The sequence below is a fragment of the Oceanobacillus oncorhynchi genome, assembly GCF_000821065.1.
Lineage (GTDB): Bacteria > Bacillota > Bacilli > Bacillales > Amphibacillaceae > Oceanobacillus > Oceanobacillus oncorhynchi.
Genome location: NZ_CDGG01000001.1, coordinates 1,957,184 through 2,014,854, shown reverse-complemented (window position 1 = coordinate 2,014,854; position 57,671 = coordinate 1,957,184). Strand labels below are relative to the sequence as shown.

General features: G+C 38.2%; 47 protein-coding genes, 1 pseudogene and 2 riboswitches (2 of these 50 running past the window's edge). Of the genes and pseudogenes, 1 reads left to right on the top strand and 47 read right to left on the bottom strand.

The annotated features are described in order from the left end of the window. From BN997_RS09550 to BN997_RS09365, 38 genes and pseudogenes are all read right to left on the bottom strand, one after another. On the bottom strand, window positions 1–942 hold the 5' portion of the coding sequence (locus BN997_RS09550) for a transketolase family protein (protein WP_042531725.1). Its footprint begins 15 nt before the window's first position; 942 of the gene's 957 nt are visible here — the first part of the coding sequence; its start codon is at window positions 940–942; its stop codon lies off the left edge, out of view. A 4-nt stretch (window positions 943–946) separates the two neighbouring features. Next, window positions 947–1,798: a transketolase gene (locus BN997_RS09545; protein WP_042531723.1), complete on the bottom strand. Its 852-nt coding sequence runs from the start codon at window positions 1,796–1,798 to the stop codon at window positions 947–949. A 120-nt stretch (window positions 1,799–1,918) separates the two neighbouring features. Then, complete coding sequence (locus BN997_RS09540; RefSeq protein ID WP_042531721.1) at window positions 1,919–2,953, bottom strand: Gfo/Idh/MocA family oxidoreductase; 1,035 nt, start codon at window positions 2,951–2,953, stop codon at window positions 1,919–1,921. 28 nt (window positions 2,954–2,981) lie between these two features. Continuing rightward, window positions 2,982–3,920, bottom strand: coding sequence for a myo-inosose-2 dehydratase (gene iolE / locus BN997_RS09535; protein WP_042531719.1), 939 nt, complete (start codon window positions 3,918–3,920; stop codon window positions 2,982–2,984). Window positions 3,921–3,992: 72 nt separating this feature from the next. Further along, window positions 3,993–4,805, bottom strand: a complete 813-nt coding sequence (iolB, locus tag BN997_RS09530) for a 5-deoxy-glucuronate isomerase (RefSeq protein ID WP_042531717.1) — start codon at window positions 4,803–4,805, stop codon at window positions 3,993–3,995. Window positions 4,806–4,833: 28 nt separating this feature from the next. Next, window positions 4,834–6,738, bottom strand: a complete 1,905-nt coding sequence (gene iolD / locus BN997_RS09525) for a 3D-(3,5/4)-trihydroxycyclohexane-1,2-dione acylhydrolase (decyclizing) (protein ID WP_042531715.1) — start codon at window positions 6,736–6,738, stop codon at window positions 4,834–4,836. Between the two features lie 13 nt (window positions 6,739–6,751). Next, a complete protein-coding gene (locus BN997_RS09520; RefSeq protein ID WP_042531713.1) occupies window positions 6,752–7,750 on the bottom strand; it encodes a Gfo/Idh/MocA family oxidoreductase in 999 nt (332 codons plus the stop codon). A 60-nt stretch (window positions 7,751–7,810) separates the two neighbouring features. Continuing rightward, window positions 7,811–9,013: a diphosphate--fructose-6-phosphate 1-phosphotransferase gene (locus BN997_RS09515; RefSeq protein ID WP_052484968.1), complete on the bottom strand. Its 1,203-nt coding sequence runs from the start codon at window positions 9,011–9,013 to the stop codon at window positions 7,811–7,813. Between the two features lie 128 nt (window positions 9,014–9,141). Then, window positions 9,142–9,933 carry a sugar phosphate isomerase/epimerase family protein gene (locus tag BN997_RS09510; protein ID WP_042531711.1) on the bottom strand — a complete coding sequence of 264 codons (792 nt, stop codon included), beginning with the start codon at window positions 9,931–9,933 and terminating at the stop codon, window positions 9,142–9,144. 249 nt (window positions 9,934–10,182) lie between these two features. Further along, window positions 10,183–11,187, bottom strand: coding sequence for a LacI family DNA-binding transcriptional regulator (locus BN997_RS09505; protein WP_042531710.1), 1,005 nt, complete (start codon window positions 11,185–11,187; stop codon window positions 10,183–10,185). A 260-nt stretch (window positions 11,188–11,447) separates the two neighbouring features. Then, window positions 11,448–12,461 carry an ABC transporter substrate-binding protein gene (locus BN997_RS09500; protein ID WP_042531707.1) on the bottom strand — a complete coding sequence of 338 codons (1,014 nt, stop codon included), beginning with the start codon at window positions 12,459–12,461 and terminating at the stop codon, window positions 11,448–11,450. A gap of 1 nt (window position 12,462) precedes the next feature. Then, window positions 12,463–13,203 (bottom strand): ABC transporter permease, encoded by a 741-nt coding sequence (locus BN997_RS09495; RefSeq protein ID WP_042531705.1) that lies wholly within the window; start codon window positions 13,201–13,203, stop codon window positions 12,463–12,465. Between the two features lie 3 nt (window positions 13,204–13,206). Then, window positions 13,207–13,980, bottom strand: coding sequence for an ABC transporter ATP-binding protein (locus BN997_RS09490; protein ID WP_042531703.1), 774 nt, complete (start codon window positions 13,978–13,980; stop codon window positions 13,207–13,209). A gap of 142 nt (window positions 13,981–14,122) precedes the next feature. Next, window positions 14,123–14,232: riboswitch (TPP riboswitch) on the bottom strand. Between the two features lie 104 nt (window positions 14,233–14,336). Beyond that, window positions 14,337–14,437, bottom strand: a riboswitch (TPP riboswitch). A gap of 650 nt (window positions 14,438–15,087) precedes the next feature. Then, window positions 15,088–16,455 (bottom strand): alanine/glycine:cation symporter family protein, encoded by a 1,368-nt coding sequence (locus tag BN997_RS09485; protein ID WP_217492006.1) that lies wholly within the window; start codon window positions 16,453–16,455, stop codon window positions 15,088–15,090. A 227-nt stretch (window positions 16,456–16,682) separates the two neighbouring features. Then, entirely contained in the window at window positions 16,683–17,615 is a 933-nt protein-coding gene (locus BN997_RS09480; protein WP_042531699.1) for a TIM barrel protein, read from the bottom strand. A gap of 37 nt (window positions 17,616–17,652) precedes the next feature. Then, on the bottom strand, window positions 17,653–18,864 hold the full coding sequence (locus BN997_RS09475) for an MFS transporter (protein ID WP_042531697.1): 1,212 nt from the start codon (window positions 18,862–18,864) through the stop codon (window positions 17,653–17,655). Window positions 18,865–19,223: 359 nt separating this feature from the next. After that, window positions 19,224–20,165 (bottom strand): annotated as a pseudogene (locus BN997_RS09470) (sugar phosphate isomerase/epimerase family protein). Between the two features lie 229 nt (window positions 20,166–20,394). After that, window positions 20,395–21,591 carry a Gfo/Idh/MocA family protein gene (locus tag BN997_RS09465; RefSeq protein WP_042531695.1) on the bottom strand — a complete coding sequence of 399 codons (1,197 nt, stop codon included), beginning with the start codon at window positions 21,589–21,591 and terminating at the stop codon, window positions 20,395–20,397. Window positions 21,592–21,629: 38 nt separating this feature from the next. Beyond that, window positions 21,630–23,150 (bottom strand): sugar porter family MFS transporter, encoded by a 1,521-nt coding sequence (locus BN997_RS09460; protein ID WP_338112884.1) that lies wholly within the window; start codon window positions 23,148–23,150, stop codon window positions 21,630–21,632. A gap of 107 nt (window positions 23,151–23,257) precedes the next feature. Further along, window positions 23,258–24,121, bottom strand: a complete 864-nt coding sequence (locus BN997_RS09455) for a sugar phosphate isomerase/epimerase family protein (protein WP_042535967.1) — start codon at window positions 24,119–24,121, stop codon at window positions 23,258–23,260. 327 nt (window positions 24,122–24,448) lie between these two features. Then, window positions 24,449–25,381 carry an AraC family transcriptional regulator gene (locus tag BN997_RS09450; protein WP_052484967.1) on the bottom strand — a complete coding sequence of 311 codons (933 nt, stop codon included), beginning with the start codon at window positions 25,379–25,381 and terminating at the stop codon, window positions 24,449–24,451. 247 nt (window positions 25,382–25,628) lie between these two features. After that, window positions 25,629–26,495 (bottom strand): sugar phosphate isomerase/epimerase family protein, encoded by an 867-nt coding sequence (locus BN997_RS09445; protein ID WP_042531689.1) that lies wholly within the window; start codon window positions 26,493–26,495, stop codon window positions 25,629–25,631. 53 nt (window positions 26,496–26,548) lie between these two features. Continuing rightward, complete coding sequence (locus tag BN997_RS09440; protein ID WP_042531687.1) at window positions 26,549–27,580, bottom strand: bifunctional inositol 2-dehydrogenase/D-chiro-inositol 1-dehydrogenase; 1,032 nt, start codon at window positions 27,578–27,580, stop codon at window positions 26,549–26,551. Window positions 27,581–28,195: 615 nt separating this feature from the next. Further along, on the bottom strand, window positions 28,196–29,752 hold the full coding sequence (gene tnpC / locus BN997_RS09430; RefSeq protein WP_052484885.1) for an IS66 family transposase: 1,557 nt from the start codon (window positions 29,750–29,752) through the stop codon (window positions 28,196–28,198). 97 nt (window positions 29,753–29,849) lie between these two features. Continuing rightward, the gene (gene tnpB, locus BN997_RS09425; protein WP_042528993.1) at window positions 29,850–30,206 is read right to left on the bottom strand and encodes an IS66 family insertion sequence element accessory protein TnpB; all 357 of its coding nucleotides are present in this window, start codon (window positions 30,204–30,206) and stop codon (window positions 29,850–29,852) included. After that, the gene (locus BN997_RS23175; RefSeq protein ID WP_175296996.1) at window positions 30,196–30,366 is read right to left on the bottom strand and encodes a hypothetical protein; all 171 of its coding nucleotides are present in this window, start codon (window positions 30,364–30,366) and stop codon (window positions 30,196–30,198) included. Before BN997_RS23175 ends, tnpB (BN997_RS09425) begins: the two co-directional genes overlap by 11 nt. A gap of 175 nt (window positions 30,367–30,541) precedes the next feature. Further along, window positions 30,542–31,456: a helix-turn-helix domain-containing protein gene (locus BN997_RS09420; RefSeq protein ID WP_042531683.1), complete on the bottom strand. Its 915-nt coding sequence runs from the start codon at window positions 31,454–31,456 to the stop codon at window positions 30,542–30,544. Window positions 31,457–31,671: 215 nt separating this feature from the next. Further along, entirely contained in the window at window positions 31,672–32,613 is a 942-nt protein-coding gene (locus BN997_RS09415; protein ID WP_042531681.1) for an aldo/keto reductase, read from the bottom strand. A gap of 18 nt (window positions 32,614–32,631) precedes the next feature. After that, entirely contained in the window at window positions 32,632–33,465 is an 834-nt protein-coding gene (locus BN997_RS09410; protein ID WP_042531678.1) for a sugar phosphate isomerase/epimerase family protein, read from the bottom strand. Between the two features lie 400 nt (window positions 33,466–33,865). Next, window positions 33,866–34,747 carry an aldose 1-epimerase family protein gene (locus tag BN997_RS09405; protein WP_042531677.1) on the bottom strand — a complete coding sequence of 294 codons (882 nt, stop codon included), beginning with the start codon at window positions 34,745–34,747 and terminating at the stop codon, window positions 33,866–33,868. A gap of 928 nt (window positions 34,748–35,675) precedes the next feature. Then, window positions 35,676–36,479, bottom strand: a complete 804-nt coding sequence (locus BN997_RS09400; protein WP_042531675.1) for an inositol monophosphatase family protein — start codon at window positions 36,477–36,479, stop codon at window positions 35,676–35,678. Window positions 36,480–36,528: 49 nt separating this feature from the next. Beyond that, on the bottom strand, window positions 36,529–37,338 hold the full coding sequence (locus BN997_RS22195; RefSeq protein ID WP_052484966.1) for a Cof-type HAD-IIB family hydrolase: 810 nt from the start codon (window positions 37,336–37,338) through the stop codon (window positions 36,529–36,531). A 262-nt stretch (window positions 37,339–37,600) separates the two neighbouring features. Then, window positions 37,601–38,929 (bottom strand): group II intron reverse transcriptase/maturase, encoded by a 1,329-nt coding sequence (gene ltrA, locus BN997_RS09390; RefSeq protein ID WP_042531674.1) that lies wholly within the window; start codon window positions 38,927–38,929, stop codon window positions 37,601–37,603. A gap of 751 nt (window positions 38,930–39,680) precedes the next feature. After that, the gene (locus BN997_RS09385) at window positions 39,681–40,487 is read right to left on the bottom strand and encodes a histidinol-phosphatase (protein WP_042535964.1); all 807 of its coding nucleotides are present in this window, start codon (window positions 40,485–40,487) and stop codon (window positions 39,681–39,683) included. Window positions 40,488–40,511: 24 nt separating this feature from the next. Then, window positions 40,512–41,513 (bottom strand): extracellular solute-binding protein, encoded by a 1,002-nt coding sequence (locus BN997_RS09380; protein WP_042531672.1) that lies wholly within the window; start codon window positions 41,511–41,513, stop codon window positions 40,512–40,514. Between the two features lie 28 nt (window positions 41,514–41,541). Next, window positions 41,542–42,621, bottom strand: coding sequence for an ABC transporter ATP-binding protein (locus BN997_RS09375; RefSeq protein ID WP_042531670.1), 1,080 nt, complete (start codon window positions 42,619–42,621; stop codon window positions 41,542–41,544). A 19-nt stretch (window positions 42,622–42,640) separates the two neighbouring features. Next, the gene (locus BN997_RS09370) at window positions 42,641–44,362 is read right to left on the bottom strand and encodes an ABC transporter permease (RefSeq protein ID WP_084612905.1); all 1,722 of its coding nucleotides are present in this window, start codon (window positions 44,360–44,362) and stop codon (window positions 42,641–42,643) included. A gap of 70 nt (window positions 44,363–44,432) precedes the next feature. Continuing rightward, complete coding sequence (locus BN997_RS09365) at window positions 44,433–45,470, bottom strand: ABC transporter substrate-binding protein (RefSeq protein ID WP_042531669.1); 1,038 nt, start codon at window positions 45,468–45,470, stop codon at window positions 44,433–44,435. A 312-nt stretch (window positions 45,471–45,782) separates the two neighbouring features. Between BN997_RS09365 and BN997_RS09360 the strand changes: the two genes are divergently transcribed. Next, window positions 45,783–47,144 (top strand): IS4 family transposase, encoded by a 1,362-nt coding sequence (locus BN997_RS09360; RefSeq protein WP_042531668.1) that lies wholly within the window; start codon window positions 45,783–45,785, stop codon window positions 47,142–47,144. Between the two features lie 176 nt (window positions 47,145–47,320). Here the strand turns inward: BN997_RS09360 and BN997_RS09355 are convergent, their stop codons facing one another. The 9 genes from BN997_RS09355 to tnpB (BN997_RS09315) form a co-directional block, all read right to left on the bottom strand. After that, a complete protein-coding gene (locus BN997_RS09355; RefSeq protein WP_042531666.1) occupies window positions 47,321–48,367 on the bottom strand; it encodes an ABC transporter substrate-binding protein in 1,047 nt (348 codons plus the stop codon). Between the two features lie 303 nt (window positions 48,368–48,670). Continuing rightward, window positions 48,671–49,708 carry an ABC transporter substrate-binding protein gene (locus tag BN997_RS09350; protein WP_042531664.1) on the bottom strand — a complete coding sequence of 346 codons (1,038 nt, stop codon included), beginning with the start codon at window positions 49,706–49,708 and terminating at the stop codon, window positions 48,671–48,673. 32 nt (window positions 49,709–49,740) lie between these two features. Further along, window positions 49,741–50,523, bottom strand: a complete 783-nt coding sequence (locus BN997_RS09345; protein WP_042531662.1) for an HAD family hydrolase — start codon at window positions 50,521–50,523, stop codon at window positions 49,741–49,743. A gap of 235 nt (window positions 50,524–50,758) precedes the next feature. Next, complete coding sequence (locus BN997_RS09340; RefSeq protein WP_042531660.1) at window positions 50,759–51,793, bottom strand: ABC transporter substrate-binding protein; 1,035 nt, start codon at window positions 51,791–51,793, stop codon at window positions 50,759–50,761. Window positions 51,794–52,217: 424 nt separating this feature from the next. Further along, entirely contained in the window at window positions 52,218–53,477 is a 1,260-nt protein-coding gene (locus BN997_RS09335) for a PTS ascorbate transporter subunit IIC (protein ID WP_052484965.1), read from the bottom strand. Beyond that, entirely contained in the window at window positions 53,474–53,770 is a 297-nt protein-coding gene (locus BN997_RS09330; protein WP_042531658.1) for a PTS sugar transporter subunit IIB, read from the bottom strand. The genes BN997_RS09335 and BN997_RS09330 overlap by 4 nt, the downstream gene beginning before the upstream one ends. Further along, on the bottom strand, window positions 53,767–55,860 hold the full coding sequence (locus BN997_RS09325) for a BglG family transcription antiterminator (RefSeq protein WP_042531656.1): 2,094 nt from the start codon (window positions 55,858–55,860) through the stop codon (window positions 53,767–53,769). The genes BN997_RS09330 and BN997_RS09325 overlap by 4 nt, the downstream gene beginning before the upstream one ends. A 414-nt stretch (window positions 55,861–56,274) precedes the next feature. Next, window positions 56,275–57,210 (bottom strand): purine/pyrimidine permease, encoded by a 936-nt coding sequence (locus BN997_RS09320; protein WP_276325299.1) that lies wholly within the window; start codon window positions 57,208–57,210, stop codon window positions 56,275–56,277. Window positions 57,211–57,232: 22 nt separating this feature from the next. Further along, window positions 57,233–57,671, bottom strand: the final stretch of a protein-coding gene (gene tnpB / locus BN997_RS09315) for an IS200/IS605 family element RNA-guided endonuclease TnpB (RefSeq protein ID WP_042531654.1). 734 nt of this gene lie beyond the right edge of the window; 439 of the gene's 1,173 nt are visible here — the last part of the coding sequence; its start codon lies off the right edge, out of view; its stop codon occupies window positions 57,233–57,235.

Genomic DNA, 57,671 nt, shown 5'->3' with positions numbered 1-57,671 from the left:
TACTTGTTTCACTGCATCTACAACATGGTTTGGAGAAATCTCGTATTTATCTAACATCGCTTCATTTGGTCCAGATTCTGAATTCCGATCCTTCACCCCTACACGAACCACCGGTACAGGCTTTTCTTCAACCAATGTCTCTGCTACAGCACTTCCTAATCCGCCAATAATACTGTGTTCCTCTGCTGTTACAATGGCTCCCGTTTTTTCAGCAGCCTTTACAATTGCTTCCGTATCTAATGGCTTAATTGACGGCATATGAAGAACTTCTACAGAAATACCTTCTTCTTCTTCTAATTTTTCTGCAGCTTCAACAGAACGGCTAGTCTGTGTGCCAGTAGAAATAATCGTTGCATCTGTTCCTTCTTTAAGGGTTATAGCTTTACCGAGCTCAAACGTATAATCATCATCGAAAAGAATAGGATACGCATCTCTTGCTACACGAATATAAACTGGTCCATCATATTGATGTGCAAACTCCATTACTTTCTCTACTTCTTTACTATCTCCTGGAGCAAGTACAACCATATTTGCTAATGTGCGGAAAATAGCAATATCTTCTAAAGATTGATGTGTTTTTCCGGTCAATCCTGTCAACAACCCACTGTAACCGCCAATCATTTTTACATCCAATTTTGGCTGTGCGATTTGAACTTGAATTTGATCAATAGATCTTTTAGACAAAAATGCGGCAAAACTAAATGTCCATGGCTGTATTCCTGTTGTCGCTAAACCGGCTGCAGCGCTCATCATATTTTGTTCAGCAATCCCCATTTGCAGGAATTTCTCCGGATTATTGTCTGCAACAACATCAGCCTTTGTTGATGTCCCTAAATCTCCGTCCAAAACATATACATTCTCATCTTCTTGAGATAACCGCAGCATTGTTTTACTTAGTCCATCTCTCATTGTTTGTTTTTCAGCAGATAAAATTGTCTTCATGTTGTTATACCCCCGCTTCCAATTCTTTAAGACCTAGCTCTAGTTCTTCATCTGTCGGTACTCTGGAATGCCATTTAATGGTATCCTCCATAAAGGAGACACCTTTTCCTTTCACTGTATTTGCAATAATGATAGTTGGCTTTCCTGAAACCTGTTTTGCCTCATGAAGTGCATTTGTGATTTCTTCATGATTATGGCCGTCTATATCAATGACATGCCAGCCAAATGCTTCCCAGCGTCCATGGGCATTGACAGCAGGTATTTCCCGCTTCCCGTTGCCAGCATTCCAGCCGAATTGTTGGATTTTATTATTATCTAAAATGGCAACAAGATTATCCAACTTATATTTTGAAGCGACATCTGCTGCTTCCCATACCTGACCTTCTTGAGATTCTCCATCACCAACGATGCAGTAAGTACGGAACTCTTTATTCTGCAGTTTTGCTCCAAGAGCCATTCCTACAGCTGCAGATATCCCTTGGCCAAGTGATCCAGTAGACATATCTAATCCAGGCAGGATGGTCATATCCGGATGTGCTTGCAGTCGAGAATCAAGTGAATCAAATGTTTTCAATTCTTCGATTGGAAAAAATCCTCGAACTGCTAACGCGGCGTATAATCCGATTGCTGAATGCCCTTTGGATAATACAAATCGATCTCTATTATCATTGTCTGGATCCTCTGTAGATACATTCAATTCATTGAAATAAAGGTTTATGAATAGATCCATTGCCGACATTGGCCCGCCAATATGACCAGCTCCAGCGTGGTTTACCGCTTTAATAAGCTGCTTACGAGCCTCTTTTGATTTGTTAATCAGTAAATTTTTTTGTTCTTCTTGAAGCAATGTACTCATTTACTATTCCTCCTATAAACTTTTTGGTTAAGCGCTTAATCTTATGATTATAAGTATAACATCAGCTAACAAATTAGCCAATGTTTTTATACTTATTTCTCAGATTGTATTTTAGTTATATTAAATCACTGTTTTCTCTATAACTTTCTTTAACTCTACCTTTTTACCAGAAAGAAATGATTCTGTTGCTGCTGAAGCAATTTCTAAAGCTGCCTTTCCATCAGCAGCGGTACAGTTTGGTGTTTTTCCTTGCTGAACAGAACTGATAAAATGAATCATTTCTAACAAATAAGCATTCTGAAAACGGGATGGAAAATCCTGAATTAAATCATGGGTACTTCCTTTATTGGTTAATAGTTTTACATCGGTGGAACGCATCGAACCAATCTGGATAGCTCCTTCTGTCCCGACAACTTCTCCCCGGATGTCATAAGCATATGGAGCGATGCGCATGGTTTCAACATCACCTGTCGCACCACCATCAAAGGTTAAATAGGTTAAGCCTTGATCGACATCATTATATTTCTCCATAAATTGATTGGACTCTAGTAAAATACTTCCCGTAGATTGAACAGAAGATACATCTTGCCCCATTAAAAAACGGGCAATATCATAGTCGTGGATAGCTACATCCAGGAAAATCCCGCCGCTATGTTTAATAAATTCTTCATGCGGGACATTTCCATCTCTGCTTGCTGCTTTAAAGTATAACGGCTTTCCAATATCCCCCGCAGCAATGCTTTTCTTCGCTTCCGCATAAGCTGGATCAAACCTTCTCATAAATCCAACTTGACAGAATACATTCTCTTGTTGAAGCGTGTTAATGACTTTGTCAGCATCACTTAATTCTTGAGTTAATGGCTTTTCTACAAAAACATGCTTCCCATTTTTAGCTGCCCGAGTAATTAAATCTGCATGCGTTGATGTTGGAGTAACAATCACAACTGCATCAATCGTGTCATCATGAAATGCAACATCTGGATCTTGTGACCAATTGCTTACACCAAGCTCTTTCGCAACCTCTTCTGCTCTTCCAGCTAATGGGTCGATAACGGTAACAAGCTCTGCCCCTTTTACCTGATATGCTAAATTTTCTGCGTGCCAGTATCCTAATCTTCCCAGCCCTAGTACTGCGCAACGAATTACCTCTTTCATTTGATTCATCCTCCCTGCTGTCATTTCATCACAAATGTTTTGTTTTATCTGGTGTGGTTATTTTTTCGATTGTATCCTGAATGAATTGCTTCGATTTTTTAGCATATTCATATGGATTATGGTCAATTGGGTCTTGCTCTCCCTCAATCAAAGCCCATCCAGAATAATTATTTTTGATTAAAAGTTCAAAGATCGGCTCAAAATCAAGCACACCGTCTCCCGGCACTGTAAACATTCCGCTTCGAATACACTTCCTAATAGGAAATTTCTCTGCTCTAGCTTGGTTTAAAACTTCTTGACGTACGTCTTTTAAATGAACATATTTAACCCGATGGAAATATGTTTCTAAAAGCGTCAACGGGTCATTTCCGCCATAATAGCCATGTCCCGTATCGTAAAGAAGCGACACAAGATTTTCATCTGTCATGTCCATCAGTTTAGCAATTTCCTCCGGCTGTTCCACTACTGTTCCTGCATGATGATGGTAAACGAGATCCATATCATTATCCTTGGCAATTTGACCTGCTTGATGCAGTCCTTCCACAAAGTATTTCCAGCCGTCTTCGTCCAAACGTTTTACATCTGTTTCATCCTGACCGCGCCGTGGATCCTGATTCAGTATGGAACCGCCAATCTCAGCTGTACTAATCACTTTACAGCCAAACTCCTTTAAAAACGCTGCATGCTCCCGATAAGCATTCAACTCTTCTTTATGCCGCTTTGGATCTGAGAACAACACAGATTTCCATTGCGTTGTCAGTTGTAAGCCGTGCTGTTGAAGCGCTTGTTTCAGATCTTGCTTAGCTGCGGGGAATTTTCTGCTTACTTCTGTACCTTTAAATCCTAAGGCGGATATCTCGGACATGACTTGCTCATACGTATAAAAATCTCCATGCTCTAAGACATCCTCACCAACCCAATTTATTGGATGAATTCCCAATTGAAATGGCAGTTTTTCTAAGCTCATAATTTACCTTCCTTTCTTAACCAAAATTAGATGAAGGCTGCCTGTTCATTTAGAGGCAGCCCCCTATCATATCTAATTTTTCTCCAACAACCATTCGTGGTCTTTATCATTGGTAAACTTCCATTCGCGAACTGGACCAGCCATCACATTCAAATAATATAATTTGTATCCTGGTGGATTCGAAACAGGGTGGTACCCTTTTGGCACAAGAACCAAATCACCATCTTTTACAACAATTGTTTCATTGAGTGATTTATCATCCGTATAAACACGTTGAATTGCAAAAGCATTTTCTGGAGAATTGGTACGGTGATAATATGTTTCCTCCAGATAGCTTTCCTCAGGCAGTTTTTCCTGATCATGCTTATGCGGCGGATAGCTGGACCAATTCCCTTCCGGTGTGAATACTTCAAATATAAATAGGCTGTCTGCCGGCTTATCTGCAGGTAAAATATTATGAATTTCTCTTTCTAAACTTCCGTAACCGCGTCTTGCTACCGCCACATCTTCCGGTGTAATCAACCGTGCTTCATAAGTTCCTTTCCCTGGAGCGGAGCACACAGCAATTTCTAAATCTGTAAGTGCCTTTAAATTAATCTGATCATTAGATGACACATAAACGGTATATGCAGGAGAATCATCAAATACACTCGTTCTTTGACCGATATTGTCCCAGGAATTTGAATTAGTTGATGCATCTGCTTTACCAGAGAGCAGTACAACTGCTATTTCCCTATCTCCTGTTTCTTTCGTAAAAGATTGTCCTTCCTGCAGCTGATACACTTCAAATCCAACGTATCCCCATCTAGCATCTTCCGGAGATACCTTAATAACACTTCCATCCGCCTCTGGTGTTTGTTTTGGTCTTACTAATAATTCTGACATAATTATCCTCCTTCATTCTATCTAAAACTTAGTATTTTCTTGCTTGATTCAATTTTTCTTCCATATTTTCATAGGCGTTTTTTACAGATTCACTATTTGAAACCTCTGCAACACCTAGTCGCCACCATGAATCATAGGCCTCCACTTTACTAGGAAGTGTTTTAATATGAATCAAAGTAGATATAGTATCCTGTTTTGCTTTTTTCAATGCATCGCGGAGTTCTTCTACGGTATTGACTGTATATCCTTTTGCCCCTAAACTTCTCGCATGTGCGGCAAAATCTATTTCCATATAATCACCGCTTAATTGATTCGTGGAAGTTTCCCGGTAGCGGAATTCATTTCCGAACCCTTCACTTCCTTGCCCTACCTGCAATCCATGAATACATTGGAAACCATGGTTATCAAATAAAATAATATTGATTTTTTGTTTTTCTTGAAGACTGGTTACAAGCTCTGAATGCATCATCAAATAACTTCCATCACCAACCAAGGTGTAGGCTTCCCGTTCCGGTTCAGCCATTTTAATACCCAGTGCTGCCTGGACCTCATATCCCATTGTTGAGAAGCCATACTCCATATGGTAGGTTTTCGGATGTTTACTTCTCCACAGCTTCAGTAAATCTCCTGGAAGACTGCCAGCTGCACATGTGATAATATCCTTCTCATCAATAAATTGATTAAGCTCCCCTATTACCTGAGACTGCTCTAATCCTTCTTCACTTTTCAGATTAAATAAGCGATCTACTTCATTATCCCAAGCTTCTTTTAAGCTGGTCAGCTCATTTTCATCATAAGCCGTTTTGTAATTTGCTTTCTGTAATTGTTCCCCTAATTGATTTAATGCTGTTTTAGCATCTGACACCAGCAGCTGAGATTCCATTTTCATTGCATCAAAGGAACTGACATTAATATTTAGAAACGCAACATCTGGATTTTGAAAAGCTACTTTTGATGATGTTGAAAAATCCGTAAGCCTTGTTCCAACTGCAATAATTAAATCTGCATCTTTGCTGAGTACATTAGATGCTTTGGAACCATTTGCTCCAACTCCTCCCATATTTAATGGATGGTTCCATGCAATAGCACTTTTGCCTGCCTGTGTTTCCCCAACAGGGATTTCAAATCTTTCTGCAAACTGCTTTAACGCTTCCGCAGCGAATGAATAGTGCGTACCGCCGCCAGCGATAATAAAAGGTTTTTTCTTCGATTTAATTAATTCAACTGCCCGTTCAAGCGTTACTTCACTCGGTGTTCTTCTTTCTATTACATGAACACGTTTTTTGAAGAATTCAGCTGGGTAATCAAAAGCTTCTGCCTGAACATCCTGTGGCAGTGCTAACGTAACTGCTCCTGCTTCAACTGGATCTGTTAAAACGCGCATCGCATTAATTGCCGCTGTCATCAGCTGTTCCGGACGAACGATCCGGTCCCAATATCTGCTTACCGACTTAAAGGCATCCGTAGCAGAAACGGTATAATCCGATGGGTTTTCAATTTGCTGTAAAACCGGGTCAGGCTGCCTGGTAGCAAAATTATCACTAGGTAAAAGAAGTACTGGGATACGATTAACCGTAGCTGTTCCTGCTGCCGTTACCATATTTAAAGCCCCTGGACCAATAGATGTGGTACACGCAAAAATCTCCAGTCGATTTTTTTGCTTTGCATATGCCGTTGCAGCATGTACCATCCCCTGTTCATTTTTCCCTTGAAGAAGAGGCAGATTACTTTCCTGTCTTTCTAATGCCTCTGCTAGGCCTGTCGCATTTCCATGTCCGAAAATACCAAACATCCCTTTGATAAATTTTCGTTCTTCTCCATCGAATTCAATATATTGATTGTCAAGGAATTTTAACAAAGCTTGTCCCATGGTAAGTCGAATTGTTTGCGGTTTTACTTCAACGCTTTCATTTGCATATTGAATAGATTCCATTTTTCATTCCTCCCTATAAGTAAACAATTTCTTGCTTTTTAAATGACTCTGTCGCCGCAATAGATACCTCTAAAGATTTTTTTCCATCTACTTCATCCACGATAGGTTTCACTTGATTTTGAATACACTCAATAAAATGCTTTACTTCTTCTAAGAAAGCGTCTTCAAATTTTGTGATAAAATCAGGAATATTATCATGATAGCTTTTGTTGTCTTGTAATATAATATTGTTATGGTGCTGCAGAGAACCAATTTGAATAGACCCTTCTGTACCAACCACTTCGCCGCGAACATCGTAGCCAAAGCTGGAATTTCTGCTTCCTTCTATTTGTGCAACGGCTTTATTCTGAAAATTTAATACCGAAATAGACTGGTCTACATCCTCATACTTCTTCATAAAAGGATGGACGAGCACTTCTCCAAATGATTGCACGGATTTCACTTCATCTCCAATTAAAAATCTCGCAATATCGTATTCATGAATATTTAAATCTATAAATATACCTCCGCTAGTTTTGATAAAAGATTCCGGCGGAGAGCCTGGATCTCTGCTTATTCCTTTGAAATATAGCGGCTGACCAATATCTCCATTTACAATACGAGATTTCGCAGCCACGTAGGCCGGGTCAAACCTTCTCATAAAGCCAACCTGACAGTATACACCGTTTTCTTTCACTTCTTTGATTACCTCAGATGCCTGCTCCAGCGTTTCTGTCACCGGTTTATCTACAAAAATATGTTTCTTGCTTCTTGCTGCCTGAATAATTAAATCTGCATGTGTATTTGTTGGAGTAACAATAATGACTGCATCAATATTTTCATCTTCAAATATTTCCTTTAAATCATTCGTCCATCGAGAAATCCCTAGCTCTTCAGCAGCTCTCTTAGCACTTTCTATTCTCGAAGCTGCAACAGCAACCACTTCAGCTCCTTTAACACCAGTTTGAATATTTTTTGCATGAACAATACCCAGCCTGCCCACACCGATAACAGCACAGCGTACCTTTTTCATTTCATCACTACCTTTCCTCGAGCCATTTATGTTTAAGCGCTTTATCATACGACAAAAATATTAAATAACTCGTTGATAAATTGGAAGGCCTTCCTTCATAGGAACAACCATCTCTCCTTGAATAATTGGAGAAGCATAGGATTTAAATTCCTTTTTCATTGTATTTTCTTTCTGATTATACCAATTTTCCGGAATAAACTTTTCTTTGCCAACTACTTGCGATAAAGGTATCTTTTGATAGGAAACATCGTAATCCTCGTCACTTTCCTCTCTCTTCAACCCTACCATAACACCGCTGTATGCAGCATGAGCCAATAAAACAGCATGAATTCCCAGTTTGTAAGCTTCATCTACATCTGTTTTAGAAGCAAGTGTCATACTGCTTCTTTGCCACACACTGGCTGTCATATAGCGTGCTTTAATATCAGCCTGTTCTTCAATGGTATCTTTTAAATAAGAAGATACCCCTCCTAATTTCGGCCTCCCTAATGCATCATAAGCCAAATCGTCACATACCAGCTGTCCATTTTCTTTTCGAATTCCTTCTGCTGCAACGAGTATTGTATTTCTTTTTTCCTTGTGAGCATTGGTGAGTTTTTCTAAACATGTTTCCATGTGAAAAGGAACTTCTGGAATATAAATCAACAATTGACTGTTTCCCTGTAAATAATCTTCAGCCAAAGAGCAAGCACCAGCAAGCCAACCCGTATGCCTTCCCATCGTTTCAATAATAGTAACTCCATTACTTTCTGGATAACTAATCATATCCATATTGACATCAAGCACGGATGTAGCCAAAAATTTCGCTGTACTACCATATCCCGGAGTGTGATCCGTCCCAATCAAATCGTTATCAATGGACTTTGGAACTCCAATAACGATTAGTTCATAGCCTGCATGTTTTGCTGCATCATCTACCATTTTTGCAACATTCATAGAACCATTTCCGCCAATGTAGAAAAAATATCTGATTTGATTCTTTTTTAAAACCTGGATAATCTTTTCTAAATCTGCTTCTATCAATTTATGACGCCAGGTTCCAAGAGCTGCCCCGGGAGTCCAACGTAATTGGTAACGTTCACTGGCTGATAAAGAAGATAAAGAAATAAAATCTTCATGTAAAAGACCATAAATTCCCCCGACAGCCCCATAAATTTCTCCATCGAATGAATGATTTGTTAAACCATCTACTATACCGATTAATGAATTATTAATAACAGCTGTCGGACCGCCAGATTGAACAATCATCGTATTAAAAGACACTTATTTCTCCCCTTCTCACATTTTGATTAAGCGCTTTATCTTATAGTATTTATTTTATTCACTTAAACCAAATAAGTCAATGATATTTCTTCATTTTTTATTATTAATATAGAATCAGCGGTTAAAAATTAATGATTTTTTATAGCTTCTTTAAGTATACCTACATCTTTTTTTAGGATTTCTACTGGATCATCATGAAGGGTTGACAATGGCTTTTGATTGTAATAATTCTCTATCATATACCAGCCAGCATAATGATGTTTCTTTAACTCCTTTATAGATGCATAAAAATCGGTGTCTCCTTCTCCTAGTAGAGCACCACTCAGATCTTTGTCTTTTCCATCTTTTACATGAAGCTGATTGCAAAACAAAGGAATTAAATCTTTAATCATTTTGGGAGTTTCATAGCCTTTATTTAAATAGTAGTTCTGTGTGTCAAAATAAAGCTGTAAATTAGGTCTACCCACTCTTTCAAATAATTGTTGTGTTTCAGCTACAGAAAGTGCGTTTTCAGCAGCTATTGTAATTCCTTTTGCTAACCCATAATCGCATATAGTTTTAAATACTTCTACGACCTTTTGGAAATCAGAATCTGTTTTTATCTCACTTTTTTCAAAGGTAGGTATCATCACTACCGGAATATTCATTGCTTTTGCAGTATCAATTCCTTTTTCGACCGCTTCCATTATGATTTTCCTGCTCTTTGATTCTTTTGAATCAGTAATACTATAATCATCTGTAATCCTTACCGCTATCGATGGATAGGAAATATTATACTTCTCCGCAGCTTCAAGATATGCTTCTTGAACACTCTTTTTTGATAAAGGAAAATTCTTTTCGTATGAACCCAATTCCAGCTGGATACCTTCTAATCCCAGCTCAGCAGCTAGTTTACAGCCATAAGGGCCTTCAATTGGCAAGGACCATAGACAAATTCCAATTTTATTTCTATTAATAATTAGCCCTCCTTAAATAAAGCGTTTCCAATTTCAATGTAGATTCTAGTTGCAGCCAAGAAATTCATACAATTGTGATACAAGACATTTGTACAACCTCTCACTATTGATTAAGCGCTTTATCCAAATTTTATATTTCTATTGTATTCATTAGAACACAATAAGTCAATCAAAAAATGAATATAGCTTCTTGCTGCATTCATTTTTTGATGTTCATAATTCACTTGTTGATTCTCTTTCAACTAATGTAGGTGTCAATGTCACACGTACATTATCCTCTCTTTCTCCTTTAAACACAGAGATAATTAAATCCATCACTTCTCGTCCCATTAATTGTATAGGCTGTGAAACAGTGGTTAATGGCGGGTCAACAATTGATGCTATATTCGTATTATCGAACCCAACAACCGACAAATCCTTCGGCACTTTTAAACCTGCTTGTTTCGCCGCTTGAATGGCTCCAATTGCCAATAAATCATTACAAGCAAACATAGCAGTAGCTCTATCTTCACATTGGAGATATCTCTCCGCCACTTTTCTGCCGACATCCATATGATTTTTTTCTATTTCTCCGATAAAATCAATTTCTTGGGCGATTTGCAAATGATGCTTGGACAGAGCATCATTAAAACCGCGTATTCTTTCCCGGTTACTATATATATCCACTGCAACCACACTGATTTTCTTATGGCCTTTCTCAATTAAATGTTCCGCAGCTATATAACCGCCCATATAATCGTCAATTACTACAGCATTAACCGAAAAATTGGGATAATCTCTGGCTACAATAGCTATGGGGATATCTTCTTTCATTAATTCTTCCACTCTTGACAGCTTTTCAAAACCAGATGCAAATATAAAGCCATCTACTCTTTTTTGTTTTAATAAGCCGATATATTTATCCTCTTTATCTTCTTGATAATCTGTACTGCAAATTACAATATTATAGCCAAGCTCATGACTGCGATCTTCAATACTTCTTGCCAGTTCTGAAAAAAAAGGATTAGCTAAATCAGGAATAAGTAGACCAATTGTTTTCGTTTGCTTGCCCATTAATGCAGATGCAATTACATTGGGTTCATAATTCAATTCCTCCATTGCCTCAAAAACCCGTTTTCTTGTTTTTTCACCAATCCTCCCTTTTTTATTGATTACATTTGAAACAGTTGCTATAGATACATTTGCTTCCTTTGCTACATCATATATCGTCACTTTCATCCTACCAGTCCCTCTTCCCATTTCACTAATTCCTTTTCATTTATTTAAGCGCTATTTATAGTCTATTTAATATATTATATCCATTGACTTTATGTTTATAGCCCTATTATACATGGTATAACTGGATTTTAAAACTTTCATAAAAGGGAACTGCACTCAATTTATATAAGTTTTTCGTGACATTCTCGTTTAATAACTCTTTTTTCTTCAATTGAATCATTTACTGTCAATAATGGCTTTCCTCAAAAAATCAATAATTATTATTCAATATTGACAAATATATCATCGATGTTTGGAATTTCTTTAATTACTCCATATTCTTTTAACCATTTTGCTGTTTCTTCCCATGAAGCTTTTTCTTGTGATCCAAAACCTTGTTCTGATTCCATTTTTGGTAATAGAATAGACAAGCTTTCTGCTTCTATTTCTTTTTCCAAGGGAAAGTTTCCTTCATCCTGATGATCAAGCAGGATTTGCAGTGCCTCTTCTTCATTTTCAATCATGAAATCATATCCTTTTCGTGCAGCCCGCCAAAATGCTTCAATATTTTCCTGCTCCTCTTCCCATGTCTCGTCACTGGTAACAGCGACAATTTCATAAAAGCGAGGGACCCCGTAATCTACTGGATTAATAAAATCAATATTATAGCCTTCACTGCGCAGAACTGGCACTTCATGGTTTACATACATACCACTTACAGCATCAACCTGCTCAGAAATAAGGGAAGAACCCAATTCAAATTCCACATTCATCATATCTACTTTTTCATAATCTCCGCCGTCATGTTCAACAACGGTTTTAACAATTGCTTCATTAACAGGAATTCCAGGATAACCTACCTGCTTCCCTTCTAATTCTTTTGGAGAATTTATCGGATCATCAGAACGGTAAACAATATGATTTAATGGCTCTCGAACAATAGCAGCCACGGATTTAACAGGGATATTTTCATTTGCTCTTGCTGCAATCACATCGGGCTGGTAATATAATCCCATCGTCACATTGCCTGAAGCCGCAAGTGACAGCGGGTCAGTCGGATTTGCCGGAAATTGAATATCAACATTGATGCCCTCTTCTTCAAAATACCCTTTCTCTTCTGCTACGTATAGATAACTATGTACAGCATTCGGATACCAATCCAGCATAATAGAAACGGTATTTGTTTCTTTTGTGTTTTTATTATTCTCTGCTATTGATTCTTCCTTTTCATTTCCACAAGCACTTAAACTAATAAAGCTTATTAGAATACCAACTATTATTGATAATTTTTTCATATTAAGATCTTCTCCATTTCAATATATATTTTTCTAATAAAACAACAGTAATAAACAATAAAATTCCAATCAAAGAAAGAAGGACAATTGGAGCAAAAACACCCGCTCCATTAAACTGTGTCATCATCCGACGACTAAAATACCCTAAACCTGCTTGTGCACCCAGCCATTCTCCTATTGCTGCTCCAATCACACTCATCGGCACCGCTACTTTTAGCCCTGAAAAAAAAGATGGCAGTGCAGATGGGACTTCTAATTTGAAAAAAATCTGTCTTTTAGATGCACCTAATGTTTGAAATAATTCTTTCAGCTCTTTGCTTGTTGACCGAAAACCATCGAATGTACTGACGGTAATAGGAAAAAAGGTAATGATAATTGTAACGATAACTTTACTCCAGATGGAATATCCGAACCAAAGTACAAAAATGGGCGCCAATGCAATAATAGGAATAGTTTGTGATGCAATTAAAATCGGATAAATCGCTTGTTGTAATGTTTTAGATAGATTCATGCTTATTGCTAAAGCAACTCCCAGTACCAATGAAATCCCAAGACCAATGATAATAACAGCAAGCGTCATAGGAAGATGATGCAACAAGAGCTCTGTTTTTAATTCCCATAGCTTTATCACGATTTCGGTTGGCGCTGGCAAAATAAATGATGTAGCGACAAACCCCGCTCCCGCTTCCCATATAAGCAAAAAGATTGTGATTAAAATAATAGAATAAAGATAATTTTTCATGCATTACACCCTCATCCGAAACTGATCTAGTAAATCATTTTTTAGCTCCGTCACTTCCTCTTTATCTAAATCGTATTGTCGTCTTGGACGTTCTAAAGGTATTTTAATTTCTTTTAATGTTGTAAATGGGGTATCCGTAATGACGAAAATGCGGTCAGACAAAAATAATGCTTCTGAAATATCATGTGTTATAAACAAAATAGTAGATTGCTGTTGTTCCCACTGTTCTAATAACCATTCCTGCATATATAACCTGGTCATTGCATCTAAGGCTGAAAAAGGTTCGTCCAACAACAACACATTAGAACCGGATAACGTGGCTCTTAAAAAGGAAACCCGTTGCCGCATCCCCCCAGATAATTCATGAGGGTATTTATTCTCGTATCCTTTTAACCCAAAGGCCTCCAGCAAGTTTTGAACAGTTCTTCTATCGAGATGATTTTCCTTTTGCAGTTCCAATGGAAGAGCTGCATTTTGTTGAACAGTCCGCCATGGCATCAATAAATCCTGTTGAGGCATATAACCAACTTTTCCAGAACGATTAGTTACTGGATCCTCGTTTAAATAGATAGTTCCGCTATTCAGTTCCTCCAATCCGACAATTAGACGGAAAATTGTCGACTTGCCGGACCCACTCGCACCGATAATGCTTACAAATTCACCATCCGCAACAGAAAGATTCATATTTTTTAATATAGGAATTTTCCCTGCACCATTTTTGTAATAAAAATTGACGTTTTGAAACCGAAGAGCTATTTTTTTATTTTGTTCTCTCATCCTTCGTTCTCACCTTCTTTCTAACAAAGAGTGTATTATTATGTCTTAAAAGCAATCATCAGCTAATCGAAAATGCATCCCTCCTTCCAAATAAAAAATACCCCAGACATGAAGCCCAGGGTACATACATTTCCTTATGATAGAAATTACTTTGCATGTTCCCTACGCTGGTCTCAACCAGATCAGGTTCTAAGGGTCTATATCTTACGGATAGTATCTCAACCAGCAACACTGGTCCCCCTACATTCTTATTAAATTGGTATCTCTTTTATTGAATTTATGACATAAGCATTAAAAAACCCATTCAACGAATACAGATGAATGGGAAATGAATACATAACTAGATTATTATCTACTTAAGTAAGTCATCACTTCCCTACGTTAGTCTTAACTAAATCAGGTTATAAGAGTCAAGTTTCCTTTCTCAGCGATAAAAATCGCTCCCCTAGTGATTATAGAAATATGAAATTTTTGATTCTATAAATGAACTTGTATGATTGAAAAATACGTTAAGATTCACAATGTTATTTTCATCAGCCACATCTATAGAGAACTGTAGGAAAAATAACTTAAAGTAGAATCTATTAAAACATATAAAATTATAATATGCAAATTATTCTAATTTATCTTTTAAAATCATGAGATTTGTTTGTATATAAAAAAAGATATATCCGCCTATTTTAATATGTTTTCAGGTGAAATTTGGTGAAATAATATAGGATATACAACGGTATAATAAAATAAAAAGAATAACTTTTACTGAGATACTCCTGTTATATGAGGATAGGAGCATCTATTATTTCTAAAGGTATTTTATAATAAATAAAACAGATTAAAAAGAACAGCTCAGCTTGGCTTACATAGCTGTCCTCTTGTAAACGGGACTCTTGTTACTGGAGAAGTGATATTATTTGGAAATCCTGAAGACAACCTTTTAGAACGAATAAATCCTATAGCTGCAATTAAATTCAATTATTGAGAAACCTAAAAAGTGACTTCCATGGATGCAAAGAAGTCACTTTTTATACGAATTGATTTCCCCTCAATTATTTCCTTTATATGTCCGATAGAAAATTACTGTAACTTTATCATTTATTACAGCAATCATTAACCAGCCAGCTTCTGCTTCCTCTCCTCCTCTTTTTCCTTTCTCCGTACTTCTCTAAATTTATTTGTTTCAGATACAATCACGCCGGATAATAAACAGAGCGCAATCAAGTTGGGCACTGCCATTAATCCATTGAATATATCCGCAAGATCCCATACTAACTGCACAGATTGAACCGCACCAAACAGGATAACCAGACAGAAAATGATTTTATAATAGATTGTATTTCGATCTCCAAAAATATAACCGAAGCATTTCTCCCCATAATAGGACCAGCCCAGAATAGTGGAATAAGCAAAGAAAATAAGGCTGAATACAACAATATAATTACCTAATCCAGGCAAGAAAAAGTCAAAAGCTTCTCCTGTAATGACAGGTGCTGCATCTGCTCCAAATTGCAAATGCAGCCCGCTCATCACCACAACAAGTCCGGTAATCGTACAAACCACGATCGTATCCAGAAATGTTCCTGTCATCGATACTAACGCCTGCCGCCCTGGATAATCCGTCTTCGCTGCCGCTGCCGCAATTGGCGCTGAACCAAGACCCGCTTCATTGGAGAACACCCCGCGGGCAATCCCGTATCGAATCGCTAAACCGATAGCTCCCCCGCCGACAGCTTCCGGATTAAATGCAGCCTCAAAAATAACTGCAAACGCCGCAGGAACTTCCGTAATATTTAAAATAACAATAATCAGTCCGCCAGCTATATAAAACAAAGCCAGAAATGGGACAAAGATAGCAGTTACTCTTCCAATGCCTCTCACTCCGCCAAGCAAAACTAATGCAGTGAGCGCCATCAAGATGATTCCCGTAACCCATGGGTTAATATTAAAAGTAGCTTGTAAGGAACCGGCAACAGTATTCGATTGCGTCATATTTCCAATTCCAAAGGATGCTAAAAAGCCAAACAGCGCAAACAAAACAGCTAACCATTTCCAGCCCAATCCCTTTTCAATATAATACATTGGACCGCCTGATATTTCCCCTTTATGATTGACGGTACGGTATTTAACAGCTAAGATAGCTTCACCATATTTTGTGGCCATCCCAAAAAATGCCGCCAGCCACATCCAAAATAGCGCACCAACACCACCAAGGAGCACAGCTGAAGCAACTCCAGTCATATTACCAATTCCCAGTGTCGCCGCCATAGCAATCATCAATGATTGGAAATGAGAAATATCTCCTTTTTCGTTTTTGTCTTTATTTTTACTTTTAGAGAATGTTAATTTAAGCGCATAAGGTAAATCTCTTACTTGTAAAAATCCCAGACGCAATGTTAAAAATATTCCCGTTCCTACAATCAGTACGAGCGTAATCGGCCCCCAGACGATACCATTAACCGTATCCACTATTGCCTGTATGCTTTCCACTTCCACATCTCCCCCTTTTCAATTGTCTGTTTTTTCACAAAAATACAATTACAGTAATTGTATTTATTTTACATGAATATCATCTAAAAATCTATGAGAAAATGAAGAAGTGTAAAGTAATTTGACACGGTGTGATAAATTACTGTAAAAAGCGTATAAAGCTGGGCTGGGTGGCCTTATTCATACGCTTTATTACAATTACATTGGAAAGCTTGAACTTATTTATTAAAACCAAGCTCTTCTAAAAATGCGACACTTTTTTTCACATCGGCTAAACTGCTGCCTGCATTTCGAGGATCACGCTCCTGCTCGATCGTGATAAACCCTTCATATTTTAATTTTACAGCTAATAACTCATATATTTCTTTATAATCAATAACACCTTCACCTATAGGACACATTACATTTTCCGCACAGGCATCAAAAAAACGGATTTTTTTATTCATGACTTGTCGGTAGACATCTATATCAATGTCTTTAAAATGAATATAGTCTACACGATGATATAGCTTTTCCAGCCATTCTATCGGATCCATTTTTGAATAAAGTAAATGTCCTGTATCTAAACAAAGACCGGCTACTTCATACGGAATGTCCTCTGTCAGTTTCAATATTTCATCCGAAAATTCAATGTACCCACCGGCATGTGGATGCACCACTGCACGAACACCGTATTCTTGCGCAGCTTTCTTTGCAATTTGGGTAATATGAGAGATCATATTACCCCATGCCTTATTTGATAATCTCTGCGCCTGATCAGGGTGGCCTGCTGCATAATCTCTTTCATCATGGCCCCAATCAATCACAATCAGATAAGGTGTCTTAAACTTTTGATTGTCTCCCGCTTGTTCTTGCGGCATCTGCGTGATTAAAGAACAAATAGCCTCTACTTGTTGAAGCAGATTAGGCAGATTGGCCTCGGAGACAAGATCATCAAAGATAGTCCCTGCTACAATCGTAAGTTCATTTTTTTCCAGTTCTTCTTTTAAAACACTTGTATCAAGGGGTAAATAACCGTACGGACCTGTCTCAACCCCTGTAAATCCGGCCAGATGCGCTTCTTTTAAAACGTCTTTCCAATCTGGAAGGTAAGGGTTCTTAGGATCATCTACGCCCCAGCAGCATGGCGCACCTGAAATGTTTATTGTCATGATTCCTTCCGCCTCCAATCATATAGCACTAGTGATCTTAAATCGCATGATGTTTCTTTGTATTTTCATTTTTTAGTAAAAGACGAGTAAATATCTTTCCCCTATACCAAATAGCGACAAGCAGCGTCGCTATCATCCCTAATCCGCCAGCAAAATAGAATCCAGATGCGATACCAAACTGGGAATTAACCATTCCTGATAAAAATGGACCAACAAATATACCTATTGCGTAGATAGATTGATACGCCCCCATGGCTGTTGCTCTTTTGGCAGGTTTAATCGATTGGATAGACATCCCCAGCAGCAGTGGAAAAATCATTCCTAAGGAAAAGCCCTGCAATCCCTGGATAACCAGAAAGATACTCTTCAGCTGTGCGAACGGAATAAGCAAGGTAGCTATCGTCACCAGCAAAAAGGCAGCCACCAAGGACTTCCCCTCTCCTAAGCGAGGAATAATCACGTTCCCCATAAAAAGCGTTGCAATCGCATGCGGTACCATAAAAGCAGCTACAATCCAGGTAATCTCACTCGCTTCAAAACCTGTCTGTAACGCAAAAGTTGATGTAAAGCCAAACATAGTCGAGAAAATAATACTATGAGCCAATATGGATAACAGAGACACTTTTAATAGCGACGGTTCGCGGATAATATGTATTAATCCCTTTAGCTTAATGGGCTCGGAGACTTTCTTATTTTTTGGTTCATAAATAAAGAAAGCCAGCCCCCATCCAATCACACTGAACACACTGCCAATCCAAAATGGTGCCTTCCATCCCCATTCCTCAACAATATAGCCGCTAAAGCTCATTCCAAGAAATTGAGCCAGCACGACAATAAAAGAAATACTTCCCATTGCTACATGAACCTTATTCTCTGAAAAATAAATAGGATATAAAACGGTAAAAGCAACCCATGATGCAGCTGCAAGTCCGGCCAGCGCACGTGCAAACAATAACCATCCAGCCCCATCCATCGTTAGAAATATAAAACAGCTGAGCATGCTGATGAACATACCAAACAGGATAAATGGTTTTCGCAGTTTTATCATGTCGGATGTTATCCCAATTGGCAGTCTGAATAATAATTGGGCCAATCCGTAACTTCCCAGAATAATTCCGATAAAGGAATATGGAATTTCTGTATGCTCCATATACGGAGATAAGGTTGGAACATACATAAATTGCGGAAACCATAATAAAAACGATACCAGCATAAATAAATTTTTGTTCCTGTTCATTGCTTTTGTCATGGATAGCCTACTTTCCATATGGATTTTAATAGTTTGCAGACCACTAATAAATTTGGTGATTTTTTAAAAATATATCTTTTCCTTTTTTATAATTCATAAATACTTACTTTAGTTATTTTAAAGGCTCATTTTTTGCTAATCGGTGTGGTTACCTTATATCATATCAATGGCCTTTTTTTCCAACCCCCATTCCACTTCATCACAGGAATGCTTTTCTAACGTGTAAAAAGCTGTCTTATCCATCCAGTTTTTCAACTCGATTTCTAAGAATCAGCTCTTTTGATTGTAATCAGATACCTATACTATTTTGCAGGTCTTGAATGGCATGTTTATCCAACTTTAGTAAACGTACATAATTTTTATTTTATTAATGTTGCTTCCAAAGAATCAATTGACGTACGCAGACCAGCATCCACACTCATCGTTAAATCTTCCATTTCCAATGAAACATACCCTTCATAGCCTACCATACTTAGATTAGAGAAAAATTCCTTCCACCATTGCTGATCATGACCACAGCCCACGGCTACATAATTCCAGGTTCTGTCCTTTGTTGCTGTTACCGGAAGCGATTCTAATAGACCATTTACATCAGCTAATCTGCTCTCAATCCGGGCATCCTTTCCATGAACATGATAAATAGCTCCTTCTAGCGGACGAATAGCTGCAATTGGATCAGCACCCATGATAAATAAGTGGGAAGGATCCAAGTTAATCCCAATGATATCTCCAACCGCTTCCCTTAATTTTAACAAAGTGGAAGCACTATAAACTAATTGGCTGGGGAATGCTTCTAATGCAATCTTCTCTATTCCATGCTTTTGAGCATAGTCGGCAAATTCCTTCCACCAGGGAATAGCAACTTCATTCCATTGATATTCTAATACAGAAGGCATGTATTCAGGCCACGAAACAGTAGAAGTAATCCAATTGGGGAATTTATCTTCCGGACCGCCACCAGGCAACCCGCTCATCATTACAATTTTTTTCACACCAAGCTTTTCAGCTAACTCAACCGTCTGATATGCTGTTTTCGTATGCTTTTCTCCTAATTCTCCAGGGCAAAGAGGATTACCAGAGCAATTCAATGCTGCAATTTCAATATTGCGTTGCTTTAATTCCCGTTTAAATTCCTCTAATTTCTTTTCATCTTCCAATAATTCATTTGTAGGAACATGCGGACAAGGAGACTAGCCGCCTGCAGTCATTTCTACTGCTTCTATTCCATACTCCTTCACCTTGTCCAACATATCCGTAAAAGATAAATCGCCCAACACATCCGTACATAACGCTAATTTCATCATTATCTATTATCCCCTTTCAAATGGAAACGGGAAGCAGGTAACCAGCCACCTGCTTCCCGTTTCATCAGCATCCATTCCTGTATCACTATGCATTATCTAATATTTTTTTAAGTTAAAATAGCCTAAACAGCTTGTCGCATAAGGTAAATGCGATACTTCATCTTTCTAACTCAAATGAAAATCTATTACTCGTATGCGCTTCTTCATTTTTCATGACTATTATTAATTATGCATGTACACTTTCTTCTGTTTCATATTCAACCCAAACAGACCCATTATCAGCGGAACGCACACAATTTTCAATCCACTGAACACCAGCAATACCAGCATCAATATCAGGGTAAATAAGTTTATCTAATGTTGCTTCATCGCCACGGTTTTTTGCGTCAATAGCTACGGCAATTCTTAGATAAATATTTGCCCAGGCATCGGATAATCCTTCTTGATGCAGGGTGCCTAAACGTTCATATTCGCTCGTTAACTCATCTAGATATTCTGTTCCCCTCACCAATGTTTGGATTGGTTCCCCTTGTACCTCATAACGCAATTCATTGGGTTTACTATCCCACCACTCTAAACTCGCTTTCGAACCAACAATGCGGATGCGCTGGCCATCCATACATCCTGCATCCACAGCAGATGTCCACATTCTTCCAACTGCACCATTCTCATAATGCATTAATACATAAGCGTTATCTTCTAATGGGTAGCGGCTTCCTACAAAGCTTTGGCGGTCACATAATAGCTTTTTGATTTTCATTTCCGGCATAATCAACTGTGACATGTAGTACGTATGCGTGGAAAGATCCCCGAGAACAAAGCTTGGCCCGGCAATTTTTGGATCAACACGCCATTTTTGCGCTGCATTTTTCTTATCTCCATCAACGGTCGCAGCATAACCATGTGTATACTGTAAATCTACTAAATGAATGTCTCCAATTTTCCCCTGTTCAATCATGGCACGCATTTGCAGGAGCATGACATTTCCTGAAAAACCATAAGTTACTCCAACAATTAAACCTTTTTCTTCCGCCAATTGTTTGATTTCCACTGCTTCTTTTGTAGTAAAAACTAACGGCTTTTCACAAATTACATGAAGACCGGCATTCAAAGCTGCCATGGTAATTTCATAATGCGTGCCATTTGGTGTTGCAATAGAGACAACTTCTATCCCATCATCCAGATTAGATTCTTCAGCAAACATTGTCTGGTAGTCCGGATAGCAGCGATCACTATCCACTCCCAGATTCACTCCAAAATCTTTTCCTCGTTCTGCGTTAATATCAAAAGCTCCAGCAACTAAATCATATGTCTTATCTCTTAATGCGCCTGTACGATGTTTGTACCCTACTTGTCCTGTTCTTCCGCCGCCAACCATTCCCCAGCGTAATGGTCTAGTAATCCTATTTTCTCCATTGATCATTTTTACACTCTCCTATACTTTTTATAAATTTTTAATATTTAATTTATTTTATTTTTTAAGTCATCACTTTTCTTACCAGTCCATATTTCTTCGATTTCTTCTAACGATTTATTCTTCGTCTCAGGAACAAATTTCCACATGAAGAAGAAAGCAAACGTACTTATCAGCCCATAAATTAGAAATGCTCCAGGACCAAACATATCATTTAACGGCGGGAATGTAGTAGAAGCTATCCAGTTAGCAGTCCATAATAACATTACTGCAATCGCAACAGCCTGTCCTCTGATTTTATTAGGAAAAATCTCTGAAACCATTACCCAGGCAACAGGTCCCCAAGTCATCTGGAATATAGCAACAAACCCTAGAATAAATATTAATGTACTGACTCCTTCGATTCCTACAAAGAAAAGGATAGCTACTGCACTTAAGCAAATGGCACATCCCGCAGCACCAAACATCAACAAAAATTTTCTTCCTTGTCTTTCAATAAGCCAGATAGCAATAAATGAAACGACAATACCTATAGCTCCAACAAGTATTGTTTGCAGCATTGCTGTTGATTGACCCGCACCAAGGCTTTCAAAAATACGCGGCGCATAATACAGAATGATATTTATACCTATAAACTGACACAACATCGCAATTGTCATCCCAACAATTAAAACGCGTTTACCGTAATATAATAGTCCAACCTTTTCCGTTTTCGTTTCTAACGATGTTTTTATATCTTGAAGTGTTTCCCTTGCAGTTTGCTTAGAACCATTTAATTTCTCCAATATATTATAAGCTTTATCATAGTCATGATTTAAAGCCAGATACCTAGGTGTTTCTGGAATAAATAATAGTAGAATAAAGAAAAGCGCTGCTGGAATTAGTTCCGAAGCAAACATAAGCCGCCAGCCTGTATCATTTATCCATGCCGCGGTTTGACCATTAGCAATTCCCCAGTTGACAATATATACAACGGTTTGGCCAAATACAACAGCCATATTATAGATAATTACCATCTTCCCTCTAATATTCGCAGGGCTCATTTCACTAATATAAACTGGGGCTATCGCTGAAGCTAATCCAACCCCGACGCCGCCAATTATTCTATAAAAATTAAAAGTAGCCAATAATGCATGACTCGGCTCACCCATTGTGAAGAAGATTAATTCCGGATAAGCTGAACCCAATGCTGATAGAAAGAATAATATAGCTGCAATAACCAGTGTATTACGCCGTCCTATTTTATTGGATAATAACCCAGAAAGTAATGCACCTAAAATACATCCTATCAATGCACTGGATACTGTAAATCCATGAACTAACGACCCCAACCCCAGGCTATCAATCAGATACAATTGTATAGATTGCTCTGCCCCAGCAATAACAGCCGTATCATAACCGAAAAGAAGTCCCCCTAAAGAAGCTACCATTGCAACAAATACAATATATGAACGATTATTATTTAACATAACTATCCGATTCTCCCTCCTTTTGTATCGTGTCAGACTAATTCTAGCTGTTTTAATGTACCGTCTTTCATACTTAACAATTACTTCGAAACTAACCAAGTTCCTTCGTTTCTATTGTTTTGCGTAAGAAAATATTCGCGTTTCTGACAGATTCTGAAATTACATTTTTAACGATGCATAATTTTCTGCCCAGCAGTTTTAAATAGTTAAAGGTTTAGGCCTTCTTTAATAGATTTCAACGTTAATTCATTGGACCACTCCGGTCGATCTGGATAAGCAAATACTGCATTTGTCACGATACCAGCAAACTTCATTTCTCTTAATTTCTTATATAATGCATCAAAATTGATTTCACCCTCGCCAGGATTTAAGTGCTGATGAATCGTTACATTCGCACCGGGAGGATTGATAATATAACGCAGTCCAAACGCGGCTTTATGATTCAGCGTGTCTGCAATGAGTACATGGTCAAGCAAGTCGCCAGTTTCCTCCAGATGCTGTTCTACATCTCCAATCCCATCATCATAGAAGAAAGCATGCGGGACAGAATAGACCAGCTTGATCCAATCTTTATCTAATGCACGAATCATCCGGACTGCTTCCGTATTCAGTTCAATAAAATCATGTGGATGCGATTGGATATTTAACCTGATTCCTTCTTTTTCAAAAAGAGGTGTCAGCTCTTCCATTGATTTCACGAATGCAGCTTCGCTGTCTGTTGGACGTGTTTTATCTCCAGCAAATTCCGTATTCATCAAATCAACACCCAGATCAGAGGTAATTTCGATACAGCGCTTCCAATTTCTAACCGCTGCTTCCCCTACTTCTTCTACGGGAGAAGACCATTGTTGAACAGGAAGTACCGATGAAATTTTCACTCGAGCATCAGAGCAATATCTCTTTAAATCTTTAATCATCTGCTTATCCACTTTTGGATATTGGTTAAACCAGATAAAATCTTGTCTCGGAGAAAGTTCCACATACTCATAACCTAATCGGGCAACATTCTCAATTGTATCTCTCAGGTTGGTATTATCACGGTAATGTGACGGATCGTATGCTAAACGTATGATATTCATCTTCTTTTTATTTTTTCACCCCAATTAAAGCGCTATCATTTTAAATCTAATTCCAACTTAAACCTTTCTTTCCTCTTTTTTTAAATGGGTGATTGCTAACTCACCTGCTGATATGCATTATTTACTGATTTGAATCAATTTAATACCATAAAGTAATCAATATATAACCAGAAGGTAATTGATAGTTGTAATTATAAGATAATGATTGATGAATGTCTTTGTCTTATCCAGACGACTTTTTATTATTTTTGGATTTTAAAGACAGGAAACACCCTCTTACTTCTTTCTATACGAAATCCAAGATCAAGAGGTAATTTATTAATCATCTGTATATATAATTTTTTCGGAGTTCATATAAAGTGCCCGAAAACGTCTGGGAGGCTGTCGCATTATATCAGTAAAAACCCTTGTAAAATAATGTACATCGAGGTAACCTGTTTCTCTGGCAATATCTTTAATAGTTAAATCCGTTGTTTTCAGCAATGTTGCTGCTTGGTTAATTCGCTCTTTTTGAACAAATTTCGAAAAATTAATTCCTAGCTCAGATACAAATAACCGTGATAAATGCCGGCCAGATATGTGTAGATGATTCGCAACATGTGAAAGCTTTAAGTCATTCGCTAAGTTATCTTTAATAAATAATTTAGCTTGAGCTAACAAAGATGAAGTATTTTCAGATATATTTGCTTGAATATTGGCTTGCGGATTGGGAATAAACATTTCTAACAAAGAGTGTATAAGTGAGGCTGCTAAATTAGGTAATATATATTCAAAAAAATTATTTTTGGTTTTAATCGATTCGATAAGTAAAGCTTTCCAGAGTAAGTTAGCTGTTGTATCTTCTTTCACCTCAATAACAGGCTGCTGGCATTGCTTCACCTTCTCCATCATATTTATCCATTCATTACTAGATTCCGATTCGATTAATTCAAATGCAACATATACGAGCGCCAATCCCTTTTCGCTTCGTATTTGATGTAAGATTTCTGGTTTTGAAATAAATAGGATATCCTTTTGCAGTGTATATACACAATCTTTTTCCATATAAGTTCCTTTTCCATCAATTACATAACATATCTCAAAAAAGGAATGTTTATGCAGAGAATTATCATAATGTTTTGGTACAACACCCCAATAATGAACATGAAACGTTGCTCCGTCTTGCACCAAATGATGAGCGCTTTGATTTAACACCTTTCTCCCCAAAACAAATCTGTGTAAATTCAAATAAGACTCCCCCTCTTGATTCATTTCAAATACTCTTGTTGTTATAAAGTGAAACATCATTCATTGGGAGTTTGCACGATTCTCTCACAATTCAGATCCATAACATCATCTTTTTCCTCTAATCGGTACATAGTTCACGGATTAGACTATAGCGCTGCGATTACTCGTCTCATTTAACGAGGGTAATATCAAGCATACAAACTGTTATGTATACCTGATATTACGGAGTAAACATCTATATCTCTAACCTTCTATTTTTACATGCTATTTATTAATCCAAATGTAAACCCCCTTTAATAGATTTCAACGTTAATTCATTGGACCACTCCGGTCGATCCGGATAAGCAAATACTGCATTTGTCACGATACCATCAAACTTCATTTCTCTTAATTTCTTATATAATGCATCAAAATTGATTTCACCCTCGCCAGGATTTAAGTGCTGATGAATCGTTACATTTGCACCGGGAGGATTGATAATATAACGCAGTCCAAACGCGGCTTTATGATTCAGCGTGTCTGCAATGAGTACATGGTCAAGCAAGTCGCCTGCCTCCTCTAGATGCTGTTCTACATCTCCAATCCCATCATCATAGAAGAAAGCATGCGGGACAGAATAGACCAGCTTGACCCAATCTTTATCTAATGCACGAATCATCCGGACTGCTTCCGTATTCAGTTCAATAAAATCATGTGGATGCGATTGGATATTTAACCTGATTCCTTCTTTTTCAAAAAGAGGCATCAATTCATCCATTGATTTCACGAACGCTGCTTCACTGTCTGTCGGACGTGTTTTATCTCCAGCAAATTCTGTATTCATCAAATCGACACCTAATTCAGAGGTAATTTCGATACAACGCTTCCAATTTCTAACTGCTGCTTCTCTTACTTCTTCTACGGGAGAAGACCATTGTTGAACAGGAAGTACCGATGAAATTTTCACGCCGGCATCGGAGCAATATCTCTTTAAATCTTTGATTAACTGCTTATCGACTTTCGGATATTGATTGAACCAGATAAAATCCTCCCGCGGGGAAAGCTCCACATACTCATAACCTAACCGGGCAACATTCTCAATCGTATCCCTTAAGTTCGTATTATCACGATAATGTGATGGATCATAAGCTAAACGCATTCTATTCATCTCCTTTAAAAAGTTTGTCTGATACTATTTTTGTTTCATCACCTTTAAACAGTATATTCTGCTTTAGCGTCTTGATAAAAAGCTGGCTGTTCAGGCATTTCTATTGGAACGATTTTTCCTGTTTGTTTCGCTTCAATACTTGCATCTGTTGTCACCGCAACCACATAGCCATCCCATGCTGACGGACCATGCACCTCACCGTTGACCGTAGAATTGATCCACTCTTGTAATTCAACATCATATGCTTCGATAAAGCGTTCTTTCCAGTTTACTAGAATATCAGTGGAAAGCTTGGCTTGACTGCGCATTTGAAGGCTTGGCGGTTCCGGTAAATTAGCTATGCCTGTCTCCCCGACAACCTGACATTGAATATCATATCCATATTGACAGTTAACAAAAATCTCCGTATCGATACGAATCCCTTTTTTCGTTTCTAATAATATAATAATCGGGTCTTGCAGTCCTTCTTCAGCAAGGTTTGTTCTTCTTGGCTGGATAACCTGTGTAGAAACATAATCATCCTGAATCAGCCATCTCAGCACATCAATTTCATGCACAAACGAATCCGTAATTGCCATATCGCCGCTAAAATTTGTAACAGAAGGTGCTCTGTGTGCACAATGCAGCATCAACGGCTCACCAACCTTGTTATTATCGACAGCCTGTTTCAATGTACGATATCCTTTATCATACCGTCTCATAAAACCTACCTGCACCAGCTGTTTCCCATATTCCATTTCAGCTTCTACGATTCGCTTACACCCCTCCGCTGTTGTCGCAAGCGGCTTTTCACAAAATACAGGCTTTCCAGCTGCAATCGAAGCTAACACAAACTCTTCGTGAGTTGGCCCCCAAGATGTGACAATGGTTGCATCTACTTCATCCGCTTGAATCAAATCATGACCATTATCGTACACTTTCGCCTGCAGACTTTCGCGTTCCACAACCGCATGTGCCTGTTCACTATTTACATCGGTTACAGCGACAATCTCTCCTCCTGTCAGAGAGTGTGTAATTCTATGAATATGATCCTGCCCAATTGCTCCTGTTCCGATAACACCTATTCTTAAAACCATAAAAGTTACCTGCCCTTCCTTTATTGGATTAACATACCGATTACTTTTTAGAAGCATCACTTATTCAACATATTGAATGCGTTTTCTTTTTATAGAAGAATGAAGCTCGCTCTACTCACAAACAAATGGATACCCTTCTGTTTTTAAAGACTTATAGAAACAGAAATAATCATAGCTTTCCAATGATAAGTGATGCATTCCTTTTGTACAGCGTATATTACATTTTTTGAAATCGATTACTATTTCAAAAATAATTAATAAATAATCAAAATATACCCATGAAGTAATCATATCTATTGGTATATTATAGAGAAAGATATTTAAATTGTATTTGCATAATTCAGCCATTTTTTTGCATTTTCAGGACATGGCTGGGGAGGGCAGTTCAGACTTAGTAAAGAAATATTTGGCATTGGTAGGATGTATTTCGCCGGTAAAAAGAAAATCGTTAATTATTTCTTCCATATACAAAAGAAATATAGGACAGCTTTTTTTAAATCAAAATATATTTGAAGCATTCATTTCATTAAAAAACGTAAGCGGGAAATAATATGACGCCATGACAAATAGCCCTAAAAGGAGTAAACTTTTTGTAAAGAAGCTCCATTAGGGCTATTATGCTTGTTTTATATGTTTTGAAAGTGGCTTCACCTTGGCTTGGATATAAGGACTCCATGGAAAATAGTTTTCCCATTGTTCCGAGTCTTGAAAAATATTAAGCTGGGGAAGTTCCGTAAATAAAACGGTTAAGTATTCAAACGGATCAATTCCATTTTCTTTAGCTGTTTGGATAACACTGTATCCAATGGTATTCGCATGAGCTCCAGCTACGCTGGTTGAAAAATACCAGTTTTTACGTCCGACGGTGACAGGCCGAATGGAACGTTCTGCGAGATTATTACTAATGAAAAGGCGTCCGTCTGTTAAAAAGCGTTGAAGGGAATCCCTTAACTTTTGTGTATAATCCACAGCTTTTTGTAAAGGACCTTTCATTGTAACGAGAGCGTCCAGCCATCCCCAAAACTCCTTCAGTAACGGCTTGCTTTCCAGCTGGCGTTGCTGCAGGCGTTCCTCTGGAGATAAATCTTTCCATTGCCTTTCCAGCTTGAAAAGCTGGTCACAGTAATGGACGCCGACAGCGCCTTGTCCATTTGAATCATTGGTCTCTAAAAACTTTCTCCGAACATGCGCCCAGCACGTTTGAAGCTGCACATCTTCTAATTTTTGATAGACGGAATATCCATCACAATGAAGAAGTCCTTGAAATCCTTTGAGAAAGGTTTCTGCTACTTCAAACCGGCGCGTCTCGGAAGAATGGTAGAGAATAATGGGATGTTCGGCGGCTTCCGCTGTTCGAAATAACCATATCCTCGCATCGGCTGTAGCTGACTTTTCGTCTGCCCGGCGTAAAATTTGATAGGTCGTTTCATCAGCGGAGAGCACAGGTTCTAGAAGTAATTTTTCTCTCATTTGTTGGTACAATGGCTCCAGCCATTCTTCGGAACTTCGAATCGCCCAGTTTGCCAACGTTCGCCGGGAAACCTTCAATCCATATCTTGCCCATTCTTTTTCCTGACGATGATAAGGAATACTCATCTCCAGCTTTTGATAGAGATTACAGGCTAACACGCTCGGTCCAGCTAAACTTTTAGCTAAGGCTGGTTCCGGTGCTTTTTGTCGGAGAATGTGATTTTGACCGGTTTTCTTACAGGCTAAGCATTCATAAGCATGTTCATAATGTACATGTTTTACTAAATGAGCTGGGATAAACTCTAACTCCGTTCGAGCTTCTCGCTTCCCAAGATGTTTTAATGGGCTGGCACAGCACGAACAGACCTGGCTATCGGACGGAAGAGTGTGTTCTTCCACCACGATAGGCAAGTCTCTTGTGATATCGGCCCGCTGCCCTTGATATTTTTTTCGCTGATAAGAGATGGTCTCTATTTCAACGGCTTTGTCTGCAGGTTGCTCTGCCTCGCTAAAAGGGGAATTATTGTCTTCTTCGAAGAAGGAGAGTTGACCTTGAGGATTCTTTTCGGATGATGTTCCAAATAGTCGACGATTCATATTGGTCAGCTGGTTAATCAGCTGTTCAATTTGTTTTGCTTGTTTTTCATTTTGAATTGTCAAATGTTCGATTTGTTTCATCAGCTTCTTTTCCAATTCTGTCAACGTATTCACCCCCTGTGTCCAAATAATTTCTTTTATCGTACCACACTTTATCAAAAAGGGAAGAAAAAATTTTTAAAAAAATTTCTCTCCCCCATGATTAAGTGAGGACACCTAATTTGGCAGGTTGAATTTTTTGTTTTTGATAGATGGAAAAACCGTCAAACAGCCACTCGATTTGTTTTGGTGTCAGTTTTTCAACGTCGGTTTGCGAACGCGGCCAAGTTAACTTTCCCTGATCGTATCGCTTATAAAGTAAATAAAAACCTTCTCCATCAAACCAGAGAGCTTTAAATCGATCCGTCCTTCTCCCGCAGAATAGGAAAACAGATTCATCTAAAATATCTAATTGAAATTGACTGGTGATTACGGAAGCCAGACCATCAATGCCTTTGCGAAGATCTGTATAGCCACAGACTAAATAACAATTTTTCATCTGGGAGAAGTCAACCAGCATGGTGGCACACCTCCTTTATCAAGGCAACTGCCAAAGATTCCTGACAACCTTCAAAAATTGTTAGCTGTAGAGAATGACAAGAAACTTCCGCTACTGGATTTACAGGCGTAGAGGAAGTTGATGCTGGGATCGTTACGGGAACAATCGGGTTTTCCTTCATGAAAACACTACCTCCTATTACTTGTTAAATCCAAGTATAGAGGTAGTTCCGTTATAATAGAATGCGGTCTATTATTTCCCGCTTACTAAAAAACTCTTTCCCAGCTTTTATATTAGGAAAGAGTTTTTTAATACATGTATATATTGTTTTAGGGAAGATTTTGTATTTACCTTATTTAGCTTTCCTTAAATTCAGATTCCACCGTCCCTTGATATATCTTTCTATATTTCGCTGGAGGAGTTCGTATAATCTGCGTAAATACTTTTGTAAAATAATGCAGGCTGGAAAATCCACAAGCCGTAGCGATATCTTTAATCGACATCTTGGTTCCTCGTAAATATTCCGTAGCTAAACTCAGACGCTCTTCCTGTAAAATCTCTGTAAATGTCTTGCCCGTCTCCTCTCTGATCAACCGGGACAAATGGCGCTTCGAAACATAGAAGTCATCTGCGACCTCTGATATTTTAAGATTTTTTTGCAGATTGTCCTTTATATAAAGATTAACTCGATAAACTAAAATTTTTCTTTCATCAAAATCATCGTCATTATCTTTTAAACTGGATTCCTGTTCAGGTAACGGGTAAAAGGAGTCTAATATAGCAGGCAGTAAATTAGAAGCAAGCTGTTTAAGCATATCTTCTTTCCATCGATGTTCTACATCTATCGCAGATTGATAGAGTGCTTTCCATAAATAAGCATGTATCGCTTCCTCTTGCGAATGGATGACAGGCTGCACCTCTTGCTGCAAATCTTGTATATAATGTCTCCATTCCTTAGCTGATTCACTTTCTTTTAATTCAAATGCAAAATATAAATAATACATTCCTTGTACACTGGATATTTTATGTTCCTGATTAGGCCGCGTCAAAATAAGAGAGTGCGGAGCCAGCAGGTAACTAACATCCCTTTCCTGGTATTCTCCAGTTCCGCCAAGTACATAAGACACCTCAAAAAAACTGTGTACATGCGCTTTTGTGCCAAAATGACGCTGCCATCCTCCCCAATAATAAACTCGAAACTCAGCTCCATATATCGAAATAGAAGTAACATATTTATTTAAATCTTTTTTTCCTTCAAATAGATTTTTCATCCTTTTATACAACCTTTCCCATGAAGTTAAAAAGCTCTAACGCATTTTCTAAAAAGACAAGAAGCTTTTTAACAGCACCCGGAATCAATCGGTGTCAAGCATATATAGAAGTATTCCAATTTATATTGATAACAAGCTTTTTATCCCTTTGTGTAAGAATAAACAGAGGCTGTCACCTAAATAATAAGTAACAGCCATTCATTTCATGCAGCAGCTTACAAAGCAAAAATATCGCTGATTGCTTTATACTCTTCATCTGAAATAGCAACATCTAATGTTTGCAGGTTATTTTGCACTTGCGAGCCGTTCTTTGCTCCAGGAATAACAACATCAATGGCATCATTAGCCAAATACCAAGCTAATACTAAATGAGGAATTTCCACCTGTTTAGCTGCAGCAATCTCTCGCAGCTTCTCCACCCTGGCAAGATTCTTCCGGAAGGACTCTCCCTGAAAATGGTCAAAACCATTGCGTAAATCCCCTTCTGGGAACGTCGTATTTTCATCGTATTTGCCAGCGAGCAACCCAGAAGCAAGCGGAAAGAATGGAATAAAGGAGATGTCATTTTCTTTCGTATAATCAAAGAATGTTTGCTCCGCATCTCTTTGGATCAAATTATATAAATCTTGGACGACATCCACATATCCGTCTTTGTTTGCCTCTTTTAACTGATCCAATGAAAAATTGGAAACACCGATAGAACGAATTTTTCCTGCATCCTTCAATTCTTTCAATGCACCAACCGCCTCATCTTTAGGCGTATTTTCATCGGGATTATGAATATAAAATAAATCAATATAATCTGTTTGTATACGCTTTAACGCATCATCTACAGCTTGCTTTAAAAATGCCGGAGAATTATCAAACTGCACCTCGCCATCTACAAACTTATGAGCAGCCTTTGTGGCGATGACTACTTCCTGACGTTTGCCCATGTCTTTCACGACTTTTCCTACTAACTCTTCCGAATAACCCGGTCCATAAATAAAAGCAGTATCTAAAAAATCTACGCCGTGATTGATGGCATCCCGAACCATATCCATTCCTTGTTCATCCTTGAGATTCGGGTATAGGTTATGACCTCCAACTGCATTGGTTCCTAATCCTATCGGGTTAACAACTAAATCTGTTTTTGCAATCTGCACTTTTTGTACCATGTGTCCTCCTCCTCTAATCTATGAATGAATACTAGTTGCGATAGATTCCAGTGTCGTTTCTTTTGCTTTTTGAATCACTTCCTCCGCAGGCATTTGATAATACTCCGGACGGAACAATTCAACAGAGACAATATCTTCTTTATAACCAATCTCTTTTACTGTCTGCAACAACTTCTCCAGATCAATGACACCTTCCCCCGGCCAGACACGATGTTCGTCTCGAAGTACTCCGACAGGGTAATCCTCTGTATCATCGATATGTAAAATAAAGATTTTCTCTCCATTCGCCTTCTTCAAAAATTCAAAATCTGAATTCATTGCATGAAAGTGAAAACAGTCAAAAACTAACCCAACACTTTTTCTATCTACCGTATCAATAATATCATAAGCCTGTTCAAAGGTATTAATTGTACATTCCGGATGCCCAACAAATTCCAATGCCACCTTCACACCTTGTGCTTCTGCTATATCCGCGAATTGGTGCAACATGTTGACTGCACTCGCATTAATATCTTCCTTAAGAAGCGCCTGATCAGTTACTAATGGCACCACGACCACATAAGCAGCTCCTAATTTACTTGCATTATCCACCATCGTTTTAAATTCTTCGATGACTTGTTCCTCGTCCTCGCGGTTATTAAAATATACCAGCGCATTTAAAGCAATTGGTTTAATATGATGGTTTTGGAAATAATCTTGTAATTCTTCCATCGAATGCTCCTGCAAGTATTCCGGCAATTTATCCATCGTGCGTATTTCGATATAGTCGTAGCCATGCTTTTCACAGTATTCGAGATCCTTGGCAAGATTTGAATTTTCTAATGTGGTTGCTTGGTTATAGCAAAGTTTCATTTTTTGTCCTCCTTGTAGATAATAGGCGTAATTCCACATGTTTGCTTTGTATTTGATATATCCTTTTCATTAAAGCGCTTGCATTATTTTTGAAAATACAATGCATACTGTGAATAATTACAATAAGTTACTATTATCTTATTGTGAATTTATTGTTATATTTTTCAGTCTAAATCAAGGAAGAGGATAAATATTTATAATTTGATGCCTATCTTTTGTATTATGGAGACAATATTCCATTTAGTCACTGGTATTTTAATCGCTTTATAGAAGGAAACCTTCATACAAACTTGAAAAATTTAAGAATGAGATAAAAAAAGCGCATGAACTTGATTTGCACAAGTTCACACGTTTTTCATTACGTGGATATTTTTACATAAAACAGATATAGGTTAAGTAATCATTTAAACGTCATCGTATACGCCTTCTGAAATACCTCACCAGCTTCTAACCGGTTAACTCCAAACTTCTCTTTAAAGTCTCCCGTCGTATCATGCATATCCGCAATACCACACCAAGGCTCGATACAAACAAATGGCGCAATACTATTTTTTTCTTCATTATATTTAGACCAGATTCCTACAAACGGAAAGTCTGTAAATTCAACATCTACGCCACGATCAGATTTTGCTGAGACAAGCTCGATACGATCGATATGACTGTATATCATAGCATCCTTTGCAAACAGCTCTGGCTGCAGTGTTATGTCTGGAAGCTGATTACGGACTTCTTTCTCATGAACCAATGCATTTTCCAAGCCATATTCCATTACCTCTTTATTTGGAGCAGGAGTAAATTTCAATTGGTAATCCTCTAATCCTTCATTTTCTAACAGCGGGATTCGAAAAGCTGGATGAGCGCCAATTGAAAAATACATTTCCCCGCTATTTTTGTTTTCTATTTTCCAATCAACGGTAAGCGAATCCTGGTTGAGGGAATAAGTGATTGTTGCTTTAAATTCATATGGATAAACTTCTTTAAAACGTCCATCCGAAGCTGCCTCAAATGCAACATGCTCTGCCGAATGTGAGCTTTGTTCAAATTCAACATCTCTTAAAAATCCATGCTGAGACATGTCATATGTTTTTCCGTCTAATTGATATTGGTCTCCTTTTAAACGCCCAACAACCGGGAATAATACCGGTGAAACACGTCCCCAATAGGCACTGTCTCCCGTCCACATATAGCTTAAGTTATTCTTTTTATGCTCGACAGCCCGTATTTCAGCGCCATTACTTTCTATTTCAACTTTTAACCAATCGTTTTCTATGATTTGTTTCACTGTGGTTCATCCTTTCTGGAATTAAAGAGTTGATGGAGAAGTGGTTATATACTTTAATCTTAATGTTTGGGGAGCGGGGTGTCTAGTTTGGCTTTCCGTTATATACTTTCTTGTTTTCTTAACCAATAGTAGACTTAAGTTCTTTTTAACCTTTAATTAAATTTTTCAGTATTGATGAATCTATTTGAAACGAACAAAAAATACAGATAAATCCAGCTGTTCTCCTTTATATTATAGATAGGGGACTATTTTCTTTACCTTTCTTCTATTGTTCATTGTAATGTGTAACCAAATTTAGTTGGCAGTTGATATTTTGTATTTTTATTTCCTTATTATCTACGAGATTTGAAAAGAGACCTTAAATGTCATTACATTCAAAGTCTCCTAACTTTTCACAGCACCCCTCCTTGTCATATTTATATTAACTTAATTTGCAGAAAACGCTTTACTGATAATTGACCGTTGCAACGGTCAGTTATCTGACATCCTTTAGAGTTAAGGTAAATAAAATCAGCATTAAATAGAGGCAAGGAAGGATTTCCTTGTCTCTATTATCGCTATTTTAACCAATATTATAAGAATCCATAAAATGGGTTTTATTGTAAAGGGAAATACAATAATTAAAAAATATAGGATAATTAACAATAATTTAGTTTTATTTTAGAGGGAAAGGTTATCATATTCTATTTTGAATGATATAGAAATAAACTGTGCATAGAATAAAAGGAAGGATTTCCACATTGCTCACATCATATAGGAGATTATCATAATTTTCATTAACCGGCATATCTCTTTTTATGTACTCTCTCTAAGTACCCGCCAGAAATAAAAAAAGACATTCCTTAGGAAATTTCCTTCCTAGGAATGTTCTTATGTCCAATTACTATCATATTCTTTCCTTTTGAATAGTATACCTGAAAATTTATCATCAAAAACCATGGATAGAAGCAAACGCCTCCTTCCACTCCTCATCAATCTTTCCATTCGTACAAGTGAAATTCGGAAATTCAAAGCGAACATCCCTTCCATCCAATTGGTAAACACTCCCCCCTGCTTCCTCAACAATCAATCTGCCTGCAGCAATATCCCAAATATTCACACCCCATTCCCAAAATGCATCCAAACGTCCAGAAGCAACATAAGCACAATGCAAGGCAGCTGAACCGAAAGTACGGACATTTCGAGTCAACGGAGCAATTTTCACATATCCCTCTAAAACATGATTACGGTCACTTTCATATTTAGCTGGAACTCCAGTTGACACAAGGCTCTCCGCTAAAGAACCCTGCTCGCTTACATGAATTGCTTCTCCATTTAATGTTGCTCCTTTTCCACGTTCAGCAATAAATAATTCATTTGCAACAGGATCATAAATGATGCCAAAAGCAGCTTCCCCTTTACAATATAAAGCTACTGAAATCGTATATCCCGGCAATCCATGTACATAATTCGTCGTTCCATCAATTGGATCAATTACCCATAGATTAGGGTGCGTTTCTAACATTTCTAGCATTTTATCATGACCTATCTCTTCCACTGTTTCTTCTCCAAAAACAGCATGCTCTGGGAAATCCCTCTTTATTTCCTCGGTTATATATTTTTCTGTTTTCTTATCCATTTCTGTAACTAAATCCATATCGCTGCCCTTTGTTTCAACAGTGAATCTAGAATTCACCTTATCTACCAGTCTTCTCCCTGCTACTATGACGATTTCACATACCTCTTCAAACATGGCATCACCTTCTCTTCAGAATTTGAATTGTATCAATAATCTACTTTTATCACTTTAAAGCAACAGAATGACTTATATCTTCAATAATGCTTTGAATAGCGTGATGCTCATGATGAACGGTTTCCCGAAAGTTCTGCTGCTTCAATAAATCAATGGCATTTTCAACCACATAAGCTATATCAGCTGTTTGTAACATGGTCAAATCATTTTCATGATCCCCGACACAAGTGGTATGTAAGTCGGTTCGTTCTATATATTTGAGCAGTTCTTTCACAGCGTTTCCCTTGGAAGCATCCTTTGGTAAAATTTCTAAATAAATTTTATCTGAATAGACCATATCACAAGAAACATCACTGGATTGCACTAGCTGTTCACATTTTTTTAAATTAGCAGGATCATTTGAAATAACAAGAACTTTTGTCACATAGCTTGTATCAAAATCAGCACCTATTTCCTTAACCTTCACTTTATCTTTTTTCTCATTCTCTTTAACCAATTCATTGTAATCTAGTGTATAGGCCCTTTTATTTTGATAATAATTTATTCCAATTGAATGACCTTCACTCAATGTTTGTAATTGGTTAAATAATGGTGTGAATTGAGTAATCTTTTGTTCAAATATACGCTGTTTTTTCTGATAATCATAAATAACAGCCCCATTATACAAAATAACAGGAAGTGCAATTCCTAATTCTTGCATATAAGGATAAACAGATTCTTCAATCCTTCCGGTAGCAATGGTAAACAATCCGCCGTTCTTTATAAATTGCTTGATAGATGTTTTATTCTCCATACTTATTTTCTGCTTTCCATCAAGTAAGGTGCCGTCTAAATCAGAGATTAATAGATGATTATTCATTCCATCGCGTCCCTTCGCAATTCTTTTTTACTATATAAATTAAAATTAATAGCTACCGCTACAGAAAAACACTACGCTTTCCGTGGGCTTGAGCTCAGCCTCCTCGAAAAAAAGAAGTTCGCTTTTTTTCTGCGGGGTCTTCCCTCCGCGCTTTCCCAGTCGAGTAAGCGGGAATTTAGCTTTGTATTTTCCAGCTAAATTCCTCTACTCCTCCCAGAACCGTGCGAGCGGTATTACCGCACACGGATCCTCCTATCAACATTTACAGAATATAGCTAATATGATTTCGCAGGCTATATATATTCACTCTAATTTCCGGACTGATAAGTGGATACTTTTGTAAGAACAGTCGAAACTTCTCCCAACTGAATGATTTCTTCTGGCTTCGTCGATTCATCCACTTGAATAAAAGTTGTTTTACTTTGTCGTAAAAGTTCCTCACTTCATATATATTGTCCGTGATACAATAGTAGTTATAATAGCCTTGGAGCGCTAAATTGATTCGTCCCATGATTAATCGGATATCCATTGTTCGATGCTTCTGAAGCCATTCCTTATGCCTTTTAAGTTTTGCTTTCACCTTCTTGCTGCTGCTTTTACGCTTTACTCGAAATCTTCCGTTTCGACTTCTGCTGCAGTAGTGGGTGAAGCCCAGGAAATCAAAAGTAGGAGGCTTCCCTTTCTTTTTACGCTTACAGTCCTCTTCAGCGAAACGGCCAAATGGAATGATACTTGTTTTCTCTTCCGCCATTTCTAAATGAAATTTGTTTAGCCGTTTTCTAAGCTTGTGGTAAAAGGCTTCTGCATCGCTTTTGTATTGAAAGCAACATACAAAATCATCCGCATATCGAACCATGTATGTCTGACCTCTACTTTCTTTGCGTATCTTCTTCTCAAACCATGAATCAAGAACGTAATGCAGGTATATATTCCCAACAATCGGCGAAATGATGCCACCTTGCGGAGCACCGCTCTCTGTCCGATAGTATTTCCCTTCCTCCATATAACCGCCTTTTAGAAAGCGACCAATAATTCGAAGGAAGCTTGGGTCATTAATACGATGTTCCAGAAAGGTCATCATCCATTTATGGTCTACATTATCAAAGAAGCCTTTGATGTCTACATCGACTACATAGCTGGTATATCGCTTTTCTATATACACGTTTAGTGTCTTTAACGCATCGTGACAGTTTCTTTGCGGACGAAATCCAAAAGAACTATCCAGAAAATCATTCTCATAGATGGCATTTAATATTTTGGCTATGCCTCTTTGGACAATTTTATCCTCGTGTTCTGGGATGCCTAAGGGTCTTTTCTTCTTTGTACCGGGTTTGTCAATATATGTTCTTCTTACCGGCACAGGTCGATACTTCTTCCCTTTCATGCGCGACACTAAATTATTGATGTTCTCATCCAGATTAGCTCCATATTCTTCTTTGGTTACCTCATTGATACCTGTAGCCTTTTTATTTGGAAGTTCCTTATGGCATTGTTTTGGGTTTTCTTCATTGAGAAGATGTGCTAAAGAAGTAAAGACCATATCCTTATTTTCTTTCGCTAATTCTGCTATCCTTCGCAGTTCAGTTTCCATTGATTCTCCACCTCCGTGTGTGGTCCATGTGTCCCTTTGAAGGGCATTGACAGGTGGTGACCTTTCCTCCATCAGCGTTACCCGACTTCATTGGTACTATGTCACCATCCGACTACCTTTAGGCATCTGGCTACCTCACTTTATTATCGCTTGTTCACCATTACCTTCCTGTTTGTACAGGAAAGACCATAAAGGTTCTCCCGAGTTGCCGTAATATATCCATGTGTAACGTGCCAAGGTCATTGACTCCGAGGAAGCTGAGATTTTCTTGCCGTTTATTGAAAACCCCAGTGTTGTCTTCTAAGCTCCTGAGCTTATCGACCTTCCTGTTTATTCACGAAATTTCGGAGCTCTATCCCTTCAACCGCTCTTGGCTTTCCGCCCATTACCTCACTGTCTACGCTTAAAAGCTTATGTTGCCACAAGCCCTCCAAGACTCGCTACGAGTGAATGGCTAGTTCTTTCTCGACGGGAATCCCACCCGCTATATATCACGACCTATGCTCGGTCGCTCCAGGAGTCTCCGTGTTTTTCTTCCGCTAGTTACTGTTTTCAATCATCATTTTGTCATTTTTATAAGAAAACAAAAGTGTAATTTCTTACTTCAATTTATATAGACTATTTTATTTTTATCTTCATCAAACAGATTGAATAGGTTATCTTATATTCTTGAACGATAACATCCTAATTTTAGAAAAACCCGCATCCGCTAAAGAATGAGCTTATGCGGGTTTCTTCATACTCCACACAATTAAAGTGACACCGTATATCTTTTCTTGTTAACAAAATACACCATTTCCTGAAAGCCAATTTGTTTTAAAGTTTCCTGTACTTCTAAGTAATCATCCCCTACTCTGGAAGGTACGTGAGAATCTGAACCAAAAGATATATCTACACCGTAATGGCATGCCCTTTCTAATATTTCATGGGAAGGATACCATCCGCCGCAATCCTTATTTTTACCGGATGTATTCACTTCAATAGCAACACCTTCATCTGCAATGACTTTTAATGTTTCTTCTATCACTGATGTTTTGACATCATGAAAATCTAATAAATATCCTTTCATCGCATCAATATGTCCCAAGACTTGAAACATACCGCTTTTGGCAGATTGCTGAATCGAATGGTAGTAGGTTTCTTTTTCCTCGAGACGTTCTCCCTCTGTTAAATAATCCCATCTGCCTTTTTGAAAAATACTTTTATCGTGAACATGATGGACAGAGCCAATGATATAATCAAATGGGTATTTTTGATAAATGCTTCTATACATATCTGCATATTCAGGAAAGTAATCACTCTCCATTCCAAGCAGCACATGAATTTTATTCTTATATTTTTCTTTCAGCGTCAACACTTCATTTACGTATTCATCCAGTTCGCTCTTCGCCATTGCAATTCCCGGATATAGCTGATCTTCCTTCGAATAAAAATAAGGAGAGTGATCTGAGATTCCAATATAATGTAAACCACGATCTATTGCAGCCTTAATGTAATCCTCTATTTTTCCTTCTGCATGCCCGCACCTATCATGGTGCGTATGTAAATCAAAAATTATATTTGTCACTTCGCATCTTCCCCCTTACTCTCTAAATTGGATAACTTCTTTAAAATCAGAAATTAAATTTGATCGGCTTTCCACTGCTTCTTCCTCATCAACAGGTATAATCAATAATTCATCCAACGATACGGACTGTGGCGGATTTACTGCATTCACATTGGTCAGCATATGATAATTTCCTATTCTTTGTCCTATTTCCTGTGCTTCCTTTGTTAATGACCAATCGATAAACTCCTGTGCAGCCTCTTGGTTTTGGGCATCTGTCGTCATAGCGATGGCTTCGACTTCATACGTTGTCGGTTCTGTCGGGTAGATAATATTCAACTCATTAAATCCCTCATTCTTCAGGCGCATGGCATCGTGAGCAAACATAATCGTTGCAGCACTTTCCTTATAACCTATAAACCTTCCAGTTGAATCTTCTGCCAAAGTGTAATCAGTTACATTTTGATTGATATTTTGCAGCACACTTCTTGTTCGCAAATCTCCATATAATTCATCAAAGAGAGCAATCGTAAGGTACCCTGCTTCTGTTGATTCTGGATTTGGCAATGTCAGCCAGTTCTTATATTCTACCCGTTGCAGATCACTCCACCGCTGCGGGTTACTTACCCCTTGTTCCACATGCCATTGACGATTGGTTACAATGGCCAAGACCCCTACACTAATTCCAGTCCAATACCCTTCTTCATCCTTATATATTTCGTCAATTTCTTCTCTATAGTCCGAAATATATGGTTCCAAGAGTCCTTGCTGTTTCGCCTCTTCCATTAAAAAAGACGATCCCCCATACCAAATATCAAATTCCTCTTCTCCATTCTCCAATGATTGAAGAATTTCAAGATTACTTTTTCTTTGAAAAGAAATATGGATACCCGTATCCCGTTCAAACTGCTCTGCAATTCGGATCATATAAGCTGTATCCATTCCAGTATAAACCTGTAATACTTCTTTTTGCCCAGCCTTGCTGCAACCAGAAAGAAGGAGAAGGACTACGAACAATAGCATTGTTATTTTTCGCATAGCAATTCCCCCCTCCTTCTATTTAACCTTATGCTGGTACAACATGCAACGAGCGTTGTGAAAATGTCAGGTTCACACTATCGCCGTCATAATAAACTTCTTTCCCTCCTGGATCTGCAACAACCGCATACAATTGAATACCATTAAAATCTAGCTCATATTCTTGTATCTGTCCCATAAACACACTCTTTAGAACTTTCGCAGACTCTGTTCCTTCCTTACTGAGATTGATTGCCTCTGGACGAACAACAACAGAAACAGATTGTCCTTCATGAAATGTATCTGCATCCTTTTGTAAAACTTCGATGGTGGTTTGTTTCGTTTTTACAAAGAGACGATCCGAATCTTTCTTATCTACAACCCCTCCTAAAAAGTTTGCCGTACCAATAAAATCAGAAACAAATTTTGTTTTTGGCTTTTGATAAATTTCCATCGGTGGTCCTACTTGTTCAATACGACCCTCATTCATAACAACAATACGATCACTCAAACTCATCGCCTCACTTTGATCATGTGTTACATAAATTGCTGTAATACCAAGTTCTTTCTGAATACGGCGAATTTCATCACGCATCGTAATCCGAAGTTTCGCATCTAAATTGGATAATGGTTCATCGAAAAGCAGCACTCCAGGCTCCATTACCAACGCCCGGGCAAGCGCAACACGCTGCTGTTGACCGCCAGACAATTGGTTTGGCATTCTGTTTTTATTTACATGTAAGTTCATAATATCCATTATAGGTGTCACTCGTTTTTCAATTTCACTTTTACTTAACTTTTTCAGTTTTAGTCCATAGCAAATATTTTCATATACAGACATATGCGGAAACAATGCATATGATTGGAATACCATCGTACAGTCTCTTTTATTTGCAGGTATATTTTGAACGTTATCCTCACCAAACATAATTGCACCGTTCGATAATTCCTCAAACCCGGCAATCATACGCAATGTGGTTGTCTTTCCACACCCGGAAGGACCTAGTAGTGTTGCAAATTCTCCTTTTTCAATATGCAAACTGACTTCCTTAACAGCTGTCATTACTTTTCCTTCATCATCGGTAAATTGTTTGGTTACATTTTCTAACTTTACGGATTTTGCTGACATGTATTATCCCTCCAAGTATTTAGGCAGCATTCACAGAATCTGCATTAGCAGCGTCTTTTGAAATAATTTCTGCACCTGTTTGTTTGTCTTTTCTTAATTTCCACTTACCTGTAAATAAAGCAGTTAAGCCATTTAAAACTAACATTGCTGCAATCATTAAGATAATTAGTAATGTACAATAAGCACTCGCAACACCAATTCTTCCCGATTCTACCTGTGCCAGTATAGAAGCAGTAATCAGATTATATCTTGCCGAAACAAGGAAGATTACAGCACTCATCGCTGTCATACTTTTTACGAAAGTGTATACTAATGAACTGAAAAATGCTGGTCGAATCAAAGGCAGTACAATCGAAAAGAATGTTTTGGAACCGCTCGCTCCCAGGTTCGTTGCCGCTTCTTCAATGGAAGGGTCTATCTGCTGGAGAGAAGTAATTCCGGACCTGATCCCCACCGGCATCGCACGAACAATAAATGCAGCGATAATAATTAATGCTGTCCCCGTAATTGCCAAAGGAGCTTGGTTAAATGCTAAAATGTAAGAGATACCAATTACTGTTCCTGGAATTGCTATCGAAAGCATGCTGATACCTTCCATTAATTTCTTTCCCGCAAATCTTTTTCGAACAATTAAGAAGGCAAGAATCATTGCAAATAATCCGCCAATTGGAGTGGCAATAATCGATAGCTGTAATGTGTCTACTACTGCTTTTTGCCCAATGGAAAATACATAGCTATAATGGTCTAACGTAAAGCTGTAATTTACACCCCATAGTTGAATAAACGAACCAATTGGAACTAAAATGTAAAATAAGATAACGGTTGCCGATAAACCATAACAAATCCCAATCATTATTCTCCGGAAGACACCTTTTGAAACCATCTTCCTGGCTGAGGTTGGTTTTCCAGTAACCGTAACGTAACTCTTCTTTCCAACCCAGAATTTTTGAACTGCATAAAGGATAACCGTTACTGTCAGCAGAACCATTGCCAAAGCAGCTCCAGCTTGCATATTATAACTTCCTACTGCCTGCATATAAATTTCTCTTGCAACGGTGTTATAGTCTCCACCAATTGTCATCGGATTACCAAAATCCGCCATAGATTGAATGAATACAAGTAGAAAAGCATTTCCGATTCCCGGTACAGATAAAGGTAATGTAACTTTTTTAAATGTCTGCCATTTTGTAGAACCAAGATTATCACTTGCTTCTTCTAGAGATGGGCTGATGGATCGTAACAATCCAGCCAATACTAAGAAAGCAACTGGGAAATAAGTTAATGTCTGTACTAGGATAAGACCATGCAAGCCATAAATATTCGCATTTTCTATCCCTAATAATGTTTCCGAAATAAACCCGCCTCTTCCAAACAGTAAAATTGCTGATAGAGCAATAACGAACGGAGGTGAAATAACCGGTAAAATAGCAATCCCGTTAAATATTTTTTTAAACGGTACTTCAATATAAGCGAAAGTATAGGCAAAGAAATAAGCAATAGCTGTTGATAAAATGGAAACAATGATGGCTAATACTAGTGAATTCGTTAAAGCACTAGTTAACTGCCCTCCAGCAAAAACCCTTTCATAACCTTGCCAATTAATTTCTCCATTTGAGAGGAAACTAGATAGAAAAATTTGAAACATCGGAAAAGCAATAAAAATGATTAGTGTCAGCATAATCAATACAACTAATATAAGAAGTAATGGCTGCTTGACTAATTTACGTATATTTTCCTTCATAGAAAGCTTTCACTCCTTTTATGTTAAAAAAGGGAGCTGATGAGGCTCCTTTTTTCAACGTTCTCTGACTCTAGTTATTTACTTCATTATCCCAGCGGTCAAGAATTTCCTGACGGCGTTCCCCAGCCTCTTTCGGGTCTGAATCTAATAGATTAATTTCATCTAAATTCGGTGCCCCTTCAGGCGGAGTTGCGTCGGGATGTGTAAGACTCTGGAAATTATTTGTTTCTTGTCCAACTTCTTGTGCTCCCGGACCTGCAGCCCAATCGATAAACTCTTGCGCCAGCTCTTCATTTGGAGCTCCTTCAATAATGCCGACTCCTCCAATTTCAAACCCTGTACCATCATCCGGGAAGGAAAGAACAATATCGTCAAATCCTTCTTCTTGATATTTAACAATATCATGTGCAAATAGAATTCCTGCTCCTACTTCATTTAGTCCAACCATTCTACCTGGTGCAGAGCCACTAGTCGTATATTGCTGAACTTGTGGGTGAAGTTCTTTTAAGTATTCAAATCCTTCCTCATCTCCGCCTTTCGCACGAAGAATGGAATATAATGCAGTATAAGCTGTACCTGATGAACTTGGATGCGCCATAACCAATTGATTCTGATAAGCAGGATCTAACAGGTCATCCCAGCTCGTCGGTGCTTCTAAATCATTTTCATCCAAGAAATTTTGATTTGTTGCAAAACCAATTGCACCTACATAAACTCCTGTCCAATAATGATCTGGATCTTTATACTCCTCTGGAATATCTGCTGCTACCGGTGAGTCATACGGATGTAATAAGTCTTCCGTTTTAGCAGCTTCAAATGTATCTGCAGGACCGCCATACCAGATATCTGCCTGTGGATTATCTTTTTCCGCACGTACCTTTGCCAAGATTTCTCCAGCTGACATACGAACCATATCGACATCAATTCCTGTATCCTGTTGGAACCTATCAACCGCAGCAATCGCATGATCTTCTTGGAATCCAACATAAACTGTTAACGTTCCGCTTGGACTATCTTCCCCGTCTGCTCCATCTGAATCATTTGATCCGCATGCGGCAAGCAGAAAAACAACTAATAATATAAATAATAATTTTATAGATTTCTTCAATGTTACTACCTCCTTTTTTCTTATGTCTTAAGTTTATTTGTATACGCTTCCATATTCAACACCAAATGAATTCCTTTTGAAGCGGTATAGAATTGGTATGGTGGAAATACATGTATGATTCATATTTTATGAAATATATTAAAGTCTCAACTTTCGCACCTAGAAAAACTTAATAAAATCAATAAGCTCAAGTACTTGTAGCTACTGTAGTAGGTTGCTTGACACAGATTTTAAACATGAAAAAACACCTTTCCGTTTGGTATAGTTGATTTGTCTAGAATCACTACCAAAACAGAAGAGGTGTCTCCTACCATGATAGCGAATAATGACCCGAATAAGCAACTGCCAACTGAAATAAAATCTGTATTTAAAGAATTAGGTGTTCTAAAACATTTGCGTAACGCTGGAATTACCAAGTCTTTTGGCATTTCTAGTGCTATTATTTTTCAATTAATCTTTCGTCTCATCTTTGAACATAAAAATTGGTTTCGTATGCTGGATAGTAAGAAGTCCGCAGATCTTCCGGCGAAAGATACGGTTTATCGCTTTTTAAACAAGTCTACTTTTAATTGGCGGCGTTTTCTGCTTGCCTTGGCTTCTTCTGTCATTTCAAAAGTATCTGCCTTTACGAGTCATCGTCGTCCTAAAGTATTTATCATCGATGATTCCTCTTATGACCGGAATAGAAGCAAAAAAGTAGAGTTATTAGCCCGGTGTTTTGATCATGCTTCTCAAAAGATGAGGTTTTATAAAGGGTTCCGCATGTTAACTTTGGGATGGTCCGATGGCGCAACTTTTATGCCTGTAGACTTCTCTTTATTAAGTTCGAAAAAGCATCAGATCAATGGTATTTCTAAAGACATCGATAAGCGCAGTTCTGGATATAAACGTCGCCAGGAAGCCTTACAAACCGCACCGGAACAAATTCCGGGTATGCTTCAGCGTGCCATGAATGCCGGGATAGATGCTTCTTATGTGTTAATGGATTCCTGGTTTACCCAACCGCCTCTGATCAAAGACATCAAAGAACAAGGACTTGATGTGGTTGGCATGGTTAAAAATTTAAAACAACGTTATCTGGTAGATGGCAAACATGTCAGTTTAAAAGAACTTTATCGTCTGGCAAAACCGGCATTCGGCAAGAAAAGCATTCTTCGTTCCATTCACACCACACAAGCCAACGGTGTGCCGGTCAAAGTCGTATTTGTGCGTAATCGTAATAAAAAGAGCGACTGGCTCGCTATTTTGAGTACAGATTGTACCCTTAGCGATCAAGAAATTATTCGTATCTATGGGATGCGCTGGGATATTGAAGTCTTTTTCAAGACAACCAAATCGCTTTTGAATCTACAAAAAGAGTTCCAAAGCCGGTCTTATGATGCCCTTATCAGCCATACCACGATTGTATTTACAAGGTATATCGTGCTTTCTTGGCAAAACCGTTGTAACTCGGATGATCGAACACTAGGCGGCTTATTTTATGAATTATGTGATGAAATTGATGAACTGGATTGGGCTGTTGCTTTACAGCAATTAATCGAGATTCTTGATGATGTCATCCAGCATACCAATAAAGCAATACAAAAATTAATCAAAAATCAAGTACAGCAATGGGTGGCAGGTTTACCTAACTATATCAAGGGTTACATGTCTATTTCAGTGTGCGAAAGTTGAGTTAAAGTTAAATAGTGATATTTTAGGCAAAAAGAAAGCCGAACTACTTCAAATTCTATTAAAGATTCTGAAATATTTTGGCTTTCTCTTTTTTATTTTTTCTTCTATAATGATGTGACTTTTAAATAGATTCTTCGTTTATACTTTTTTTATCATTATTTGTGCTATTTTATATTTTAATTATTCACTTCATTATCCCAACGGTCTAGAATCTCTTGACGACGCTCTCCAGCCTCTTTTGGATCTGAATCGATTAAATTAATCTCATCTAAATCAGGTGTTCCTTCAGGCGGCGTTGCATCTGGGTGAGTTAAACTCTGAAAGCTATTTGCCTCATGCCCGACTTCTTGTGCGCTTACTCCAGCTGCCCAATCAATAAATTCTTGTGCAAGTTCTTCATTTGGAGCTCCTTCAATAATAGCAACCGCTCCTACTTCAAATCCTGTTCCTTCTTCTGGAAAGGAAAGAACAATGTCATCAAAACCTTCTTGCTGAAACTTTATAATGTCGTGAGCAAACAAAATTCCTGCACCAACTTCATTTAAGCCAACCATTCTTCCTGGAGCTGAACCACTGGTTGTATATTGCTGAATCTGTGGGTGAAGTTCCTCCAAATATGCAAAGCCTTCTTCATCTCCACCTTTTGCACGAAGCGTGGAATACAACGCTGTATAAGCAGTCCCTGAAGAGCTTGGGTGCGCCATGACAATTTCATTGTTGTATGCGGGATCCAATAAATCATCCCAACTTGTCGGTGCTTCCAAATTATTTTCATCTAAAAAATTCTGGTTTGTCGCAAAACCGATAGCACCAACATATATCCCTGTCCAATCTCCCTCTGGGTCTTTGTATTCTTCTGAAATATCTTCAGCAACCTCTGAATGGTATGAATGTAGGAGATCTTCTGTCTTTGCAGCTTCGAATGTATCTGCTGGTCCTCCAAACCAAATATCTGCTTGCGGATTATCTTTTTCCGCACGCACCTTTGCTAAAATTTCTCCAGCCGACAGACGAACCATATCAACATTAATTCCTGTTTCTTCTTGAAATCTCTCCATTGCCGCTATTGCATGATCCTCATTGAAAGCCGAATAAACCGTTAACGTTCCACTTGGACTATCCCCTTCATCTGCTCCGTCAGCTTGATTTGAATCGTTTGACCCACATGCAACAAGTAGAAAAACAACGAATAGTATTAGTATTAATTGCATCAATTTCTTCAAAGTTATTCTCCCCCTTTTTATGTTTTCAGTTTATTTGTATGCGTTTACATAAACAACACCAAATATTCTCCTTTTGAAATGGCATAGAATTGGTATAGTAATATAAAACATGTCATTATAATCTGTTTGTGTATAATCGTTGTCTAACTTCATCCACTAAAAATTAGGTGGAAAGATGGAAATACATACGCTTCATCTATTAGATAATGTCCAATAACATCAACAAAAAAGCCGAATAAGTCCAAATTCTAAAATAAGAATGTTGAACCATTCGACCTTACTCACATAGAACTATGATTTGTTTTAATTATTCACTTCATCTTCCCAACGATCAAGAATTTCCTGACGACGTTCTCCTGCCTCGATTGGATCTGAATCAATTAATTCAATTTCTTCCAAGTCAGCTGCTTCCTCTGGCTCTACAGCATCTGGATGAGTTAAATTATTAAATGCATTTGCTTCCTGACCCACTTCCTGTGCATTCGCACTTACAGCCCAATCAATAAATTCTTGCGCTAATTCTTCATTTGGAGTACCGTTAATAATCCCGACGCCGCCAACCTCATACCCTGTTCCTTCTTCTGGAAAACTTAATACGATATTATCAAAGCCTTCTTTTTGGAACTTAATGATATTATGTGAGAATAGAATTCCAGCTCCTACTTCATTCATCCCTACCATTCTCCCTGGAGCTGAACCGCTCGTTGTATATTGCTGAACCTGATTATCCAGATCTTTCAAATAGTCAAAACCAGCATCATCACTGCCTTTAGCACGAAGAATAGAATAAAGCGCCGTGTACGCCGTACCTGAAGAGCCTGGGTGAGCAACGACTACCATATCTTTATATGCTGGATCTAATAAATCATCCCAGCTTGCAGGTGCCTCCAAGTTATGTTCATCTAAAAAGTCCTGGCTTGTCGCAAAACCAATAAGCCCTAAATAAATCCCTGTCCAATATCCTTCTTCATCCCGGTATTCTTCAGGGATTGCTTCTGCCTCTGGGGATTGATATGGCTGAAGTAAATCCTCTTCTTTCGCAGCAACAAATGTATCTGCTGGACCGCCGTACCAAATATCTGCCTGTGGATTTTGCTGCTCAGAGCGAATTTTAGCCAATATTTCTCCTGTAGACATACGAACCATATCAACATCAATTCCTGTATCCTCTGTAAATTGATTAATTGATGCAATGGCATGCTCTTCTTCAAGACCGACATAAACAGTCAATGTACCATCGTTTTCTGCTCCACCAGTTTCTTCTGTATCATCAGAACCGCATGCAGCAAGAATCAATCCTAAAAATAAAAATAGCGGTATTATCTTTTTTGTAGTTTTCATACGATGAATTCCTTTCTTTCATTTTCTTTACTTTAATTCACAACTCCAAGCTTCTTCAGTCCGTTAAAAATGCCATTCTCCTCAACGGTTGTTGTTTGAAAATCTGCATATGGAACAAGCATCGAGTCCGCATTTCCCATTGCCACGCCTGCTCCAGCAAATTGCAGCATTTCCTTATCATTCATTCCATCACCAAAAGCAATCACTTCAGAAGGTGATAGATTCAAATGCGCTATCATTTTTTTTACTGCTTCTCCTTTATTCACGGAAGTACGAATTAGATCATAGGACTCTGTAGAATGTTTGATATTAACTTTAGACAGCTGATAACCTTCTATTAAACTAAAATCTCCTTTGCTGTCAAACACATTGATTGCCGTCGCAGCTACAATCTGATCAGCAACATCTTCTGTAAACAGTTTAAATTCCTTCATTTGCGAAACTTTACTAAAATAAATAACGTGTGCATCCTTTAGAGAAGTAAAATAATTATTTTCTGTGGTATAAAGCGCAAGTTCACTTTCTCCTTGGTAGGAGATAGAAATCATTTTCTCGACATCCTCTTTACGCATCGCAGCTTTAAAAATCATTTCATTCTCGTGCATTGCATAGGATCCATTATAAGTAATCGATGAGGTGATTCCAAAGTCATTTGTCAAATTAACAATATCCATTAAAGGTCTGCCAGTACATAGAAATACTTCTATACCTGCTGCTTTTGCTTGCCGAATGGCTTCCTTGGTTGAAGCATCGTAAGTGTGGTCTGGCTTTATAATCGTTCCATCAATATCTAAAAAAATTGCACGGTAGCTCATTTTGGCCTCCTTTTTTAGTTCCTTCCTCTAAAAGATAGATGAATTCTTATGCTCTTTTCTAATTATTACTATACTTAAGACTATAATCATTTCATGGAACGCTCCACACCAAATTATTTCCGTTTAAAATGGTAGAACTTTAGCTTATGAATATTGCATCAAACATTCAGATAAAATTTCTAATAAGATATAAAGCAATGTCTTTGAGTGATTAACTTACATTTTCTTTATATGACTATTGATCATAAATTTCATTCTCCCATTTTTGAATAATCTCATCACGTGATTCTGCCGCATCGCTTAAATCAAAATCTATTAAATGATAATCTGAAAGTTCTATAGCTTGTTCCGCATCCGCAGCTTCTGGATGGGTTACATTATTATAGTTTCCAAAATCTTGTGCTGCTTCTTGCCCTGCTGGTCCTAATACCCAGTCAATAAATGCCTCAGCCAATTCAGGGTTAGGAGCATCTGCAATCTTAGCTACTGCAAATAATTCATATCCTGCTCCATCAACCACAGTAGGCTCTAAATTATCAAATCCTTCTTCCATACTTTTAACAGAATTATAGTAGAATAAGATCCCTGCTCCCGCTTCTTCCATTCCCACCATCCTCGCCGGAGCGACCCCGCTAGTTGTATATTGTTGTACTTGTCCATCCAATGCTTCCAAATAATCATAAGCCTCTTCTTCATTATCAAAGTACTGCAATATATTATAAAGTATTGTATAAGCCGTACCGGATGAAGCTGGATGAGGCATAACGATTTCCCCTTCATACGCTGGATCAAGTAAATCTTCCCAAGTTGTAGGTGCTTCTAGTCCATTGGCATCTAAGAAATTTTGATTCACTACAAAACCTAAAGGATTAACTAACATTCCAGTCCAATATCCTTCATCGTCCTTGTATTCATCTGAGATATATTCCGCTGTAGGCGATACATATGGTTCAAGCAATTCCTCTTCCTTAGCTACTTCAAATGTTTCTGCCGGTCCGCCAAACCAGACATCTGCCTGCGTGTTCGCACTTTCCGCACGAACTCTTGATAGAATTTCCCCAGCAGATAACCGAACCATATCAACTTCAATTCCTGTTTCTTCTGTAAAAAGGTTCATTGTTTCGATAGCACGCTCTTCATCCGAACCAGCATAAACCGTTATTTTACCTTCTAACTTATCATCTGGCTCATCACTAGAATCGTCACTTCCACAAGCGGCTAGTATACTTACGATTAATAATAGAGATAACCTCCAAATACTTTTTCTCATTACGTCCCCCCTCCCTATATATTCTTTAAATATTGTTTTAATATGTATTCTTTGTTTAGAATAGCAGTCTATTAAATGGTTTATTGCTACAGGATTATGCTAAAAGCCGAAGCTTCAGTTACCTCATACCTTTACTTCCAATAACCTATCCACTCTTCCGCTCTAGCCATTAAATTAACTCCCTTGTTTTCATTACTTCCTTATATTATGTATATAACTCTATATGTACACGCTTACACTATCAATAGTAATTAATTTCCTTTTTAAATGGCAGTAAATTGGTATTGAATATTTACTATAGACTATGTAATTTAAAATAGATGCCTTAAGGTATACAAAACAAAAAATCCTCTTTTATTATGCAGGTTAGAAATTTTCATCATTTTTCTCTGCTTAATAGAAGAGGACATATTAAATTCAGTTATTACTGCACCAGCCACCCAATCAAAATCCCAATCAACTGCAAATCCGTATCTCCAAATGTCGTTCGCGTATAACCTAAATCCCGCAAATAACTTAACAACGGAATCGGCAAAATAGTAATAACCATCCCATGCACGATACTCATACAAACCAGCGCCTTGATTCCTCGTAACTTATATGCAATAACTCCCGCAGCGCCGCCGGAGAAGAAATGCGGAATGACGCCTGGAATAATAATCGTATACTGCACTGCGGCCATGCCAAACATTACACCAAGTCCGCCCAAAAAGCTGAGGATAAATCCAACCATTGCAGCTAATGGAGCGTAATTAAATAATACCGGCGCATCTAACGCTGGAACGGAGCCCTTGATCCATCTGCTTGAGACTCCTTCAAACGCCGGCAGAATTTCCGCAATCATCATCCGTACACCGGTCAGAATACAGTACATTCCAGCTGTAAACCACAAAGATTGCACAATCACAAAAATGATAAAATTTTGATCATTAAACAAGTATTGAATCGCATCTCTTTGCGCAAAAATAGCCGCAATAAAAAAGAGCAGAAATGAAAATATACTAATGATCAGCACATGATCATACATAAAAGGCTCCAGTTTTCGGATGAATTTCGGAAAATCTGCTTTTTCTTCTTTTCTTTTAAATAGACTGGTGCTTAACATACCTGTCATATAGTAGCCAACACTATTAAAATGACCAATCGCAATCGAGTCATCCCCTGTCACACGTTTGACAAACGGCTGAACCAGCGCAGGCATGCAGGACATCATCAGCGCTAACACGAAGCCGCCGAAAATATACAGCCACCAGCCATATTGCGAAGCATGTAAAACAGCAACAATCACTGCGGACATAAAAAGGACCTGATGTCCTGACAAAAAGACATACTTCAATCTTGTAAAGCGTGCTATTAATAGGTGCCCGACCATTCCAATCGAGATGGTTATCGCAATTTCTCTTCCGTAATTAATCTGTACTAATGCCGTTATCGCTTCATTATGCGGAATCATGCCAATCATATTAAAGCTGTCTTGAATCATCACTGCTAAATTGGAAAGGGACACATTGGCAGCAGATGCTCCTATCTGTAACAATGTCACCCCTACCATTACTTTCACGGTTCCGCTGAGAACCCGAAAAAAACCTGCTCTGGCAAGTAATAGCCCAATACATGTTATCGCTCCTAATAAAATCGCAGGCTCCCCGATAAACCCCCTTGTAAAACTTTCAAAAATATTCATACACGTTCACGCCACCGCTTCACAGTATTTGCATTTTCCAAGCTTTCTTTTACTAAGGCTCTATCTGCAATAAAGGAAAGTCCAAGAATTTCTGTTTCTTTTACCTGCAAATGCTGTACCACCTGCTTTGCCCCGATAATCAAATCTGCTTTCATGAAGGAGGCGGCACTTACATCCGATTGTTCCACAATGACGTCATCTAATTCCCATTCATGAAAATGCTGTTTTACTTGAAGCTTTAAAACAAGGCTTGTCCCTAAACCGCCTGAACAAACAACTAGCACTTTTTTCATTTGCTACCCTCCTCATACTCCAACATCCATTTCCATACCACGTCGATATTTCTTTCATGGCGCAGCTTGTCTAATAACTCCTTCGAATTAACAACCTCCAGCATCATCTCCACTGCAGTGACATGCTGGATTTTATCTTTGGCAGCAAGCAAAATAATCCACCATACTTTTTCCTCTGTTCCGCCGAAAGAAATCGGTTCCTCCAACGTCATAAAAGCAAAACCCGTTTTCTTAATCGCTGTACTGCTCAAATGAGGAAAAGCAACGCCTGGCGCCACGATAAAATGATGCTCCTGTTCATTGATGATTTGAGCCACTTCCGTTTCATATGTATGCTCCACGACATCTTGTTTTACTAAAGATTGATTCAATATAGATAATACTTCTCTCCAATCAGAGACTTTTTCTCTTAAATGGATACACGAAGGCGCCGTTAATGAAGTAACCTCCGAACTCATTGCCCCTTGATTCCCGCTGAAATACCTGTATAAATCATTGAACAATTCTCCCTCATTCAACACCACCGTGTGCTTTTTAACAGACTGATAGATAGTCATTACTGTCTCGACAATCGGCAATTCGGTGTTTGCCTGATAGGTTCCTCTTCCAATAATCCGCTCCAGATTTTGCTGATCAGCTATCGACAATAACGGATTTACTTTCACATGATTGACTTGCAGCTGCTGGGTAAATGGAACTGTTGTAACAATCAAATCGGCATCTTTATCTGTCAGCCCATACGCCTCTTTTACGGAAAATTGCCCTGTTATAAATACTTGCGGGAACAATCTTCTTACTGTCCGTTCAAGCAGTCTGGATGTTCCGAGGCCGGAGCTGCAGACAATCGCAATTCGTTTACTCGGCAGAAACGCTTCCTGCTCTAATCCGGCACATAAGTGTACTACAATAAAACCAATCTCATGTCTATGAAGTGTCGTTAAACCCCAATGCGGATTTTTTTCAATAAACGCTTTTACTTGTTCAATATATTTACGATACTCTTTTTCCAGATTATCGAAATAAGGATTATCAATATGAATATGATACTTCATGCGATACATTGCTGATTGCAAATGCGTCGACAGGGCAATAATAATATTCTCCCGATTGCTTAAACGAAAGCGGTTCGCCTGCTCGAAGGTCTCTACAATCTCCCGCGATAGTGACTGGCACTTCAGCCAATAATCTCCTTCCCCGCTTAAACGCCTTGCCCCCAGCAGATGCATGGATATGTAAGCTAATTCATTGGAGAGCTGAAGAGATGCATCTTCCAAGCCCATTAATCGCCTAAACTGTTCTCGTACTGCAGTAAACTTTTCATCCTCAAAGATTTTTAATTCATCATCTTTATCAAAGTCTGCAATAAATTGCCCTGACTGGATTCTTTTCCATTGAACAGCGCAATTCAGAAACAGCTCGTATTTACTCGCATCGATAAAAGCAATCCCGCTTAGCTCCTCTACCTGCTCAATCCAAGATACTACCCCATGAACATCCACATCTGAAATCATATCTTCTAAATCCGTTTCATTCATGGAAGCGGAGATTCGCCTTGTTACATACAGCTCCAGTATCTCTTCCTCTGTCCACTGTTCTTTCAAAAAATCTAAAAATAACATGCGTTTATTGTTCTCTTCCCCAACCAGCGAAATTTGTTTATTCTCTCTGGACAGCATTAAATGATAATCTTCCATTTCCGTCTTTAACTGATTATAATCATTCTGGAGCGTATTCATACTAATCTGGTAATCCTCACATAATTCTTCCACATGGATAGATGAATTTAGTAATAGAAGCTTTTGCATATCTTGCCGGCGCTGCACTGCACTTAAATAATCCTTCTGCTTGTACATTGCCTCCTGAAGCACCTGCTTCTGCTTCTCTCCTAAAATCAGCCGTGCCCCATACTTGCGATGTCTCTCCAGGCTAAACCCTGCGCCAATGTCCATCAGCCACGTCTCGATTTCAAGTAAATCCTGCCGAATCGTCCGCGGCGAAAGCTGATAGGCTTTATTCAAGTCAGCTAAGGAAACAAACGCTTCTTCTTCAATTAACCGTTCTAAAATTTTCTTTTGTCTGGATGAAAGCATGTTATCCCCTCCACATCACCGAAACCTCTCCAGCTCCTATGTACATTTGATTTAAAATTCCGAAAAAATAAAGAGATAATCTCGGAAATAAAATGAAACCCCTATCATTATTTTTGATAGTATATCATTTTTCGACAAGGAAATCTATATGATAACTTTTAAGTCAGAATGGTTTATACCTGGTGTGAAAGTGCCTGGGAAATAGGATTTCTATCATTAAAATCCCTCCTGAATAAGCTATTAAGTTGAATAGTTTATGCTGCTATCCCATGCTGTTCGCTAGAAACATGGCTTTTGTAAACATTATTTTCTTAAACAAAGGAGCTGTCTTCCCATACAAACCATTCAGTTAGCGACAGCTCCTTAAAAAACGTCCATTGATTTATTCACCGCTTCTTTATCTATAACCTGTCCTTATGTGCGATTCCAATCAAAACCATTCTCAAGTATAAGTGCTAAAATAATACCTACTAATAACCCGCTGCTTAACAACGGACGAAGAAAGTCAGGCAAGGTATCGAAATATGAAGCAGGGAAGGTCATAATAATGATACCGACAAATAAGGGAACAGCCGACCGATAAATATTGAGCGTATTAAATTCAACCTGACGAAAGAAACTTAATGATGAATTGAACAGCTGTAAATAAGAAACAAATAATACTGCACTGCCTATACTCAACGGCAGCATAGAAAAAAAGTGCCCGATTGGTGGAATAATGCCCATTAAGAAGAACATGAAACTGCCGAGAATAAAAGGTAACCGCCTAATAATCCCTGTCTGATTCAAAAAACCAATGGAAGAGACATACGGCGCATACGGGACAAGCTCAAGCACCCCAGACAGCCCGGTAAAAATCCCTGTTATCGTAAATGAGGAACGGTATTGGGAATCGCTTGTCTCTGCACGATAGATACTATCCGTCCCTTTTAACGCTCCAAACGTATTCGCTGTATTCAGCAGTCCAGCTAACACTGTCGTTATAACAATACCCGTATCCCACGTTGGTTTACCCAGCGGGAATAATGCCATACTCGATGAGGCAGTTTGGCTAACCGCTCCCTGTTGCTCAAAAGTGAGATTAAATGCAATCCAACCAATAACTATTCCGATTAATAACCCGTAGCGTTTAATGCTTGCTGGAGCTTTAATACTAATAATAGCCACTATGATTGCAATCATAATAGACAACAGCGAAATAGCTAAATCGATTTGGGCATTTTCGGCTTCGTTACCAAAAGGAATGCCCAGCATACCTTTTAAAAATATCCCGATTAATTGGCATCCAATTGAACTACTCCCACTTATCAACCTTAAAGGTTGCTTGAAGCAGGAGATTCCTAAGAACACCAACCCATTGGTCAGTTATGGATTAGGCTACCCCCGCAGTCCCTGCGGTTATTCGTAATGCTTCCTTGCGAAGATTCCTACTTGCGTTAATATCTCTTTGATGATGGCATTGACAGCTATCACACGTCCATGCACGCAAAGCGAGATTTTTAACGTCTGGGTTTTGGTGTCCGCAATTGGAACACAGCTGACTGGATGGATAATTTTTAGCTACCGTAACAACCTGCTTTCCATACCAGGCCGCTTTATATTCCAGCATCGTTTGGAACGCTGACCAGGATACATCGCTAATTGATTTTGCAAGATTATGATTTTTCAACATGTTTATTACAGACAAATCTTCTATCCCGATGATATCGTGGTTTTTGACTATCTCGGTGGAGATCTTATCTAACATGTCTTTTCTTTTATTAGCGATTTTTTCGTGAATCTTGGCTATATTTCTTTTTTGTTTCTGCCAA

Coding starts and splice junctions, on each gene's coding strand:
- BN997_RS09545 (WP_042531723.1), bottom strand. CDS start 1,798: ATGAGTACATTGCTTCAAGAAGAACAAAAAAATTTACTGATTAACAAA.
- BN997_RS09540 (WP_042531721.1), bottom strand. CDS start 2,953: ATGAAAGAGGTAATTCGTTGCGCAGTACTAGGGCTGGGAAGATTAGGA.
- iolE (WP_042531719.1), bottom strand. CDS start 3,920: ATGAGCTTAGAAAAACTGCCATTTCAATTGGGAATTCATCCAATAAAT.
- iolB (WP_042531717.1), bottom strand. CDS start 4,805: ATGTCAGAATTATTAGTAAGACCAAAACAAACACCAGAGGCGGATGGA.
- iolD (WP_042531715.1), bottom strand. CDS start 6,738: ATGGAATCTATTCAATATGCAAATGAAAGCGTTGAAGTAAAACCGCAA.
- BN997_RS09520 (WP_042531713.1), bottom strand. CDS start 7,750: ATGAAAAAGGTACGCTGTGCTGTTATCGGTGTGGGCAGGCTGGGTATT.
- BN997_RS09505 (WP_042531710.1), bottom strand. CDS start 11,187: ATGAAAGTGACGATATATGATGTAGCAAAGGAAGCAAATGTATCTATA.
- BN997_RS09500 (WP_042531707.1), bottom strand. CDS start 12,461: ATGAAAAAATTATCAATAATAGTTGGTATTCTAATAAGCTTTATTAGT.
- BN997_RS09495 (WP_042531705.1), bottom strand. CDS start 13,203: ATGAAAAATTATCTTTATTCTATTATTTTAATCACAATCTTTTTGCTT.
- BN997_RS09490 (WP_042531703.1), bottom strand. CDS start 13,980: ATGAGAGAACAAAATAAAAAAATAGCTCTTCGGTTTCAAAACGTCAAT.
- BN997_RS09480 (WP_042531699.1), bottom strand. CDS start 17,615: ATGACAATAAACATTTCAGGTGCGCCATGCTGCTGGGGCGTAGATGAT.
- BN997_RS09475 (WP_042531697.1), bottom strand. CDS start 18,864: ATGACAAAAGCAATGAACAGGAACAAAAATTTATTTATGCTGGTATCG.
- BN997_RS09465 (WP_042531695.1), bottom strand. CDS start 21,591: ATGATCAATGGAGAAAATAGGATTACTAGACCATTACGCTGGGGAATG.
- BN997_RS09450 (WP_052484967.1), bottom strand. CDS start 25,381: ATGAATCAAGAGGGGGAGTCTTATTTGAATTTACACAGATTTGTTTTG.
- BN997_RS09445 (WP_042531689.1), bottom strand. CDS start 26,495: ATGCGTTTAGCTTATGATCCATCACATTATCGTGATAATACGAACTTA.
- BN997_RS09440 (WP_042531687.1), bottom strand. CDS start 27,580: ATGGTTTTAAGAATAGGTGTTATCGGAACAGGAGCAATTGGGCAGGAT.
- tnpB (WP_042528993.1), bottom strand. CDS start 30,206: ATGCTGGTTGACTTCTCCCAGATGAAAAATTGTTATTTAGTCTGTGGC.
- BN997_RS23175 (WP_175296996.1), bottom strand. CDS start 30,366: ATGAAGGAAAACCCGATTGTTCCCGTAACGATCCCAGCATCAACTTCC.
- BN997_RS09420 (WP_042531683.1), bottom strand. CDS start 31,456: ATGAAAAATCTATTTGAAGGAAAAAAAGATTTAAATAAATATGTTACT.
- BN997_RS09415 (WP_042531681.1), bottom strand. CDS start 32,613: ATGGTACAAAAAGTGCAGATTGCAAAAACAGATTTAGTTGTTAACCCG.
- BN997_RS09410 (WP_042531678.1), bottom strand. CDS start 33,465: ATGAAACTTTGCTATAACCAAGCAACCACATTAGAAAATTCAAATCTT.
- BN997_RS09400 (WP_042531675.1), bottom strand. CDS start 36,479: ATGTTTGAAGAGGTATGTGAAATCGTCATAGTAGCAGGGAGAAGACTG.
- BN997_RS22195 (WP_052484966.1), bottom strand. CDS start 37,338: ATGAATAATCATCTATTAATCTCTGATTTAGACGGCACCTTACTTGAT.
- ltrA (WP_042531674.1), bottom strand. CDS start 38,929: ATGGAAACTGAACTGCGAAGGATAGCAGAATTAGCGAAAGAAAATAAG.
- BN997_RS09380 (WP_042531672.1), bottom strand. CDS start 41,513: ATGCGAAAAATAACAATGCTATTGTTCGTAGTCCTTCTCCTTCTTTCT.
- BN997_RS09375 (WP_042531670.1), bottom strand. CDS start 42,621: ATGTCAGCAAAATCCGTAAAGTTAGAAAATGTAACCAAACAATTTACC.
- BN997_RS09370 (WP_084612905.1), bottom strand. CDS start 44,362: ATGAAGGAAAATATACGTAAATTAGTCAAGCAGCCATTACTTCTTATA.
- BN997_RS09360 (WP_042531668.1), top strand. CDS start 45,783: ATGATAGCGAATAATGACCCGAATAAGCAACTGCCAACTGAAATAAAA.
- BN997_RS09350 (WP_042531664.1), bottom strand. CDS start 49,708: ATGAAAACTACAAAAAAGATAATACCGCTATTTTTATTTTTAGGATTG.
- BN997_RS09345 (WP_042531662.1), bottom strand. CDS start 50,523: ATGAGCTACCGTGCAATTTTTTTAGATATTGATGGAACGATTATAAAG.
- BN997_RS09340 (WP_042531660.1), bottom strand. CDS start 51,793: ATGAGAAAAAGTATTTGGAGGTTATCTCTATTATTAATCGTAAGTATA.
- BN997_RS09335 (WP_052484965.1), bottom strand. CDS start 53,477: ATGAATATTTTTGAAAGTTTTACAAGGGGGTTTATCGGGGAGCCTGCG.
- BN997_RS09330 (WP_042531658.1), bottom strand. CDS start 53,770: ATGAAAAAAGTGCTAGTTGTTTGTTCAGGCGGTTTAGGGACAAGCCTT.
- BN997_RS09325 (WP_042531656.1), bottom strand. CDS start 55,860: ATGCTTTCATCCAGACAAAAGAAAATTTTAGAACGGTTAATTGAAGAA.